Annotated in this window: 45 protein-coding genes and 1 tRNA gene (1 of these 46 running past the window's edge); 28 read left to right on the top strand and 18 right to left on the bottom strand. The window is 43.4% G+C overall.

The genetic code is table 11. From position 1 onward, the window contains the following. The 8 genes in view from pgsB to A587_RS25360 are tightly spaced (at most 14 nt apart) and all read right to left on the bottom strand, a layout consistent with a single transcriptional unit that may run on beyond the window. On the bottom strand, positions 1–2,558 hold the 5' portion of the coding sequence (gene pgsB / locus A587_RS0112075) for a poly-gamma-glutamate synthase PgsB (protein ID WP_017217809.1). 1,510 nt of this gene lie to the left of the window's left edge; 2,558 of the gene's 4,068 nt are visible here — the first part of the coding sequence; its start codon is at positions 2,556–2,558; its stop codon lies off the left edge, out of view. Then, a complete protein-coding gene (locus A587_RS0112070) occupies positions 2,548–6,771 on the bottom strand; it encodes a hypothetical protein (RefSeq protein WP_017217808.1) in 4,224 nt (1,407 codons plus the stop codon). The genes pgsB and A587_RS0112070 overlap by 11 nt, the downstream gene beginning before the upstream one ends. After that, positions 6,750–7,502, bottom strand: coding sequence for a hypothetical protein (locus A587_RS0112065; RefSeq protein WP_017217807.1), 753 nt, complete (start codon positions 7,500–7,502; stop codon positions 6,750–6,752). The genes A587_RS0112070 and A587_RS0112065 overlap by 22 nt, the downstream gene beginning before the upstream one ends. After that, positions 7,489–9,741: a hypothetical protein gene (locus A587_RS0112060; protein WP_017217806.1), complete on the bottom strand. Its 2,253-nt coding sequence runs from the start codon at positions 9,739–9,741 to the stop codon at positions 7,489–7,491. Before A587_RS0112060 ends, A587_RS0112065 begins: the two co-directional genes overlap by 14 nt. Continuing rightward, positions 9,728–12,832: a poly-gamma-glutamate biosynthesis protein PgsC/CapC gene (locus A587_RS0112055; protein WP_017217805.1), complete on the bottom strand. Its 3,105-nt coding sequence runs from the start codon at positions 12,830–12,832 to the stop codon at positions 9,728–9,730. The genes A587_RS0112060 and A587_RS0112055 overlap by 14 nt, the downstream gene beginning before the upstream one ends. After that, positions 12,833–14,806 carry a hypothetical protein gene (locus tag A587_RS0112050; RefSeq protein WP_017217804.1) on the bottom strand — a complete coding sequence of 658 codons (1,974 nt, stop codon included), beginning with the start codon at positions 14,804–14,806 and terminating at the stop codon, positions 12,833–12,835. A 14-nt stretch (positions 14,807–14,820) separates the two neighbouring features. After that, complete coding sequence (locus tag A587_RS24030) at positions 14,821–16,050, bottom strand: CapA family protein (protein ID WP_269744823.1); 1,230 nt, start codon at positions 16,048–16,050, stop codon at positions 14,821–14,823. Further along, a complete protein-coding gene (locus A587_RS25360) occupies positions 16,016–17,059 on the bottom strand; it encodes a CapA family protein (protein WP_020477406.1) in 1,044 nt (347 codons plus the stop codon). The genes A587_RS24030 and A587_RS25360 overlap by 35 nt, the downstream gene beginning before the upstream one ends. A gap of 290 nt (positions 17,060–17,349) precedes the next feature. Here A587_RS25360 and tyrR point away from each other — a divergent pair, with 290 nt between their 5' ends. Beyond that, positions 17,350–18,906 (top strand): transcriptional regulator TyrR, encoded by a 1,557-nt coding sequence (gene tyrR, locus A587_RS0112035; RefSeq protein WP_017217802.1) that lies wholly within the window; start codon positions 17,350–17,352, stop codon positions 18,904–18,906. Positions 18,907–18,930: 24 nt separating this feature from the next. Here the strand turns inward: tyrR and A587_RS0112030 are convergent, their stop codons facing one another. Further along, entirely contained in the window at positions 18,931–19,497 is a 567-nt protein-coding gene (locus A587_RS0112030) for a hypothetical protein (RefSeq protein ID WP_010370769.1), read from the bottom strand. Positions 19,498–19,697: 200 nt separating this feature from the next. Here A587_RS0112030 and A587_RS0112025 point away from each other — a divergent pair, with 200 nt between their 5' ends. Further along, a complete protein-coding gene (locus A587_RS0112025) occupies positions 19,698–20,231 on the top strand; it encodes an acyl-CoA thioesterase (RefSeq protein WP_026000977.1) in 534 nt (177 codons plus the stop codon). Positions 20,232–20,305: 74 nt separating this feature from the next. Here the strand turns inward: A587_RS0112025 and A587_RS0112020 are convergent, their stop codons facing one another. After that, the gene (locus A587_RS0112020; RefSeq protein WP_010370776.1) at positions 20,306–20,956 is read right to left on the bottom strand and encodes an OmpW/AlkL family protein; all 651 of its coding nucleotides are present in this window, start codon (positions 20,954–20,956) and stop codon (positions 20,306–20,308) included. Positions 20,957–21,215: 259 nt separating this feature from the next. Between A587_RS0112020 and dapE the strand changes: the two genes are divergently transcribed. The 5 genes from dapE (at position 21,216) to A587_RS0111995 (ending at position 24,703) form a co-directional block, all read left to right on the top strand. Beyond that, positions 21,216–22,403: a succinyl-diaminopimelate desuccinylase gene (gene dapE, locus A587_RS0112015; protein ID WP_017217800.1), complete on the top strand. Its 1,188-nt coding sequence runs from the start codon at positions 21,216–21,218 to the stop codon at positions 22,401–22,403. Positions 22,404–22,508: 105 nt separating this feature from the next. Continuing rightward, a complete protein-coding gene (locus A587_RS25020; protein ID WP_017217799.1) occupies positions 22,509–22,682 on the top strand; it encodes a hypothetical protein in 174 nt (57 codons plus the stop codon). Positions 22,683–23,000: 318 nt separating this feature from the next. Then, positions 23,001–23,447 (top strand): Hsp20 family protein, encoded by a 447-nt coding sequence (locus A587_RS0112005; RefSeq protein WP_010607857.1) that lies wholly within the window; start codon positions 23,001–23,003, stop codon positions 23,445–23,447. A gap of 113 nt (positions 23,448–23,560) precedes the next feature. Beyond that, entirely contained in the window at positions 23,561–24,007 is a 447-nt protein-coding gene (locus A587_RS0112000) for an acyltransferase (RefSeq protein WP_232288060.1), read from the top strand. Positions 24,008–24,034: 27 nt separating this feature from the next. Then, complete coding sequence (locus A587_RS0111995; protein ID WP_017217797.1) at positions 24,035–24,703, top strand: hypothetical protein; 669 nt, start codon at positions 24,035–24,037, stop codon at positions 24,701–24,703. A gap of 50 nt (positions 24,704–24,753) precedes the next feature. Here A587_RS0111995 and A587_RS0111990 read toward each other — a convergent pair whose 3' ends face one another. Genes A587_RS0111990 through A587_RS0111980 form a run of 3 tightly spaced genes read right to left on the bottom strand, consistent with a single transcriptional unit; the run spans position 24,754 to position 27,451 of the window. Further along, entirely contained in the window at positions 24,754–25,266 is a 513-nt protein-coding gene (locus A587_RS0111990) for a hypothetical protein (RefSeq protein ID WP_017217796.1), read from the bottom strand. After that, a complete protein-coding gene (locus A587_RS0111985) occupies positions 25,263–26,441 on the bottom strand; it encodes a peptidyl-prolyl cis-trans isomerase (protein ID WP_017217795.1) in 1,179 nt (392 codons plus the stop codon). Before A587_RS0111985 ends, A587_RS0111990 begins: the two co-directional genes overlap by 4 nt. Next, complete coding sequence (locus A587_RS0111980) at positions 26,441–27,451, bottom strand: phospholipase (protein ID WP_017217794.1); 1,011 nt, start codon at positions 27,449–27,451, stop codon at positions 26,441–26,443. Before A587_RS0111980 ends, A587_RS0111985 begins: the two co-directional genes overlap by 1 nt. Positions 27,452–27,662: 211 nt before the next feature. Here A587_RS0111980 and A587_RS0111975 point away from each other — a divergent pair, with 211 nt between their 5' ends. Next, positions 27,663–28,478 (top strand): MipA/OmpV family protein, encoded by an 816-nt coding sequence (locus A587_RS0111975; protein ID WP_017217793.1) that lies wholly within the window; start codon positions 27,663–27,665, stop codon positions 28,476–28,478. Then, positions 28,468–28,866: a DUF3019 domain-containing protein gene (locus tag A587_RS0111970; protein ID WP_010370801.1), complete on the top strand. Its 399-nt coding sequence runs from the start codon at positions 28,468–28,470 to the stop codon at positions 28,864–28,866. Before A587_RS0111975 ends, A587_RS0111970 begins: the two co-directional genes overlap by 11 nt. Before the next feature lie 25 nt (positions 28,867–28,891). On the opposite strand, the gene A587_RS0111965 is transcribed toward A587_RS0111970, so the two are convergent. The 5 genes from A587_RS0111965 to A587_RS0111945 all read right to left on the bottom strand — a co-directional run bounded on the left by A587_RS0111965 (position 28,892) and on the right by A587_RS0111945 (position 33,935). Continuing rightward, on the bottom strand, positions 28,892–30,451 hold the full coding sequence (locus A587_RS0111965; RefSeq protein WP_017217792.1) for a cryptochrome/photolyase family protein: 1,560 nt from the start codon (positions 30,449–30,451) through the stop codon (positions 28,892–28,894). Further along, positions 30,451–31,755: a DASH family cryptochrome gene (locus A587_RS0111960; protein ID WP_017217791.1), complete on the bottom strand. Its 1,305-nt coding sequence runs from the start codon at positions 31,753–31,755 to the stop codon at positions 30,451–30,453. The genes A587_RS0111965 and A587_RS0111960 overlap by 1 nt, the downstream gene beginning before the upstream one ends. 59 nt (positions 31,756–31,814) lie before the next feature. Continuing rightward, a complete protein-coding gene (locus A587_RS0111955; protein WP_017217790.1) occupies positions 31,815–32,327 on the bottom strand; it encodes a hypothetical protein in 513 nt (170 codons plus the stop codon). 148 nt (positions 32,328–32,475) lie between these two features. Beyond that, positions 32,476–32,946, bottom strand: a complete 471-nt coding sequence (locus tag A587_RS0111950) for a hypothetical protein (RefSeq protein WP_017217789.1) — start codon at positions 32,944–32,946, stop codon at positions 32,476–32,478. A 209-nt stretch (positions 32,947–33,155) separates the two neighbouring features. Then, the gene (locus tag A587_RS0111945; protein ID WP_017217788.1) at positions 33,156–33,935 is read right to left on the bottom strand and encodes a delta-class carbonic anhydrase; all 780 of its coding nucleotides are present in this window, start codon (positions 33,933–33,935) and stop codon (positions 33,156–33,158) included. A gap of 364 nt (positions 33,936–34,299) precedes the next feature. On the opposite strand from A587_RS0111945, the gene A587_RS0111940 reads away from it, so the two are divergent. The 19 genes from A587_RS0111940 to A587_RS0111845 all read left to right on the top strand — a co-directional run bounded on the left by A587_RS0111940 (position 34,300) and on the right by A587_RS0111845 (position 56,993). Beyond that, a tRNA-Met gene (locus A587_RS0111940) sits at positions 34,300–34,376 on the top strand. Between the two features lie 270 nt (positions 34,377–34,646). Then, positions 34,647–35,102, top strand: a complete 456-nt coding sequence (gene rimP, locus A587_RS0111930) for a ribosome maturation factor RimP (protein ID WP_017217786.1) — start codon at positions 34,647–34,649, stop codon at positions 35,100–35,102. A 39-nt stretch (positions 35,103–35,141) separates the two neighbouring features. Next, a complete protein-coding gene (gene nusA, locus A587_RS0111925) occupies positions 35,142–36,641 on the top strand; it encodes a transcription termination factor NusA (RefSeq protein WP_010370820.1) in 1,500 nt (499 codons plus the stop codon). A 25-nt stretch (positions 36,642–36,666) separates the two neighbouring features. Beyond that, a complete protein-coding gene (infB, locus tag A587_RS0111920; protein WP_017217785.1) occupies positions 36,667–39,354 on the top strand; it encodes a translation initiation factor IF-2 in 2,688 nt (895 codons plus the stop codon). A gap of 82 nt (positions 39,355–39,436) precedes the next feature. Then, positions 39,437–39,841 (top strand): 30S ribosome-binding factor RbfA, encoded by a 405-nt coding sequence (gene rbfA, locus A587_RS0111915; protein WP_017217784.1) that lies wholly within the window; start codon positions 39,437–39,439, stop codon positions 39,839–39,841. Next, positions 39,841–40,788, top strand: coding sequence for a tRNA pseudouridine(55) synthase TruB (gene truB / locus A587_RS0111910; protein ID WP_017217783.1), 948 nt, complete (start codon positions 39,841–39,843; stop codon positions 40,786–40,788). The genes rbfA and truB overlap by 1 nt, the downstream gene beginning before the upstream one ends. 105 nt (positions 40,789–40,893) lie before the next feature. Beyond that, positions 40,894–41,163 carry a 30S ribosomal protein S15 gene (rpsO, locus tag A587_RS0111905; RefSeq protein WP_010370825.1) on the top strand — a complete coding sequence of 90 codons (270 nt, stop codon included), beginning with the start codon at positions 40,894–40,896 and terminating at the stop codon, positions 41,161–41,163. Positions 41,164–41,387: 224 nt separating this feature from the next. Then, positions 41,388–43,514, top strand: coding sequence for a polyribonucleotide nucleotidyltransferase (gene pnp, locus A587_RS0111900; protein WP_010370826.1), 2,127 nt, complete (start codon positions 41,388–41,390; stop codon positions 43,512–43,514). 209 nt (positions 43,515–43,723) lie between these two features. Then, the gene (gene nlpI / locus A587_RS0111895) at positions 43,724–44,611 is read left to right on the top strand and encodes a lipoprotein NlpI (RefSeq protein WP_017217782.1); all 888 of its coding nucleotides are present in this window, start codon (positions 43,724–43,726) and stop codon (positions 44,609–44,611) included. Further along, positions 44,589–45,716 carry a hypothetical protein gene (locus tag A587_RS0111890; RefSeq protein ID WP_017217781.1) on the top strand — a complete coding sequence of 376 codons (1,128 nt, stop codon included), beginning with the start codon at positions 44,589–44,591 and terminating at the stop codon, positions 45,714–45,716. The genes nlpI and A587_RS0111890 overlap by 23 nt, the downstream gene beginning before the upstream one ends. 203 nt (positions 45,717–45,919) lie before the next feature. Then, positions 45,920–48,712 (top strand): monovalent cation/H+ antiporter subunit A, encoded by a 2,793-nt coding sequence (locus tag A587_RS0111885; protein WP_017217780.1) that lies wholly within the window; start codon positions 45,920–45,922, stop codon positions 48,710–48,712. Further along, positions 48,712–49,053, top strand: coding sequence for a Na+/H+ antiporter subunit C (locus A587_RS0111880; protein WP_010370832.1), 342 nt, complete (start codon positions 48,712–48,714; stop codon positions 49,051–49,053). Before A587_RS0111885 ends, A587_RS0111880 begins: the two co-directional genes overlap by 1 nt. Beyond that, a complete protein-coding gene (locus tag A587_RS0111875; RefSeq protein WP_010370834.1) occupies positions 49,050–50,564 on the top strand; it encodes a monovalent cation/H+ antiporter subunit D in 1,515 nt (504 codons plus the stop codon). The genes A587_RS0111880 and A587_RS0111875 overlap by 4 nt, the downstream gene beginning before the upstream one ends. Next, the gene (locus A587_RS0111870) at positions 50,565–51,101 is read left to right on the top strand and encodes a Na+/H+ antiporter subunit E (RefSeq protein WP_010370836.1); all 537 of its coding nucleotides are present in this window, start codon (positions 50,565–50,567) and stop codon (positions 51,099–51,101) included. It abuts the gene before it with no gap. Continuing rightward, a complete protein-coding gene (locus A587_RS0111865) occupies positions 51,095–51,364 on the top strand; it encodes a K+/H+ antiporter subunit F (protein ID WP_010370838.1) in 270 nt (89 codons plus the stop codon). The genes A587_RS0111870 and A587_RS0111865 overlap by 7 nt, the downstream gene beginning before the upstream one ends. A gap of 9 nt (positions 51,365–51,373) precedes the next feature. Further along, positions 51,374–51,700 (top strand): Na+/H+ antiporter subunit G, encoded by a 327-nt coding sequence (locus A587_RS0111860; RefSeq protein WP_010370840.1) that lies wholly within the window; start codon positions 51,374–51,376, stop codon positions 51,698–51,700. A gap of 216 nt (positions 51,701–51,916) precedes the next feature. Next, positions 51,917–54,031: a methyl-accepting chemotaxis protein gene (locus tag A587_RS0111855; protein WP_017217779.1), complete on the top strand. Its 2,115-nt coding sequence runs from the start codon at positions 51,917–51,919 to the stop codon at positions 54,029–54,031. A 103-nt stretch (positions 54,032–54,134) separates the two neighbouring features. Then, positions 54,135–56,057, top strand: coding sequence for a DNA topoisomerase III (locus tag A587_RS0111850; RefSeq protein WP_017217778.1), 1,923 nt, complete (start codon positions 54,135–54,137; stop codon positions 56,055–56,057). Between the two features lie 78 nt (positions 56,058–56,135). Further along, positions 56,136–56,993, top strand: coding sequence for a tetratricopeptide repeat protein (locus tag A587_RS0111845; RefSeq protein WP_017217777.1), 858 nt, complete (start codon positions 56,136–56,138; stop codon positions 56,991–56,993). Positions 56,994–57,671: the final 678 nt, after the last annotated feature.

The following is a 57,671-nucleotide window of genomic DNA, read 5'->3' as shown; positions in this document are numbered from 1 at the left end:
AAGCCTGTTGGGCCTAAAATATCTTCATGATCTGGGTAGGCATTAGTAATGGTAGCAAAATTGTCTTTCATCCAGCGAACTAGAATTTTTACATATCTTGGGTTTAAGCCCATACATTCCCACAGGAAAACGTCCGCCTTTACCTGTTTTGCAAAATGTAGCACATCAGCTTGCTCCCAAATACTCGCCTTGTCGAAAGGCCGAAATAGCGGGATCTCATATTGCTCACCAGAAATTTTTGAATAGATAAGCATCGCTTCACAGCCGGTAGTTTTACTCACTACCCTCAGTGCTAAACTACTGAATAAAGCCGACTTAAGTCTCTCGGTTCCCGATTTTCCTCGTGTTCCCCAGCCGCCAATGGACACCGGAATGTGTTTGCGATTTTGCTTTATTCTTTTACTGACATAAATATGCCGAGTCCAAAAGTAGCTAATAAATGCAAGCACAAAGAAAACCAGCTGCGAAATACTATTTTGATAAATGGCATCGACGTATTCTTTAAAACTGCTCCACATGGTGAGTAGCGCTGAGGTGACACCAGAGCGAGTATAAAGTTGCTGAATGTCTTTCGCGACTGGAAAGGGCGTTTTTGCGATGTCGCCATAGGCGTTAAAGCGTAGCGAAAACCCCAGCGTGTTAAGTGCATCCAAATACTTACCTTGCTCAAGCTCGTTGCCTTTTCTTAAGCGGTCTAGCTCTGCAAACTGCCATGTTATGGTCCAGTACGCCTTAAGGCGTTGCCACAAAGTCGATGGTGGAGTAACGGCTAAAATACCATCCGGCGTATAGGTTTTGGCATCTTCTTTACTGTGGTCATTGGTCAGTACACTTAGCAAAAAGTCGAGTAATGGTAGATGTGGTCGACTCGTTTGTTCAGCGATATTAAAGAGCAATTCCCCCGGCACTTTTGTTTCGCTAATTTCCGCGGTAGTGCAGCTAGGGACGTGGATCGATACGCTGGGCTTTTTCGCTTTGGTATGAGAATAGCTTTGACGTTTATCGGTACTTGGTTGTCTTATTTCGTGTATTACTCGCCATAATCTTCTTGCTTGACGATAGCCTTGTTGGATACGCCAGCCAGCTTTTGTTTTTGAGGCATTAAGACTTTGACCGCGCTGTGCGATATAAGAAAGTGAGCGGCCCAGTTCATCACGAGACCAAGTTGCCAGTGCGTCACTTTGTTCGTTGGCTTCAAGGGAAGCATTGAGCTGCGCGATGATGGCTTGATGATAGAAGCTACCTAGCTGCTCTCTGGCTCTGGTGATATAACGGCAAACGGCGATGTTTGTTTCGTTCGATAAACAGTCATTCAAGGTGTCAACAAACCGTTTGAAGCAGAGATCGGCTTGATTTGATTCAAGTTGCATATTCAACATAATACGCGCGCTTTGCTCAAGCGCTAAGCGCTTGAGTTGCATGCTAAAATTGCCAGTTAGTACGCGTTGCCACAGTAAAAATGCAAAGTCGTGTTGGCAAAAGCGGTCTGCGGATAACTGTTTTATCAAGGTGAAAAGTACGGCACTCTCATTCTCTTGCTCAAACCGCTTGGCGATTAACTCTTGTGCAAACGGTGTGGGATAAAACTCGACAAACTCTAGCGTAACCTGGCGCACTCTGGGTAAGGTGTGCTCGCTGAGTGCACAAAGCATATTGAGATCTTTTTCTGTAAGCTTTGGCTGACTGACAATAATTTTTGGGAAGATACTCAAAATATAGAGTACTTCGGCATCAACTTGCTGACTATTTTCAATGTCGTTCGCTTCTTCAAGCAAGGCCCACATATAGGCACGAATGAAGGTGGGGCGTTGATGTATTAAGATCTCTAAAATATCGACGGTTGCCTGATAGGGCATATTGTCAGACTCAAGCAGCTCAATAAGTTTGGCGATAAGCTCTGCGTCTAATTCTGAGTCGACCTCATAGTTGTTTAAGGTTGCGACCATATTCACCAGTGCGCGGATCAAGCCATGACGAATATGTTGATTTTGGCTATGAGCAAGTAAATTTAAGCAAAATGGCTGTAAATCCAAGCGTTGCCAGGCATTTTCTAGGGTATTGTGGTGAGCACGTAAATATCGATTCGTAAGCGCCCCTAGTTTGGCGATTAAAAATTTAACCTGTTGTTCAATAGCGGCAACTTGATGTTGGTATCGAGCAACTACAGCGCCTTCGTCAAACCATCGTGAAAAAGCTTTTTTATCTTGTTCTAACGCGGCTTTAGTGGTGCCAAGCTCTTGAGCATAAGCAATAATATGAAGCTCTTTTTCGCTGGCGAATTCAGACTTAGCGATACGCTGTACAAATCCGGTGTGGGATACCTCTAGCAGCAAGATTTGCTCATGTAGGGTCTCAATTTTATGGCGCAAAAAGGCGATAGATTGAAGTACCAGCCAGTCGGTTTCATCCTCGTTTTCAGGGCGATTGTAAATGAGTTCCCATGCGCACAATTCGTCTATTAACGCACTGTATTTATGTTGATACAAGTTCAGCCAAAACTTTTCAGTTTCGGCAAAAAATAGGGCTTCTAATTGACTCTTTAAGGCTTCAACGCTCATGTAAATCTTGCTCTAATAAATGACTTAGCTGTAACGATTCAAAAATAATTTCGTCGTGCGCATAGGGGGCAAAAGCGGTTTGCTGTAAGTTGCCTAAGCGTACTTGTAGCCCAATCTGATGGGTATTGTTAAACCAATCTTGAGTCCAAGTTACGCCTAACCAACCTGCGGTGTTATGGCTAAAGTCAAAGCCCGTTTGCCAACCCAATTGAGTTAAGTATTGCCATGTTGGATTGGGGCGGTTCTGATCGGCAAATACATAGCTTGATGTTAATCCGGCGTGGAAAATATGGCCTTGATAAAATTGATACCAATCAAATGAAAACAGTGCATTGTCGAGCGTTTGCCAATCTTGATTTGATGTCAGTGTAACGCCGGAGCTGAAGTAACTATCAACCCAAGGCTGATAGCGCAGCCCAGCATGCGCTTGCCAACCGTGCTTGTGATTATTACGGTAAAAGGTGTACATATCAGGGCCAATTTGCTCGTCTGCAATAAATTCGTCCTTGCTGATACTGGTGTAAGTGTAAAAAGGCTGCCACCACCAAATGCTTCTAAAACCGCTGTTATAACGGTGAATTTGGCCAAACTTTGCCGAAATACTAGAGCTTAAATGGGTTTCACTGATTGCCGTTGCATCCTGCCAGCGATTACGCATTCTTGCTTCTGCAAACCAGTTCGACTGCTGCGAGAGCCAATCATATTGACCATTAATAGAGAAGGTGTCTTGGTAATGATTATCCATCGTGTAGAAGGTATCGATGCGGTACCAGTTATTCTCATCCTTCATTCTCAATGATACACCTAAATCGAGTGTGGTACGGCTGGGGTTAGGCTCCGTTGTCTGCACAATGTCGTCGCTATCAATATTCAAAAAGCCTTCGACGCCAGTGCGACTTTCATCAGTTTCAATACGAGCTTGCTGAAATACTTGCTCAGCACTTGTTGGTGTTAACTGTTGCTTGGCTTTTAAGAACATTGGCACTTCAGGTACTAGATTAACGCGGTGCAATGTTGGACTTAACGTCCAGATAGACATGCGTGCTAACGTTGGTTGTTGCTGGCCGCTTAGTGAGACTTGTCCTGCTGGGTGAAAATAGGTGGCTTCATTTCTAATACCATCGGCAAAGGTTTCAATTTTTATCAGGCTATCTCGAGTTAATTTCGCCGTGATTGGGGTTGTTTCATCAGAGCGATAAAAAATCTGCCTCGTATCCAATGGGATATCATGCCATTGACCTTGGTTGAAGTATTGCGGACGTACGCTCACGCTTTGCCCCGATAGAGGGTTGAGCCAACGTAATTGCAATAGTCCTTGTCGCGTCTCGATTTGTCTAATGCCGTAATAGAGCGGTTGCATTGGCTGCAGCGAGATCACATCACCTTGATTTGGCCCTACTAGTTCTACATTAGCAGGCGGTGCAACAATTTGCTTGGCGGAAGAGTAGGCAAACTTTATTCTTACTTGCACTTGTTGATACTCAGAAAAATCAATAGTCAGTATTTCGTTTGCTCTGAGCGGCAGGCCTGACGGTTGATTTTCTGTGAGGTGTGCGGTGATCTGGTCACCAACGCTTTGTGCCGCAAGCGTATCAACTTTTACCTTTTGCGTGCCAACATAGCTAGTGTATTGTTCCGCGGCGAGCCATTGACCATAGCGCATCAAGCGAGCATATAAATCGGTTAAAACGGCATCACCCGATAAACTTGGGTGCAGACGTTGAAGGACCCTGTTGTAGCTTTCGTTAGACAATGTTTGCTGACTCAATTGATACAAGGCATTTATCGCGATTTCTTTAGCGCTGAGCTCATCTGCTATGCGCGCATCAGCGCGACTAACCAAGTGTGCAGACTTATCTACAAAAGCCGGAGTATTCGCGGTGTCTGGTTGCACCCGGATCTCTACAAACAAATCATTACTACTGAAAAGCGTGAGACTTTCATTTGCGGCTAATTGGATATATTGCTGTGATGCAACAGATAACCGAGTCGCTTGTGGTTGCAATTGTAAGTTTGCTGCAATATCACTAAATATGGGTAAAAGCCGGGTTTTGGTGTTGTGTTCATACAGTAACCATTGGGTATTTTTGTATTCTTGTCCTTGGTAGGCTGCACGTGCACTTAGCTTGACCGTCAAAGGTGTTTTAGCAACCAGCTTGATTGGTTTATCTGAACTTAGCGGATAGTGCTCAGTTTGATCATCCAGTGACTCCACGACTTGTAAACCATAGTGACTGAGGCTGTATTGTGGTTCGGTAAGTTCATTTGTTTGAATTGCCGCGATTTGTTCGGCCTGTTTTGGTGTTAATGCCATTTGCTGGCTTGTCCACCGCACTTCTTGCTGAAGCCCGGAGTCAAGTAGATATGTCAACAGGATATCGTTGCATTGATATTGCGTGATATCGGTTTCGTGGGCAGCGCACAATAGGCTAGCTTGGATATATTCATTCCTTGCTAAATATCTCGAGAGTAGCTCATTGGCAGCGTATTCTCTTAAAGATTGAGCGGTGCTTTTAAGCAGTGATTTTAATAACACCTCGGCGTTTCCACTGCGTTCTAGCTGAGTCAAAATAGCTATATTAAGTTGCCAAGCCATTAACGTAACTTGCTCACTATGACCACTCAAATACGGCTTTAGTTTAGCAAGCGCCATGAGTGGTTTAGTCTTTGCTGTCATTTGCAGCTCCGCAAGCACTTTAGTGGCGGTAAACTGGTCGTGGCTGTCTGTCTTAACGCTTATTTCCGGCGCACTCAGCCCACTCAGTGATAAATGATAAGTGTCCGCTCGATTTTGTTTGCTTCTTGCCAACAGACCTTGAACGAGTGGCCCTTGGCCTAGCGTTTCTTGCGTCATGGTCAAGAAGTCGGGAAATGGTTGTAAGCGGTTGACTGCTACAGCGATATCAAGCGATTGCTTAGCCCCTTCAATCATCACAACTTTGGATGCTGGATTTATGTGTAGGGTAAGTCTTTGAAAATGACTGCTAGGCGCAATAAGCAGCGTATGTCGGCCATGCTCGCTGGTGATGGTTAAGCGCGCTTGCGTTCTTGCTCGAACATACAAGGTAATTGCATTATCCATTCTCAGTATGTTCTCAAGACGATAGTTAAGTGGCTGAGACGAGGTAATGTAATTGACTCGCTGAGCGCTCGAGGTGAGCAGCACTTGCCCAGCGGCGCTGCGGCTGCCCAGTGTTACTCCACTTATCGCAACATGATGAGTGAGCGGTTGAGGGGAGCTTGGCGTTAAAAAGTACAGTGTAGAGGCAATATCGTTAAGCATTTGCTTACGTTTGACCGCCAATGCTGTATCAGTAGCGCTAAAAGTGAGTGGAGAAGTATCACCATTCATGTAAAGGGCGCTAAGCTGCTCGTTCAGCTGTTTATTCCAATACGGATTAAATAACGACTCTTGCTGCTTTATTCCTGCATTGTCGTCGTAAATACCACGGTGCATTTGTAGTAAGTTAAGGTAGGTAGGCACCGATGTTGTGATAGTGAGATAACTACCTTGCGGGACGGTAATATAATCTTGGTTAGATAAGCCGACTTTAGGCTCAAGGTACTCATCCGCTTGGATATCTGATATTGCAATGGTGCTGATAACCTCACCGTTAACTTTAATTGTAGCAGTACCATTTTGCGCGATCGCGTGCAGATCTTTTCGAACCTCTAGTTTGAGCTTTTTGGCGTGCTCAAAGAATACGCTTGTCACTTGTGTAGGTTGTAGGTGAAACCAGCGCTCTGTATCTTGCGCTAATTGCAGTATTTGGTCGTCAAGTCCTGGCAGTCTGAGTGCTCTTCGATACGGATCTCTGTGGCTGTGCATACTGCCTTGCCAAAGCGCGAGAGATTGAGCGTTATCACCTGTGTAAGCAACCTGAATTAACCGGTTTTGTGCTGTTGCACTCAGTTGGCAGCGGGATTGAATACATAACCAATCGGACGTTGGAATGGCACGTCGTAGCTTTGGAGTTTCCCCTGCAAAAAATTCGAATGTATCGAGGGCACTTGGTGTTGTGACTAACCATGCGTGACTTGGCAAAAACAGCCAGGCTTTTTGCTGCGGTGCAAAGTGCTTGTTAGCATTGGCTTGAGTAAATTGCATACGTGACAGATCAACCCATTGGGCAGCCGTTTGTATCCCTACCTCATTGGCTCGGGATATTGTTGCAAACAGCAGTAGTGTCATTATAAAAGTGATTGCACGCATTTAGTAAACTGCTCTAGTTGTTGATTGTTATTAATTAATTGCTTTCTTGTTTGATAGCTTAGCTCAATATGGATAAAGCTATATTCAGGGAGCGCAAGCTGATGCATGATATTTTGCGTCCCGCCAAGTTCTTGGACTTCTTGAGGGTAAATCAGCGCCCGATAACCTTGCTTAACAAGACAAGACTTCAACTTCCATAGTGTGTCGTCATTTGTTTTGCCTTGGCTCAAAATTATTTCGCTTAGTTTACCGGCGTCGGTTTTTCGCTTTTTCTGACTAAACCCATGTATTTGGAATACTTTTGCTGTTGGGTGTAAAGATGTAAAACTTACAATTGCTGAAGTATGAATATTGTGAGGTTGCTTGGCGTAATCATAGGTTTTACCTGTGTCGTTGTTATCGTATCTGTGTTTTGTGTTGTTCAGTAACACTTGGCAACTGTGCTGGAAAATGTGCTCACCAATGGTCTGCGTATGTTTATCATGAAAGCGATGTGGAACAGACACCACGCAAGGCCGATGCTTTGGTGCATATGTGACTTCGCCATGCGCTTCACTTTGAGGTTTTGGCGTCAATGTAAATTGCTCTGCGTGGTGCGTAAATTGCCAGCCATCGAGCGCTACAGGTTGCTTAAACCAGTGCGCCATTTTGCTGCTATCGGGAGCCGCCGCGTTAACATTCAATGATAAGCACAATGCAATGTAAAGTGCGCAGCGACTAAGGCGTTTCATCTTGCCACCAGTTTAATGTTGCATCAGGCTGTTCATGTTCCTCTAATACACTTATCCAAACATCATGTGAAAAGCGAAGCGTCATGGTTTTAGGCGATGTTAAGTCTTGAAACAGCGGCAAAGTAATACTTGGGTACTCGTACAGCTTTGCGTGATTAGGGTTAAAAAACATCCTCGTTTGTGCAGGGTTTAGATGTAATACAAAGTGTTTAGCTAAAATCGTGTATTCATCGCTTGGGGTGATTACTTTAGTGCTATCCAGAGCGGTTGCTACCGTGATTTCAGCGTGAGGGTCGGCACTAAACACTTTGATGACCAAAGCGTTAGGTTGCAAGTCACTTTCACTAACAGCAACGGTAAGTGGCGTTGCTTTCGCCACTTTGTACAGGCGGATCTTCCGCACGGTTCTGGGGATCCCTTGATTGATGAAAAGTGCTTGGGTATTAGCTAACTCCTCTATTTTTAAACTGTTTAGTGGAACTTCAAATAATGTAGGTTTATGCTGTTGCTTCACAATCACACTGCTTGGGTAGCTTGTTGCTTTACCGAGCTTAAAGAGAGTAGATTTGGCTACCTGACGATATTCAAACTCCATTTGCGGTACTGAGTTATCAAAGTAAGCTTGCTCAATGGGCACCAACGCGATATCTGATACAGCTAAAAGCTGATCTAAGTCTTTGGAGCGGTATTGAGGCAGCAACTCAGGTACTTCTGGTGGTGCTTCAAATAAGCGAACCGATGCTGTCTGCTTTTGCGTATGAAAGAGGTAATGGTTGTCGGCCTTTTGGCTAAACCATGCGCCAATCCCTTGATAAATTGGACTTTCAGGGTCGCACACGGGGTCACAACGATGACTCAGGTAATTAAATGTTGGACTGCGGGCTTGCAGCTTCACCATCGCGTCTTCGGCTTCAATTTTGATTTGATTAACGTTATCTGGTATTGCCAAATAACGCTTCTCTGCGGTTGGTAAGGTTTGTCGCTCCGTGGTTTCAGTTATCAGTCTATCAAACAAAGCTTGCTCCGCCGTTGCGGTAAAAACATAGTCCTTGATCCGTTCATTATTGCTATAGAGGCTCACAGAGAGAGTGCTGCCAATGGGCGCGCGCCACTCTATAGCGATATCGCTTTTAGGAGAGACTTGATAGTAAGCCGGCGTTTGCGCGTTGAGCATATAATAGTAACTATGTAGCGGAACTATAGGGTCGACGCCATTGCTAAATACCCGAATGCTGGTGGGGGTGCTTGCGCTAATGGTAACAAGGCCTGCTGGTAATTTGCTCAGTTTTGCTTGGGTATCGGATAGCACCTCAGGCGTTAGTGGCTTTGGCGCGTCGAGTTGGCGTAAATCGTGCCAAACAAAAGTAAGATTTGCATTCTCGGGATGGCTTAATAAATATTCCGTGTGTTCATAGACGCGAAAACTTGCGCTTAGCTGCTCAGAAATAAACAAACTATCTAAGTCTAGCTGGGTCGAAAAATCATGATTAAGCACATTGTAGGGCAGTGACTCGTATAACAAGTCAGCACGAAAGTCGATGTTAGGCACGCCCTGTGGCGCTAGCTTTTGCCAATCTAACATGACCGAATTGTATTTTTCTTCGTTGGTTAAAGCGTTTTCACCTATGGTGTGATAATTCGTCATGCGTTCACGCCACTCAGTTGGCCTTTTCAGCCATGCTTTAGCAGGGTCGATAATACTATTACTGGTTTGAGCATGGACGCGTACTACCACACCTTTAAGCTGAGCATTTTCTGGTATCAACTTTAACGTGATGGTTGCAGCCTGTTGTAACTCTTCACGATTTAAATAAAAGGATTGTCCAGACGCCACGGCCAACGCTTCACGGTTTTCAATGATCTGTTTGACCTGTTGCTGAAAGTCGTTCGAGGCAGCTTTAGCTGCATGGTGATAAGTACCGTGATAAATAATCGCCCCTTTTGCATCAAGTAACTGATATTCAATAGCATAGTTGACAGGCTGATCATCCAGCGGCTGAGATTCGAATATCCCATTAGACAACACCCGAACAGACATGGTCCGAGACGGAGAAAAGGAAAACTTCAGTGCACTGTCGGTTTTTAGCCAATGAACATTGGAGCGAATATTAAACAGGGTCGAGGTATTTGAAGGCTCTGCCGATTTTACCCACACAAATAAAGTGACGGCGAACCAAACAAAAAGTAGCAGCAAAGCCGTAAAAATAGCAAATCGTAATATCTGCTTAATCCAGTACATAACGCCCCTCATGAACCGCTTTTGCATAAGTGGCTAAATCAATAACGCGATTTCTTCTTGGAAAGTATAGCGCGAGCAGTGCGTTATCTCGGGTAAACATTAATCCCAGCTCACCATTTCTATGCGTGCTGAAGGCGCTTATTTTACATTGGCTTTCAAATTGACAAAGTGCTTGGAGCATTGGTAAATGTTGGGTGGTGGCATAACGGCCAGTGGCGACGTTAAGCGCGTCAATTAATTGTGCACTAGCTTCATGCCAATCATCTGGAGAGAGGGTTAGCAAGTCGATCACTTTGAGTTTAGGTGTGTGCGCAACGGCTAAAAGGCGTTGCAATAAAGCATCGTTGGTAATGGCAAAGTGCGATTTAAAATCTGATGCCAACCACAGTGCCGCTAGCTCACTTTTTGGCGCGAACAGCTGATATCCTGACTGCGGTGTGGTACCTAGCTCTAAGCCTCTTGTTGCTTGTTGTCCTAATACGGTTTGAGTATTAACACCAAGATCAGCTAGCACCCTTTGTAGTGTAGCAATGGTGTCATTATGAATAGGATTAGGCGTTGTAAATTGGTACGCAAGCGCTGAAGGTCTGATGCTTGCAGGCGCGCTATGACTGCGGATCTGTAAATTAAGTAAGGGGTTATCATAAAAGTAGCGCTGTGCACTTTGATACACCACATTAAATAATGACCGCACGTTGTCGGCTGCCATTACATTTGCATCGATGCTGGTATACGGATGAGCACCAGCGATTGCCAATAACTTTGCATGGGTGGCCGTAAACAACTGACCAGAGAACTCCAAGGTGTTACTTTCAAAGAGTGGTCTAGGCACCGCAATAGTGAGGGATGGTTTAGCCAGCAAGGCAATAAAGTACACCCCTTGACCCAAATCATAGGCAGATTTGGTATCTAAAGGAGAAATTGCAACGAATTGCCCTTGGTTATTTTCAACTAAAGTTAATTGGTACTGTAATAGGTTTGCTACGCGATTTATCTGACTCAGCCTCACCTCAAGCGTTTCCGGCGTTGTTACTATCTCAAGGTTTTGGGTGATGGCAAATAGCGGCCTTAACACTTCATATTCCCACAGGGCAGCACTGGTATCGCTCAGTGCACTAAATGCACCGCTGCCTTTGGCGCTAATGTGACTAGAAAATGCTTCAATAAGTGCCTGAATGCTCTCATCGCTTGTGCTTATCTTATCTATGTCTTTGTCGATACGTTGCAGGCCATATGCGCTTAGCAACGACGAATAGCTATCCGAGCTTAAATACGCCTCAATCATCTGGCCATAGAACTGGCTGTAAGGTAAAGGTGCATTTGCCGCGAGACCAAAGTGTGCATCGTTGATGTTAAACAAGGTAGCAAGTTCAGATTGTTGCACTGAGCTTGGGACACTGTTAAATATCCACATCTGTGCGTCTTCTTTTAAACTGTTTTGGTGCATCAATTGGCTTACTTGCCGATTAATCTCTCTAAGTTGGACGACCTCTGGAATATCCATCGCCATAAAAAAGTCACTGTAGAACTCGCTTTGTTTGCCGTTCTTATCGCCATTATGGTTAGGTCGCGCATTGCCAAATGCCATAGCCTGACTTTGCCAATAGGAAAACAATATCCCACCAGCCTCACTGGCAAGGCGCTCAGCGGTAGGGTAGGGGATGCTGATTATATGGCCTTTTTGAGCAGCTAAATTAATGATAAACAGGCCGCGCTTGTGATCTTGTTGATTGTCTTTTATTACTAAAAATTGTGTTGTACGTTGCAAAGAAAAGTTGGCTTGACGCAGTAAGGTGGCGGCCTCGGCATAGTGCGATTCACTATCCTGCTTAAGCAACCTAATTGCTTGCTTAAAGTGGCTACGTTGCTGCTCGGTCACATATTGGCTGACATTAACGTTAGCCGCATTTTGAGTATACAGCTGGCTCTTGTAATTACTGATCACTTGGCTGAGTGTTAAATCGCTAGCTGATTCATTTATCGCTAATGTATTACTTTGTACAAATAGGCTAGGAATAATCATAATCGCAAAACCAATGCAGATGGCGATAAAGCCACCAACAATTGAGGTTTGAAAAGTTGCACGGATCACAAGGCCTAACGCATTTTTTTGGTAAATTTTAAGGGCAAGTAAGGTCGATAGCATGTAGCCAAAAGCAAAGGTATCGGTCACTTTTAAGGTTGGGAAGTAACCGACGACGACGTAGTTTAAAATCAGTTTGTAGACAAAGCCAATATTAAAAAACAGCAGCATGAGTCGTGCGCCTTCGATATTGGCGTGTTTTAAACGAGTAAAGTTTAAGACTACATATCCAAAGACTAAAATAATTGCTGTTTCTACGAATGATGTGAGCAGCTTAGTGGGTTGCATCAGTTGCAGAGCTAGCAGCGCAGGCAGCATAATGCCATTAAATTCCCAGCCGTACTTTAAATTAGCCCTTGATGCGATAAAAGCGGTGATCACCAAGATAATATAAGCTTTAGGGGCTGCAATAATGGAGGCTGCAACAGCTTCGTACATGACGGCAAGATTGGCAATGCTAAAGTTGGTAAACGTCATCAATCCAAAACGAATGATGATATAGGTAACAACCAACTGAATAGCGGTGACTTTTATGCCATATTTAAAGCCGCCATTCCACATTACATTGGCGGTCAATGCAATGATAATCAGCCCGAGGCTATACAGCTGTGCGGCGTAATCAAAAGTGATGTCCCATTGTGTTAAGTACGCAGCGACCAGCGGCCAAAACAGCACATCCATGGTAACTCGAACAATAATGCTTAACAAAACGATGGCAAAAAATCGGTCACGGCCAAACATTTCTGCATAGCCCATTCGCTCAACAAGTGTTTTGGCAAAAAACCGCATTAAGCCATAAACAACAATGGCCTCAACAATGATCACCCAAGCCGATGTTGGGCTCACGATAAATAAAGGGACTAGGTAACCTGGAACCACTAAACCAGTTAACGGGAAGCCAAACCTAAGATTGAAAAATGCGACAACCGCGATGCCTATCCAAACACACGTGATAACAGACTGCCCAAGTCCGCCCGCACTTGGGAATAGCATTAGCGTCCAGTCCATCTATTCGTCATCCCACTCTTCAGACAAAAGTTGCTCGTTAACCGCAAGCTGCTCTGACAAGTGTGTTAAAAAGGCTTCTTTATCATCTAGCTGAGATAACTGCTCGCCAAGGTCGATAAATTCAAACAACACCCCACTGGTTTCAAATGGTGTGCTGGCGTTAAGGCTGGTTGATTGTTTGAGTAAGGCGCGAATGCTCAGTAAATAAGTTCGATTGTCTAAATATACGGGTAATACGATTTTGCCACGTTTTAGGGTTAAATAGCGCAGCTTTCCTTTAGCTTGTTCACTATCCATCTCGGTACAGCGACAAAGTAAGTCTAAGGCGGACATGTCGAAAATAGACAGCTTATGCTCTCTCGCAAAGCGTTCAAGAGATTCATTTACCTGCACAATTTGGCCAAATAAGTTATATAAAATACTGGCACTGTGAAGCTGGTTGAAGACATGCTCCAATGAGGTGAGTTTTTGATCCATCTCATTAATTGCATTTTTGATTTTATGACTTAACGGTTCCTTTAGAGAAAAAGTCAGCGCCCGAGTCAGTGTGCTTTTGAGGTTTTTTTGCTCAGCAGAAAACACTTTATAGTGGAATAATAATTCACCAATTTGATGCGCAAAGAGATTTACATTTTTAATAAATGCTTGCTCATCAAAGTTATCTTGAGGAGTGACGGTTAGCGCCCAAAAACCCCGAACATCTCCTGCGTACATCAAGGGTGCGATATACTGCTGCTCATCTTCCGCGAGATGTTGGAAGAAAGGGCGGGTAATTTTGATAGCACCAAAAGCTTTGATTGCATCTGAATAAGGTACTCGCTCGTAATCTCGTCGCATCTCTAAGATATCACTGAGCTGACAGTGCATCGCGCGTATTTCAGTTACTCTGTGGTCACCCTCTAAGCGAGTGAGAAAGATACTTCTTCTCAGATTAAGCTGCTGATTAACCAGTTGGATTATTGCATCCCAAGGTTCATTATGCTCAAGAAAGTGCCGTGGTAGATATCGACCCATCATACGTTGCTGGATCAGGGCGATGAGAGACTTTAAGTTTTCTTCTTCTGACCATTTCAAAGAGATAAACACCCAAAGTAGCGTCAGCCATATCAAAGATAGCAGCTCACCAAGCGGCAATAACACGGAGTACCAATGATGCGCAGCAAGGCCACTTATGATCAGTAATATGCTGGTGGATACCGCAATGATGACATTGGTCTTGGTCGCATTTCTTTGGTACCACACTAAGAAAAATATTGATGCTAGTACCATGAGTGCGACTATCGTCACTTTATTTAAAGGCTGAATAAAGCTGTCGGATGCAAAGCTATTGGCGATAAATGCCTGTAGGTAAACAGGCGGAAGTTCTTGCGCACCAAAATAAGCATTACTATTCAAGCGTGAAAACTTTGAATGCTGAGCAACTAAGATGACCTTTTCGCTGAGTTGTGCTGTGAATAGGTCACCATCAAGTACTCTCTGCGCACTGAATTTTGGTAGTGAATAATAAGGCAGCGAGTAGTCTATGATTTTGTTGAGGTATTCACCATGCTGCGGAAATATTTTATCCCACAGTATGTCACACGTGTTTGCTGGTGGTGCAAGGCTGATTGCGCTGCCATACCAATTTTCTGTTTCCAACAGACAAACCGATTGCGTATTGAATGGATAGTAAATCGAGCCATCGTATTGTTGTGGCGAAAGTTCGGTATTTGCAAAGAACACAACGGCTTTTGGTTGATAGTCAGAGAGTATTTTTACCAACTGCTGATGTTGTTGTTGTAAGTTTTCCGCTTCAATCACGACTACTTGCGTTGCTTGTGTGGTGTTGAGCTTAGAAAACCATTGTAACCCGATTAGGTTTACCTGTTTATACAAGCCGGACGCTGAGACGATCAACAAAATAGCGAATAAGCTCATAAATAGCCAAAACTCACGTTGGCGTTTTATAAAGTTTAATTGACTAAAAACCGACATGCTTTTTTACTCTCTTATTGTTGGCTAAAAGTGAGAGTCAGCTCAGTTGTCTTCGCTACTTTTACTTTAATAAATTCTTGGCCATGGATTTGTGCGCTTTGCCACTGACCGTTTTGAAGCTGCACAGGGCGCTGCCACGAGATCATCGCAATATCATCTAAAAATAAGGCACTTTCACCACTACGTGGTGGCGCCATGGAGAGGCCAAACTGGACTCCACGAGCAGGCAGCCCTTCATCACCAAGCACGACGGAATCGTCAGGTAAGGTAATATCTTGTCTAAACGTTTGCCACTCATAGCTCCCCGCTGGCTTTAATTGGGGCGTTGACTCAGAAAAGATAAGGCTATCTTCTGATGTTAAGATACGAATATCAGCCTTAAACTCACCAGCGTTCTCTCCTTTGGCATAACCAAAGAGCGAGAGCTCATGGTAAGCCTGTGCTGTGCTCGGCGCTGGTGTAATAGGCATGGTACGAATTGTGTGTTTGAACGGCACACGCGTTGGTGTTTCGTTAAATTGCGTTCGTTGTAAACAAAGCCCTTGTACGCCACGATATTTGCCGACTAAACACGGCGCGATATCGTCGGCCTCAATTAACCAACGAGAGACTTCCCCTTTTTCGTTATCGCTGTCCCAGTCTTCAAAATCCCCAAAGAACAATAAGTCCCGTCCAAGTACAATCTCTGCTTGAGCATCACTAGCTGTGAGTTTACTAAGGAACTCAGCACTGCTTGAATATTGGCGTAAATCGACAATATGCTCACCGGCTTCTAAGGTAATAACTTGTTGCTCGGTTGCTTTTGCTTGAACCGGTTTATCGAAGGTGACTTCTGCAAATCCCGAGCGCAATGAGATACCGACTTCGGGTGAAGAAAATTCAGCGATACGTTTTAGTAGGGCATTGGCAAGGTCGCCACTTACAAACTTAGGAATATAGTCTTCTAGATAAACGGGATAGGCTTTTAGTGCACTGATTTTAGGTGTGCCTGCAGTTTCTAACTCTACCACAGCTATCAGTCCTAAAAAGGTTTCAAGACGATTTTGCTCAAACACAAAGTTGCCTAGCCCAAGTATGCTTGGTACGCCATTGTATAAGTCAAACCCTTGCGCAACGTGAGGGTGATGGGCAATCATCAAGTTAGCGCCATTTTTGGAAAGTAAATCAAATCGGTTTGAAATATACGCCGTTGGTGCGTATGAATACTCATCACCGCCGTGAAGTTGGTGCGTATAAATCCTCACCCCCGCCGTGAAGCTGAGCCACAACAAAGCGGCCGTTGTTACTGGCTTGCACCACTGTTTCTTTCATACCATTGGTATCTGTTAGATCGGCAGCTCCCCCTTTAGCGTCTGATGCCACATAAGTGACGGTATGTTGATCGCCTGTAATAGAAGTCGCGGAAACAAAGTCTATGGTTGCTTCACCAAGGCTTAGACTATAGGGCTTAAATGCCTCTGCCGCGCTTGTGCCTGCGCCACTGTGTTTGAGTCCGGCTTGCTCGACGTACTTCAAGGTATCGTTCAGTCCAGATGCTCGATAGTCATAAACGTGGTTATTGCCAAGTGCGACATAGTCAATACCCAAATCATTGAGGGCAACTAATGACTCTGGCAGACTAAAAAATGCAAACTCTTTACTTGGATGGACCGTGGTTGGGTTTTTTAGGATTGGAGACTCCAAGTTAACCGAAGCAAAATCGACATGTTTAAATAAAGGGTGCATAAACTGCACCAGCGCTTGGGCATCAGGTCCTGCGCTTTGGGGCTGGATAAGTCCGTCAGGGGTGCTGGGCAATGAATTCCCCATGGTAATGAGGTCAGGGTTGAAATAACGACGCCCAAACATGGTATCACCCGCAAAAAGTAAGGTTTTTAGCGTGCTAGACTTAGCTTTTAGTTCAAGCGTGAGCTGCTGTTCATTGTTATTTTGATTCGCTAAGGTAAAAACTAAGGGTAAATAATCGGGGTGAGATATTTCCGCAACATAAGCACCGTATGTTAGAGCCGACAGGTCAAAGATACCATCGCTATTTGAGGTAAATAACTGATCATTTATCGTGAGACTTGCATTGGCAATGGGCGTCGCTGCTGTGCTTTGCAGCAACACGCTTAAATTGGGCGTCTGGTTATCCCTATCTTGTTGGCTTTTATCTTCATCCTTATCGATTTGTGAAGGACCTGTTTCATTTGGGTCCTCTACTGAGCAGGCCGTAAGCGCAAATAGTAATACTACATTTAAGATTTTTTTCATTGTGGCTAGCCTGCTTTCAAAAAAGATACATTATTTAATTCTTTAGTATTATATCTGTAACTCTTTATGCGTTGCAATCCTTAGAAATGGAATGTAAGTTTCTAAATCAAAAACTTAACAAGTGCTTAAAAATGCCTTAAAAAACAACTTTTTTCAGTTCTTCATTAGTATAGGACAAGAATTTGCGAGGATAGCTAAAATTCTGTTCAATATTCTTTACGTTTTTCTAGTCGGCCAGCTATTCTTAGAGTATGATCTCGTCAATTGTGAAAACCCGCTTTGAGGAACAAATGCGTCTAGAGATACATTGCGCTGACCGTATTGGTATTGCCCAAGAAATTCTCAATATCTTGGTGAGTTACCGTGTCGATTTGAAAGGTATAGAAGTCGATTCAGTAAATTGTCGAATGTACGTGAGCTTTCCACCCATCGAATTTGAACAGTTTCAGAAGATTATGCCTGAGATCCGCTTAATCGATGGTGTTGAAGATGTTCGTACTACAGCGTTTTTACCGTCAGAACGTGAGCATAATGAGCTGAATACCTTGCTCAGTGCATTACCTGATGGTGTAATTTCTATCGACGCTAAAGGCTGGGTACGTCATTGCAATGACGCAGCTTGTCGCGACCTTAACATGGTTGAAAAGGAAGTGATCGGTGCCAACATTAACAACCTTTTGAAAGGGTTTAACTTTACCCGTTGGTTAGAAGGTAAAGAGGTGTTAGGCCAGACAACCCGTGTAGAAGTGGGCGGGGAAGATTTTATTGCAGATATCTTGCCAATTTCGGTGCCCCAAGGGGTCGAAGGCGATGTATTAGCCGGTGCGGTGATTAACATTAAATCGCAGTCGCGATTAGGACAACAAGTCAGTGCGTTTCGTCGTTATGGCCAAGAAAGTTTTGCGACGATTCATAACCACAGCACAGCCATGCGTAGAGTCGTGCGTGAAGCCAGAAAAATGGCACAGCTAGAAGCGCCAATTCTGATCACAGGTGAAACTGGTACGGGTAAGGAGCTATTGGCTAGAGCATGTCATTATGCGTCTAACCGTTCGTTAAAGCCGTTTATTGCGCTTTCTTGTGCTTCGCTGCCAGATGACGTTGCCGAGTCTGAGCTTTTTGGTTATGCAGGCTATGAAGAAAATGCAGCGCCAAAACGTGGTGTATTAGAACAGGCTGATGGTGGCACTGTATTCCTTGACGAAGTGGGTGAAATGTCAACCCAGTTACAAACTAAGTTACTGCGTTTCTTACAAGACGGCACGTTCCGAAAAGTCGGTGACGAGAATGAAGTTAAGGTTAATGTTCGCATCATAGCTGCAACGCAAAAAGACTTGCCTGCCATGGTTCAAGAGGGCGTATTTAGAGAAGACCTTTACTATCGCATTAACGTACTAACGCTTGAAATTTCTCCACTGAGAGATAGAAAAGCAGATATCGGGCCTTTGGCTGAACATTTTGTACAAAAATATGCCCAACAAAATGGTCATCCAGCGCCAACACTTGCTAGAGAATGTATTGAGTTTTTAGAGAGTTATCCTTGGCCTGGTAATGTGAGGCAGCTAGAAAACGCCATTTATCGTGCGGTTTCGTTGCTTGATGATAAAGAACTTCGTACTGAGCATCTAAACTTACCGACCTTTACCCATGACTTAGGTTATTTGGAGTCTGATTTTGAAGGGACGTTGGACCAAGCGGTGAAGCGATTTGAAGCAACCTTGTTGCGCAAGCTTTACCCCGCTTATCCGAGTTCAAGGCAATTGGCTAAACGTTTGGGATTAAGCCACACAGCCGTAGCCAACAAGCTGCGTGAGTATGGGATAAATAGAAAAACAGTCAAAGTATGATCTAAAGGCCACGTAATGTGGCCTTTATGATTTAGTGCCCATGTCTTTTGTCACGCCATCTACCTTAATATTCTTGATGCCATCTTCTTCAAAAGAAACTGTGATACTCACGTTATCTCGCGCAAAGAAGTAATCTATCCCATTTACCGTTAAGACGTAATTACCCTTTACAGAGTCGCTAAACTCTTTTTTCACAAGAGAGATGTGATGATCTGCAATTTGCCACTTGAATTCAGAAATAAAACCTTGATTGAATTCTTGGATCCACACGCGGGTATCGTCTTTACTCAGTGTAATGGCAACTGAGTAAGACTCTGGCAGTTCAGACATGTCATAATGATTTGCACCGATGCGAAACTGTTCAGTCTGTTTGTTCCAAGCAAAACCAAACTCAAACGCTTTCTCTACACCGGTTGGGTAGGTTAGCGCGCCTTCTCCTTTATAGTCAAAGTCTGCGTAACACATACTGGAAAAGGCAAATAAGGTGGAACAGGTAACAAGGGATAATTTTTTCATTGACTTCACTTCAGCTATTTTACTTAATTTGAGGCTCGCGTATGTAACAACCGAACTCATTGTTTTTAAGCTCATTTTATGGGCCTTTCTGGTCATGCTAGAAAGGCGTTCATTTTTTGAAGCTCAGGTTATTAATCTAGTTTACCGACAGCATTACCGCAACCAAGGGTCGAAGTAATGTATCGGTTATAGACGCAAGCGTAGCAAAATAATCACTTTAGAATATGAATTGCTATGCTAGAATCGAAAAATTATTAACTGGTAAGACCATTGTTATGAATTTATATTTTCGTTTACTGCTGCTGTTTTGGAGAATAAGACAGAATAAACAAACAGCAGATTCCATTTTGTCTCCGATAGATATTGAGTACCGCGCCCTGCCAAGCGATTGCGATATCAATATGCACTTGACCAATTCACGATACCTCGCATTTATGGACTTAGCACGCACTTGGATGACAGAGCGAGTTGGGCTATTTGCAGCTGTGATGAAACGCCGCTGGTTTCCAATTGTGAACGCAACGGCGATTACTTATATTCGCGATATCAAGCCGCTGCAAAAATTTACCATTACCACTAAGGTGGTGGGCTGGGATCACAAATACTTTTACATTGAACAGCGCTTTCATTCTAAGCGTGGACTGCACGCGATTGCATATGTGCGTGGGGTATTCAAACGTAAGAGCGGTGTAGTTGCGGTCGAAGAAATGCTAGAAGTGGCTGGGTTTGACGGTGAGGTACCTATTTTATCTCCTGAGATTATGCATTGGAAAGCCATGTTAGAGGCAAAGAAAAACAGTAATCTATAAACTATAAAGGCCACATCAGTGGCCTTGGGGATTGAGAAAGTAACAGTAATTCTGTGTTCTATACGGTTTAGGCATTAGAACTTATATTTCACACCGAACATGGCTACAACAGGGTCTAGCTCTACGTCAGATGTTAGTGCCTTTACGCCGTTAGCGTAAACAGTTGCATCGGTATTAATGTCCATTTTAGAGATCATGCCATGCAGACCCCACTTTTCATTTAAGTCGTAGTTAAAACCAATTTGTAATGCAATACCAAAAGAGCTATCCAAATCAACTTCTACGTCGTTAGTTTTTAGTGTTGCTTTCAGTGCTGCACTTGGCTCTTCATCGAAGAATACTGTGTAGTTCAGACCTGCACCGATAAATGGACGAAACTTAGCGCTTGCATCAAAGAAGTGATACTGTGCAAGTAATGTTGGTGGCAAGTGTTTAATGTCAGCGATTTCAGCCCCTGCTAAACCACCAGCACCGTCAACTGTGTGAGAAAATGGTGTTGCCGCAACCAGTTCAAATACGATGTTATCGCTGTAGTGGTAGTCAAGCGTGATACCTAGCTGAGTATTTGAGTCAGCAACTAGACCAAGAGAGTTATCTTGATCAATTGCAGAAGCCGAATTGTCAGGGTTTACGTTAATAGCACCAACATTAACACTGAAATTTGCGTGTGCGAAGGGAGCAGCAACTAGCAGAGTAGATAAAAGTGCAGCGCTTAAAGTTTTCATTTTCTTCTCCTAACCCTATGTGAGGACATTTTTAAACTGTGAAACAGTGTGTGTTTTCAATGAAGCCATCTTAAAAGGGTTCAAAAAATGAAAAACTGTTCTAGATCAATTTTTAAATTGTAAGATTTCAGAAATTTTTGAAAGTTTGATTTAGATTAAGTTTTCTCGATGTCATTAATTTGCATTAAAACTGCAATGCTGTGGTCAAAGTTACATCTTTAAATAATTGTTAGATTTCACCTACAAATCATTCTTAGTTATGTCACTAGCAACACAGTATCAAAACCTCAGTACTTCATACGCGACAGAGATATTAACGCGTTTGATCCAAGCGCCTTCGGTTACGCCTTGTGATGCAGGCACTATCGCATTCATGTCAGAGCAACTCGCCGCGCTGGGCTTTACTATTGAGCAGTTTGAGGTGCAGGGAGTAAAAAACTTAATTGCAAGTTATCGCTTCTCTCAAGGACCAACTTTTGCTTTTTCTGGTCATGTGGATGTCGTGCCTGCAAATAATAAAGGCTGGATTGTGCCACCATTTAGTGCGCAGATTATTGATGGCGTGATGTATGGACGTGGTGCTGCGGATATGAAAGGTGGCGTTGCGGCAATGCTTGCTGCAACCAAAACATTACTACAGCATCGTGAAAAATTACGAGGAAGCTTTTACTGGTTGCTCACTTCTGATGAGGAAGGTGAGGCGGAGTTTGGTTCTAAATTGATTGCAGAGCGATTAGCTGAAAATGGCATCGAGCTAGACGCTTGTTTGGTTGGTGAACCGACTTCACACCAAGTGGTGGGAGATACGGTTAAAAATGGTCGTCGTGGGGCGATTTCTGGGCGTATTCAGGTTAAAGGAAGAGCGGGGCATGTGGCTTATCCAGAACAAACGATTAATGCTGCTCACATCGCAGGCCAGTTGGTTAGCCAGCTCGCGCTTTTACCTTGGTGGAAAGACGAAGCGGGATCGCAAACTACGCTACAAGTCACTGGGATCACAGTACCAAATATTGTAGATAATTTAGTGCCAGCAGAGTGTGAAATCACCTTTAATATTCGTTACAGCCATGCCTATAAGAGCCAAGAAGTTGTGCACTATATTCAAGAGTCGCTGGCTAAATCCGGTGTCATGTTAGCGATCAGTTGGGAGCGGCCTTGTGAGTCGTTTTATACCGGCGCGAAGCAAGAAAACTGTTTTTTAACGCTGGTAGAACAAGCAATCCAGGAAACAACGGGGCAATATCCGAGTTTAAGTACTGCCGGCGGCACCTCCGATGGTCGCTTCTTTGCGACCGGAAAAACGCAAGTGATCGAATGTGGGGTAAAGAATGATTCAATTCATCAAGTGAATGAACATGTATCCCTCAATGACCTATATAAGATAGAGAAGATATACACACTGATTTTAAATAGAGTTTTCTCAGAGGATAATTATGCTTTGAGTTAGCGCTGTGTGTGGAGTTGATTTCTTTTTTTTGACACTTTAATTTCCTTTTATTGACATTGTTTTTTGTTATCGGTACGGTGTGTATTCACTAAAAAGGAGTTAAATATGAAACCACTACTAAAAAAATCCAATTTGAAAAATCTATCGGATGAAGGAATATTAAAAGCTAAAGAAACTAAAAAAGTTGGTGGCGGTGATAAAAACTGCAAAAAGACTTCAGATATTGAAATTCCACCGATTGTAGACCCAAGAACGAACTACGAAAACTGTCAAGGATAACGATTGAAAGCAAGAAGGCTCAAGTCGTAGCTTCTTGACTACGACTTGCTAATTGAAATGAAGGGGAAGTTGTTATAACTTTCAAAATGTTAAGTACCACTCTTACATGCCGATACCTCTACGGATATTCAATTCCCATATAGCGATATAAAACGCTCAAAGTAAAAAAATACTTGAAAATAAATCTGCTGACCATAAATAGCTTTATGAGGACGCCGATAGGGCCTCATAAATTAAATAACTATTTGTTTTAAAAGTGCTTATTGGTTCTTTTTGAAGAGTGAGCACCTATGTATAGCTTTAAGAGGATACAAAATTATGCGTACAGTAGATTTATCACCATTATATCGTTCATTTATCGGTTTTGATCATTTAGCTTCTATGATGGATGCTGCTGCGAGAACAGATAAACAACCTAGCTATCCACCATACAACATTGAAGCGCTAGGTAAAGACAAGTATCAAATTACCATGGCTGTTGCAGGGTTTACCGAGCAAGAGCTAACGCTGGAATCAGAAAACAATACGTTGACCGTAAAGGGACAAAAGCAAGCGACTGAAGAAGCCAACGAGCGTAAATTTATTCATCAAGGGATCGCCGAACGCGGGTTCGAGCGCAAGTTCCAACTTGGTGATCATGTCAAAGTATTAGGCGCAGACTTAGCGCACGGCTTACTGGTTATTGACCTTGAGCGCGAGATCCCAGAAGCACTGAAGCCAAGAAAAATAGAAATTGGCTCGGGCAACTTGCTTGAAAGCAAGTAATATCAATCTAATTTATTGATTTCCAACTCGCCGCCGTCAGGCGGCTTTTTTTTGCCTAAATACAAAGCATTTGTTATTAGTAAAGTTATGCCTCACTTGGTATCCCTCAGAAAATGAAACTAGGACTAAGACAATACGTAAAAAGACGAAATGGTGTACCACTGGGTCATAGTCAGTCACTAGGAAACATGTTATGGCGCGCTTTCGGCGCTCAGTCTTTCGATGGCTTCTGGGTTTATTGGAATCCTATCTGGAGTTATTACTTGGCGCGTTTCGTATTTCGTCCATGTGCAGCGAAAGTGGGGGAAAAACTTGGCTATTGGTTTACTTTTATCGTGAGCGGCGCATTGCATGACGTCATTGTTGGATTAGTGGTGGGAGAAGCTATTTTTACATTTACCCCATTCTTTGCTGTACTCGGGGTTGTTGCGCTTGGATTTAAAGTGACGGGGTATCGTTATCCGAGTCAGCACTTTCTCATTGCATCTTTGTTTAACGGCTCGATCATTGTATTTAGTTTTTATCTAAGTAGTGTTTTTAGCGAGTTACTTGTAAGGTAGAGGAAAAATATTGCGTAGAGATGAAGAATGGAACTAAAAGATAAGCTGATATTGTTGTTGAAATCAGGTGGGTTATCGTTACTCATCGCTGGTGGATTTTATACTTTGTTGTTTCACATGTCTGCCCAATTTCATCACCAAGTGCAATTTTCTCCCTTTTCGCAAGATACCGGCGTAAACGCGATGCTAATTTATAGCTTTTTGGTTTTGCTATTTAGTGCCATTTTTAGCTATTTCTTTTTGAAAATGCATGCTGCCCGTCATGACATGCATGTCGATGGCTTAGTGCTAAGCATCAAATATACACACTTAGTGCTTTGGGGAGGTGTTGTCAGCATTGCGATTTATATCTTATTAAATATGAATCAACATGTTGTAGTGTTAAAACAAGCCAAAGACAGCCGCACTTCAGCTCAGCAACTTGAAGCGTTGGTTTCTTATCTTCCTGAAAGTGGTGATGTGATAGATCTCGCTGTTGCACAAAACCCCGCGGCAGCACCAAACACGCTAACTTATTTGAGTCTAAAACGAGACTTTGCTACGCACCTTGCACTTGCCATGAATCCAAGTACTCCCAAAAAAGTGCTTGAAGAAATTATTAGCTATTATCACGGAGGACAACAAGATGTAGTCCTCAATGCAGTGATGAAAAACCCTAATGTGGCTAGCGGCAACATTCAGCTTCAGGTACGTTAATTGTTTTCGTTTTTGGCAGGGGGTTAGGCGAGTGGAGCTACTGCCTAACTTTATTTGTTATCACGTTCGCTCAATTCAGTACGTAGTTTACTTTGCATGTCTTTAAGTGCCGTGATTTTATCTCTTGCCTCTTGTAACTGTTGTTGTGGTAATCCCTCTTTAATCCCACGTGCTAGCAGTACTTCTATTTGTGCTACTTTATCATCGACGGCCGCAATATACTGTTGTTTTAGCTTGGTGTCTTTTTGATCCAAATACGCTTGGTAAGCTTCGGTATCCGACAAATCGCCCTGAAAATCATCTATCTGCTTTTCAGCTTGGCTTATTGGCGGCAGATATTCAGGATCCGTGATTGGCTTAACGGCTTTGGGTGAGGTCTCTGCATTTGGTTTGATAGGAGCATAAGTATTGATTAATGTTTCAGTTCTTTTCTCCTGCTCGGGCTTTGTCTGCGAGGGGGTATTATATGTGGGGTTTTGCCAACCTATGCTGGCAAAACGCAGTGTGAATACAGCGATCACTGCCCCAAGGAATATGACAATCAATGCTTGCCAATACTTCATATTACTGCTCCGCTGTTTGCTGCTTTCCAAGCCATATAATCTTGCTCGAATTTGTGCTGAGCAAACTCTTGGGTCAGTGCCCGCAGTGCTTGGTAGCGTACTGTTTCACTTTTCACATCGTAGTAATCATATACCGGTGACTGACTATACAATACTAGCCATTCGCCACTTGGCGTGCGAATACTAGGTGTTATCTTGCCTTGTTGATTACTAAACGCCAGCTGTGTTTCCCATTTCGGCGTGCTTTGGCGCGTCAGCGGAGTGAGTTGGGCCTGCCATATTAATATCGGGGTATATTTAGCGACGGCTTGTTGCCATGAGTGTGCATTTGCATAATCATTAAATTGCTGTGCGGCTTTTTGTTCGGGAAATTTCGCAGCGCTCGCACTGACTTGCTTGATGTATTTAAACCGCTTCTTATGACGCTCATAATACTTCGCGATAGCGCTTTCTGGAATTTCACTTCTTAGGGTATCAACATACTGGCTCGTTGCACCATGCATCTCTTCCTTAACACCAAGAAATGCCAACATGCTCGGCCTCAATAGTTCTGCGGTTACCACTTGTCGTAACTGTTCTATTGTCAGACCTTGCTTAGCAACATAAGGTTTTGCGGCGGTAAATAGCGCCTGTTGATTGAGATGTTGATTGACAATAGCTTGCAGTAACGCGAGTTCTCCTTGGTGAAGTTTAAAGCGGTTTTGCATTGATTGGCTATGTAATACTTGGGCAAGTGTCAGTGGCGCTGATTTTGTTAGTTGCAGCTGTTGCCATTTGAGTAATTGCTCAGCAGGGTATCGCCCATCAGCGGGGTACTGTCCTAGTAAAGACAGCATCTGATCCTTATCAAATACCAAAGGGTAGTGTTTTTTTTCAAGCTGAGAAAGTGCCGGGAACCAATGTAAGAGTGAGCTTGCGAGAAACTTATCGACGTGATATTGGGTGCTGAAACCAACGTTAGATTGGCGATCCAAAATACTTGGGTTAAGTTGCTTCGCTTGGAATAATAAGAACTGATTTTCAAGTAACTGCGCCGTAGTTTGCTTTTTAGATAGCGTTCGGCCTTGTTCAAGATAGAGTTGATGGACTAAAGGCGTCAGGGCTTTAGGTATACTTGGTGAGGCAAAGCTTGGTAAGCAAAAACTGCTTACCAAGAAAAGTAAAACAAATCGCATTATCTCACGTCCATCGCGTGATTAAGTAAGTGGACAACCATCGCTATCGCATGTGGGATCACTTGTTTTCCTGTATTTACGCGGTCGTAATGATCCTCAGAGTTCAATACGATACCACCTTGTGAGTAGGAGAAAGCGCCACCCTGCGTTAGTAGTGGGCGGATGTCTGTTGAGCTAGTATCAACTGCACTAAAACTATTCATTGCTTGCTTGACCAAAGTAAAGTCATTTAATGATTCTTGATCATAATAGTCTTTCACCCAAGACTCCCAGCCAGCATGATTCAGATCTGATGTTGTCCAAGTATGGTGTGGTTGAAGTAAATCTGTGGTGTGAAATACAAAACCGAGTACTTGTGGGTTCCCGCTTTGCACATAACTTTGGTACCAATACTGACCTAAGTTGTCAATCGGTTGAAAAGGCATTTCTTCAAAATCATCATACATGCTATATGTTGAGTGACTATCAATACGATAGTGCTTTTCTGTGATCCCATAACTATCGTATTCAGTGTCATCTGCACTGAACCATCCAGTTTCGCCGCCATGACCATCGTCTAAATAATCGCCTTTTAGCCAAGTCGCCGCCATCGTATCAACAGAGCCCCACACGGTTAACTTTTGATAATTATAACCACCGAAGTCATTGCCGTGAGTATCAGCTCCTTGAGTATGGTTTTGGAAGTGCCAGTAGCTGGTGTATTTCACGATGCTTTCAGCAGCACCCCAAAGAGGGGCCTGTACACAATCACCCGTGATGGCACCACAAAAAAACGTATCTTCAAAATCATCGACGTCATAAGCCGCTTGACCTAGTAAGTTGGCAAGCGCAGATACAGACATACCGTTAGCTTGTGCGTAGGCTTGTAGCTTTGCATATTGTGTTGTTGTCGGGTTTTGCGCCATGTAGTTCACAGCGTCGATTACGATACGCTTATGTGTTTCTTGACTAAATGCGTGGCTTTGACCTGCTGCGACTACCAGCGCCAAAGGGAGTAAATATTTTTTCATGAATTGCCTCTATTGATTTTAATTTATGTGAACGCGAATTTTTATGCTTAAAGCAAAGTGCGCTATTTAAAATAATTTATGTGAAATATTTATTAAAATAAAGTTAAATTGTGTGTGGGTTAAAAATTAGAGAAGATGCTTGTTGGTCACAAATGGGTCAGGTATGATCTCGGGGAGAATTTAGGCACACCTGCGCTAAACGAATGGAACTATGAAAAAACTACTTATAATAATCAGTTTATTGTTACCGTTTTATGGAATTTGCGAAGAACAAAGTGACGAACTTGATGACGAGTTTGCTTGGCAGCTGAGTGTTGGTGCCTTTTACGTTGATATGACAATGCCAGCTTTGATTGGCACGGACTCGACATTCAAACATGGTACTTTTCTAGTCGATGCAAAAATAGAATATAAAAGTTTTTACTTGAATACCCACTCAGGAGATTTCTTTGGTGGCTCGGATGTTGGTTACCAAATTATCAACAATGGTGAATGGGGAATTGATGCCATTTATGGTAGTTATATGTTGCCTTTTTCTGAACGTGGTTACTACGATACCGACGATGTGGTACCTGAGCTAAGAGGCATTCGTAAACGCGATCAAGATAACTCTCTAGGCTTTTCCTATTATCGCCATGTCGGTGAATTTCTTGCCGTTGCTGAAATAGTTTATGATGTTTTTGGTGACACAAATGGTTGGGTTTTTCACCTCGAAGCGACACGTAACTTTGAATTAAGGAACTGGGATTTATGGCTTAACTTTGGCGCTAACTATTATTCTAGTAATTTCCATAATTACTTCTATGGTGTTTCAGAGGATGAAGTCAATGACTATTTGACTCCCTATAAACCCGGTGCTTCGGCCTCGGCGTTCGCACAAATGCAACTAAATTATCCAATTGCAGAAGATTGGGTGTTTAGCGCAGGCGCATCATGGTTAGTTGGTTCTCAAGATACGTTAGATAGCCCCTTAGTTCGCTCTCGCCACGCCAGAGTATTCTTTACTGGGGTGAAATATGTATTCTAAATTAATCACATGGATAGTGTTGTTTCTTGGGATCATGTTGAGCCACCAGCTCCACGCCGAAGAAACTAACTCAGTGGGAATACTTCATGCTGTACCGAGCAAGTGTGTTGCCCTGAACCAGGGGAGGACTTGCTATGCGGACGTCAAAGTAACGGTAAATGCACCAACTGAAGGTGACTATTGCATTCGAGAGAGTTTGTCGAAAAAGATCCTCCAGTGTTGGGCCAAAGCGGATACTTTTAAATATGAGTTAGACTTTAGCTCTGATGAGAGTTTGAGCTATGAGCTTATCTCAAAGCAGTCTCGAGATGTGCTAGCAGTGACCACTATTGAAGTGAACTGGGTTCACAAAGTAAAAACCAAAAAAAGGCGTTGGCGCCTCTTTTAATGTTTAGGCTACGTCCGAGCGTAGCCTAAAGTTGCTCAATGTTATCTAAGCACCATTGTGCCCTTTTGAGCACTTCCTGCCGTGTTTTCTCATCTTGTTTTTGCCAATTTCGATAGATCATGCCAATCCGGTGGTTATTGGCAAACTTATCCTCATGGCGGTGCATAAAATGCCAATAAAGGCTGTTTAGTGGGCAGGCATCATCACTCGATTTTTGCTTGACGTCGTAGTGACAATGTTGACAATAATCACTCATTTTTTGCATGTAGTTACCGCTTGCGGCGTAGGGTTTGGTTGCTACTATGCCGTGATCAGCAAATTGTGTCATGCCTCTGGTGTTTGGCATTTCTACCCATTCAATGGCGTCGATGTATATACCTAAATACCATTCATCCACTTGATCTGGGTGAACTCCGGTCAACAGGCAAAAGTTTCCCGTGACCATTAATCGTTGAATGTGGTGGGCGTAGGCGTAATCTAGGCTTTGGGTGATGGCTTCACTGAGGCAACGCATCTTCGTTTTTCCATGCCAAAAATAGCTTGGTAGATTACGCTGAGCAAGCAAGTAATTTTTATGGCGGTAGTCTGGCATATTGAGCCAGTAAACCGCTCGGATATACTCTCGCCAGCCTAATATCTGCCTAACAAATCCCTCAATCTGCGCAATATCAATTTGTGAGTTGTCTAGGTATGCTGCGATAGCACTGTCGATAACGTGTTTGGGGTGAAGCATCTTTGCATTGAGCGCAAAAGAGAGTCGTGAGTGATACAGCGTCCATTTATCGTCACTTTTACAGGTCATTGCATCTTGAAATTGACCGAACGAAGGCAATAGGTGTTCACAGAAAAAGGCCAAAAGATCTTGAGCTTGCGCACGGGTAGTCGGCCATAGCAATGATCCTTCGCTATTGCCAATGGTCTTTACTTTATGCCGCTTAATCCGCTTTAAAATGTCACTAACATCGTTGGCAAAACAAAGCGGTTGTGGGATAGCGTCGATATCTTTTTGCTTAAGCTTGTTTCGATTTTGACTGTCGAAGTTCCATTGCTTGCCAAGCGGCTCACCGTCGTCCATTAATACATTAAAGCGGCGCCTGAGTTTGCGATAGAAAAACTCCATTGTAGTGTGTTTTCCTGGCGTTAAGTAGTCATCCAGCTCTTCATAAGGGACTAAAAAATGCTCAGTGTCATAGCAACGAACCTGTAACTGGTCGAGTGTTAATTCCATCATTTGTTTCAGTAAGCGATATTCATCCGGTCTTTGATAGTCAAAACTAGACACCTGATATTTATCACATAAATGCGCAATTAAAGCGGGGAGATCCGAATAGTCCTGAGTCTCATCGAGGGTGAGATGTAGCACATGGAATCCAGCTTTATCCAGCGCGACGGCAAAATTCTCCATGGCTTTGAAGAAAGCACACACTTTTTGAATGTGATGTTTGGTGTAGTCGGCCTCTTGTTTGAGTTCTGCTATCAGATAAAGATACTCGGTTTTATCGTCAGCAAACCAACTATGTTTGGCATTGAGTTGGTCGCCAAGAATTAATCTGAGGCCTTTATATTGAGGCTTTTGTTGTGCCATTAGTTATCCTCCAAAGGCCAATCAACATGATCTTGGCTGTCGAGTTGTGGAGTGGCTTCTCCTTGCCACAATTTTATATATTCACCATCTGGGTCAAATAGTGCTTGTTGCTTTGTGATATTGAAATGGCGACCGCCACGAGGATCAGCTCCAACACCCGCGATATACTGCCAATTTCCCCAATTTGCCGCGACGTCGTAATCGATAAGATGTTGCTCAAAAAAAGCGGCGCCATAGCGCCAATCTAGCTGAAGCTCATTCACAAAGTAGCTCGCAGCTATTTGTCTTGCCCTGTTGGAAATCCAACCGGTTTTAGTCAATTCGTGCATAATGGCATTGACCAGTGCGCTGGGCGTTCGGCCTTGGCACCACTTTAAAAAGCGCTCTGGATAGAAACTGGTTTTTGGTGTTTTGGCTTTGACGCCTGAAAAGCTAAATAGCGTGTGTTGATGTTTAAGTGCATACCAATGAAAGTACTCACGCCACAACAGTTCAAACCAAATCCAATAGGTTGATTCATTTGCGCCTCTTTGCTGCTCAAATTGAGTAAGTGCTTGCTTGATCTGTCTAGGACTGATAGCGCCATAGGCAAGTATTGGGCTAAACCGAGTGGAAAAATGCTCACCGAACAAGGCGTTTCGGGTTTCTTTGTATGTGAGAGCCGCGTCCGTTTGGAAGTATTGTTGTAGCTGCTGCTGAGCTTGCGCTTCACCGGCGGCTACTTTGATACTGTATGAAGAGTTTGCTTTAAATTCAGCTAACTCTGATACCCGATTCGGTCTTGGTGGAAGCTGCGCGGTTGCAATAGGTGAATTAGGTTCAATTTCCTCTACAGCTTTGCGAAATGGTGTAAAGCTCTGTGGTAGTTCACTGACTTCTATTGGTAGTGAATCTGGCTCAAAAAGGGTGTTTGAATAAGCACTAATGTATTGAATATGCGGGAAATTGTCTTGTAATTTTAACCAAAGCTTTTGTTCATCGAATCCTGGATGAACAGCGCGACCAATATGCGTTACCTGCTGTGTATGAATAATCTCAGTCAGTGCTTTAAGCTGAGCGGTGTCACGCAACAGATACAGCTTCTGCTGTTGTGACGCTAGTGATTGATGTAAGGCATTGAGCGTCTGATTGCGATAACATTCAACAGCAAAAGAAGGTGAGCACTGCGCTTTGTGAGCCGTCCATAGGTTTACAGTGGGTAGATAAATGCAGATAAGTGAGTCGACTTGAGACGCCAGCGTTGTAAGTGCGGGATTATCACTAAGGCGGCAGTCGTTTTCAAATAAATAGAGTCCTACTTTCACGTTTATTCTTAACAGTCATGAACGAATAAGACTCTATACGTAACAATCAGCTAAATTGCTCAGTTAGTTTGGCAAGATTCTATAAGTGTACGCAAGTGAGCACCAACGTCTAGTGTTTTGGTTTGGCCTCGCTCAAGTAAGTTGCTCGCTTGCTGTTTTAGCTCTGCCAAATCATACTGCTCGAGCAAAGTTCTTAAATATCTAACGGTATCAGCACCTTGCTGAAGCAAATCAGGAAACTGTTCGATGGAAATTTCCTGTTGGCTTAGGCGAGAAATAGAGTTGAGTAGGTCGCTTAAATTTGCACTGTCTTGCAATGCGCCTTCAACCGCAATAAGCGCGCCCATCGGATCGGCATCTAGATTATTTGCAACGCAAGCTGCAACACTACCTGCTTCTGCTGATGCTTGCACTGACTCTATCCCTTTATCACGGATCTGCTCAACCACTTGCTGTAGCTCTTGATGTTCAGATAAATATTGTGCCTCGATTTGGGCTTTAGAGTCTTCCAGCATATCGCATGCGGTAAGTGAAACGACCATAGTAGACGCAAAGGCAATCGCTCTTAGCATTTTATCACTTCCTATATAAAGATTTTGTGAAAGTCTAAATAGCTAAGAGCCAGAAGTCACGCAGAGTTTGGTTTTGTATGCTCTGCATGACTTTGATTTTAGAGTGATGTTTAGTGGCCGCCGTTGTCACTTCGTTTAGCAGCTCAGGTTAGTTTGCTTGTTGCTGCGCTCTTTTGAACTCCTGTAGACCAACGATATTCGTTTTCTTGAATAATTCAAAGCGCAGCATATTTTCGATGAGTAACAGTGCTTTGTTCCAAGCATTTTTTGCTGCTGTGGTAAAATGCCTGCCAAGATGACTTTTTAGCGTTGCTGTAAAGGTAAACAACAAGACACTGATATCTTTTTCTGACGTTCCCATAAATAACAGCGTACCGCGTTGTTTTTGCAGATAATGTAATAAGTTTGATTGCTGTGGGATACGCATCACACAATTTTGCACAAAATCAAATATTTGATGCTCCCAGATTATGAGTTGTCCCACATTTGTTGGAATTTGCATGCGCAAATCGTAATGTTGAATTTGGTTGTACCAAGAAGTGCAAAAGCCATGGAAATTCGGACGAATACTCGCAAGCGTTTGAGTTAAAAGTTGATATTGATAGGGAGTAATGCTCATAGACGCCTCTTCAAACTGATGAAGAGCGGATCCTTTGCTCAAAAACAAATAGCCTAAGTCTGAGTATAGCTGTTTTTTTTAAATGCGAGACTTTTTAATATTTTTTTGTGAGATTTTTCTTACATTGCAATGATTGATTGAATTTCAATTTGGTGAGCCTAGCTATAGTAGGCCGATATTGAGCAACGGCCCACATTGATTTAAAAATATTAGTGCTTAATTGGTGAAAGCAACTGTGGATCCGTCACGAGTTTACGAATGCCGTGCGCATGGTCCTCTTCAAAAGCATTATCTTTACACCAACGCGCGAGACTATTTATATCAACTTTGGCACAGCTTGGGCGTACACTCCAGCTTACCTGTAAAGATGAGCACTGTTGGTTGTTATAGCTAGGTCCTGTAGTTGAACCTAAAAACTCAACTGGTGTGCCTGTATTGCTTGGTAGCGCACCTGCTTGGTGGTAGCCGCCAACTTGACCTTGATAATCAAGCTCAGTGAAGTCTTGTGCATTTTCATCATTAACCACTAAAAACACCTGAGTTTCGACGCGTAGATCGGGGTTGGCGCAGCTATCATTTAAGCAAGCGCCAAGTGTCGGGCCAGGTTTTACATCACAAGAGCTATGAACCCAGTGTACTTCAATGGTATCGCCGGGCTTTACGTTGTTACATACTTTATCGTCTACAGGAGCAAGCTCCGCAGGGGTGAGGCTTGCAGTTGCATTACATTGGAATCCGCCGTACTTTGGGTCATTGGAAACGACAGAAAAGTCTTTGGCTTTATGTTCTGCATTTTTATGAAAATGGATGTTACATAGGTTGAGTTTTTCTTTTGGTGGAGCCATAGCAAAAACCCGTTTGTTGTGACCCTGCAAACTATCAATATCTCTCGGTGTTTGCGGTCCTGCCGATTCACATTGCGCTGCAAACGCTTCGAAGCTAAATATAGACAGCGCTGTCAATTTACTTGATTTTATAACCGTTCTCATTTGGTTTTCCTTTCTTTCGTGATTTTATTGTCCCCAATTATGGATCAAATATTTCTTTTTTGTTACAAAAAATGAAGGGGACGAAGCTGGACCGATGAGTTGGGCGTCAGGGTATTGTATGTGAAAAGTAAAATACCTGATTACATCTCAGCAACGAGCTGAAACGTCAGAAGATAGTTCTAAATCAAGGTTGCTATCTAGGCATACTGTCTTTATAATACGCAGCATATTTAGGCAATCGGACTGAGACTTTCGTTTTTCAGTACAATTGACTCTAAGCATGGGCAATACATCGCTCATTCAAACGACATTTTTAAGATGTCACTTCTTTGAAAAGTAGAAGTAAAACAATTTTATGTGTTGGCGCGGGATGGAGCAGCCTGGTAGCTCGTCGGGCTCATAACCCGAAGGTCGTCGGTTCAAATCCGGCTCCCGCAACCAAGTTAAAGATTGAGTTCTTTGATTTCGCGCATTCCTTGTAATGCGCGTTTTGCGTTTAAGCATCGGCTTTTTTGTTTAAGTTGATGATTAATTTGGCTGAGATAGCTCGCAAACCAAGCACGGCCTTTGGCCACACAGTTTGTTATTCGTGTGACGCCCCGCTTGGTTCGGGGCGTTGTTGTATCTGGCGCAAGGTGTATTCTGAGCCCAAGATCAAGCAGCTATGATTTGGGGCTTTAGGCCCTTTTTTTGTTTGTATGGAGGAGTTCTGTGTCAAAACTCGAGCAAGATTTGACTGAAATGTTGGAGCCTGCAGTTGCTGCGTGTGGCTTTGAATTACTCGGTCTTGAGTTTGTGCAAGCTGGTCGTCATTCTACACTTCGTGTATATATCGATCATGAAAACGGCATTAATGTAGATGACTGTGCGGAAGTGAGTCGTCAAGTTAGTGCAATTTTAGATGTCGAGGACCCGATTACGAACGAATATAGTTTGGAAGTATCTTCTCCTGGTGTTGACAGACCATTATTCAAACAAACTCACTATGAAGCAGCAGTGGGAGAGGAAGTACGTTTGCGTACTAAACTTCCGCAAGAAGGTCGCCGTAATTTTAAAGGCGACTTAGTAGCAGTTAATGGCGATATGATCACGTTAAAAGTTGACGCTCAGGATTTCATCTTGATGTTGAGCAACATTGAGCGTGCCAATATCATCGCAAAATTCTAACTTTGAGTGCGAAGGACAAGGGCAAGCGAGGCATTACCTATGGCAAAAGAAATATTGTTGGTGGCAGAAGCTGTTTCCAATGAAAAAGCGGTCCCAAGAGAAAAGATTTTTGAAGCATTAGAGTTCGCACTAGCGACAGCAACAAAAAAGAAGCATGGCGGTGAAATCGAAGTACGCGTTACTATCGACCGTAAAACGGGCGAGTACGATACTTTTCGTCGTTGGAAAGCGGTTGAACCACAAGAAGACGGTTCACTAGAGAATCCATACGCGGAAATCACGTTTGAAGCGGCGCAAGTTGATGAGCCTGACATTCAATTAGGTGATTACGTTGAAGAGCAGATCGAATCAATTAAATTTGACCGTATCACCACACAGATGGCGAAACAGGTAATCGTACAAAAAGTACGTGAAGCTGAGCGCGCATTAGTTGTTGATGCATATAAAGATCAAAAAGGCGAGCTAGTGACAGGTGTTGTTAAAAAAGCAACGCGTGACGCTATCGTTATCGACCTTGGTAACAATGCTGAAGCGGTAATTTACCGTGAAGACATGCTACCACGCGAAAGCTTCCGTCCGGGTGACCGTGTACGTGGCCTACTTTATGAAGTGAAGCCTGAAGCGCGTGGTGCACAGCTATTTGTTACGCGTTCTAAGCCTGAGATGTTGATGGAACTATTCCGCATTGAGGTTCCAGAAATTGGCGAAGAAATGATTGAGCTTAGAGGCGCTGCACGTGACCCTGGTTCTCGTGCTAAAATCGCTGTAAAATCAAACGACAAGCGTATTGACCCTGTAGGTGCATGTGTTGGTATGCGTGGCGCACGTGTACAAGCTGTGTCTTCAGAGCTTGGCGGTGAGCGTGTTGACATCGTACTTTACGATGATAACCCAGCACAGTTCGTAATCAACGCGATGGCACCGGCTGAAGTAGCTTCAATCGTAATGGATGAAGATACGCGCACGATGGAAATTGCAGTTGAAGCCGACAACCTAGCGCAAGCGATTGGTCGTAATGGTCAAAACGTACGTTTAGCTAGCCAACTTACTGGTTGGGAACTAAACGTAATGACAGTGGAAGAGATGGAGCGTAAGAGCTCGGAAGAATCAGATAAATTGGTTAATCTATTCACTGAAAATCTAGACATCGACGATGATTTTGCAACACTACTGATTAACGAAGGCTTCTCTTCACTTGAAGAAGTGGCTTATGTGCCAGTAGCTGAATTTTTAGAAATCGACGGTCTAGACGAAGAAACCGTTGAAGAGTTACGTAACCGTGCAAAAGATGCACTGACTACGAAAGCACTTCGCGATGAAGAAAGTCTAGAAAATGCAGAGCCTGCAGAAGACCTACTAGCACTTGAAGGACTTGAGCGTCATACCGCTTTTGTTTTTGCTAGCAAAGGTATCGTTACACTTGAAGACCTTGCAGAGCAAGGTATTGATGACTTAGTTGAAATTTCTGAGTTATCAGAAGAGCAAGCTGGTGAGTTAATCATGGCTGCGCGTAACATTTGCTGGTTCAGCGAAGAGTAATTTATTAACGGAGGTAACATCACGTATGGCAGAAGTGAGCATTAACAAACTAGCCGAGAGTATTGGTACAACTGTTGATAAATTACTACAACAGTTAAAAGATGCAGGGATCACCAAAGCCGAGGGCGATCAAGTTACTGAATCCGAAAAGGCGACGTTGCTTGATCACCTAAGCAAGCAACACGGCGGCACTGGTTCAACCGGCCCTGAGCGTATGACTCTACAGCGTAAGAGTAAAAGCACGTTAAGTGTTAACTCATCTGGTAAAGCGAAGTCTGTATCTGTAGAAGTCCGTAAGAAGCGCACTTACGTTAAAAAGAGCGCAATCGAGCAGCAGAAAGAGCAAGAACGCTTAGCTGCAGAGGAAGCTGCGCGCAAAGAAGCAGAGTTAATGGCTCAGCAACAAGCAGAGCAACAGGCCAAAGTAGAAGCTGAGCGCAACGCGCGCGAAGAAGCGGAACGCAAGGCCGATGAGGAAGCCGAGCGCAAAGCTAAAGAAGAGGCGAAGCGACAAGCGGATGCTGAACGTCAAGCCAAAGATAAGCAGAGTAAAGAAGTGGATAGCGCGCAACAAATTAAAGAACGTCAAGAAGCTGAGCGTCTGCGTCAAGAAGCAGAAGCGGCAGCCCTGAAAAAGGCAGAAGAAGAAGCAAAACGTCAAGCGGAAGAAGCTCGTCGTCTAGCTGAAGAAAACGAAGCACGTTGGAAGGCGGAAGAAGAAGAGCGTCTTCGTCGTGAAGAAAATGCTGATCACCACCTAACAACTTCTACTTACGCTCGTGAAGCGGAAGATGAGTCTGATGCACGTGAAGAGAAAAGCGCACGTCGTAAGAAGAAGAGAAAGCCAAGTGCGAAAGAAGAAGCTGCAGAAGCGAATGCGAAGAAGCTGAAAGGCAAAAAAGGTCGCTTAAAAGCGCCAACTTCGTTACAGCATGGTTTCCAAAAGCCAGCGGCAGAAGTGAAACAAGAAGTACGTATCAGTGAAACAATCACTGTTGCAGAACTTGCTTCTCGTATGGCTGTTAAAGGCGCTGAAGTTGTTAAAACAATGATGAAGATGGGTGACATGGTTACGATTAACCAAGTTATCGATCAAGAAACTGCGCAGCTAGTTGCTGAAGAAATGGGTCACAAAGTCATTCTAGTGAAAGAAAACGAGCTAGAAGAAAAAATACTAAATGACCGCAGCGAAGATGGTTCTCTTGAGCCTCGTGCGCCAGTAGTAACAGTAATGGGTCACGTTGACCACGGTAAAACGTCAACACTTGACTACATTCGTAAAGCGAAAGTTGCAGACGGCGAGGCCGGCGGTATTACTCAGCATATCGGTGCATACCATGTTGAGACAGAAGGTGGCATGATCACTTTCCTAGATACTCCTGGACACGCGGCGTTTACATCAATGCGTGCTCGTGGTGCGAAAGCAACCGATATCGTTGTACTTGTTGTTGCAGCGGACGATGGTGTAATGCCTCAGACGAAAGAAGCGGTACAACACGCGAAAGCGGCAGAAGTACCACTTATCGTTGCTGTGAACAAAATGGATAAAGAGGGTATTGACCCTGACCGTGTTAAGAATGAGCTTGCTCAACTAGATGTAATCCCAGAGGACTGGGGCGGTGAAACGCAATTTGTTCATATCTCAGCTAAGACTGGTCTTGGTATTGATGAGCTACTAGAAGCAATCCTGATGCAATCTGAGCTATTAGAGCTACGAGCTTCTGAAGAAGGTATGGCATCTGGTGTGGTAATCGAATCTCGTCTTGATAAAGGTCGTGGCCCGATTGCTTCTGTACTTGTTCAATCAGGTACCTTAAACCAAGGTGATATCGTACTTTGTGGTCTTGAATATGGCCGTGTTCGTGCGATGAAAGACGAAAACGGTAAAGACATTAAAACCGCAGGTCCTTCAATTCCAGTAGAGATCTTAGGTCTTTCTGGCGTACCAGCAGCTGGTGACGAAGCGACAGTAGTTCGTGATGAGCGTAAAGCACGTGAAGTGGCACTATACCGTCAAGGTAAGTTCCGCGAAGTGAAGCTTGCTCGTCAGCAGAAAGCGAAGCTTGAGAACATGTTCTCTAACATGACTGAAGGCGACGTATCTGAAGTGAACATCGTTCTAAAAGCAGACGTTCAAGGTTCTATCGAAGCAATCGCTGATTCATTGACTAAACTGTCTACAGATGAAGTAAAAGTGAAGATAGTAGGTTCAGGTGTTGGTGGTATCACTGAAACGGATGCAACGCTTGCAGCGGCTTCTAACGCTATCATCGTTGGCTTTAACGTACGTGCGGATGCTTCTGCTCGTAAAGTTATTGAAGCTGAGAACCTAGACTTACGCTACTACAGCGTTATCTACGACCTAATCGAAGAAGTGAAACAAGCAATGACTGGTATGCTTGCACCAGAATTTAAGCAAGAGATCATTGGTCTTGCTGAAGTTCGTGACGTGTTCAAGTCGCCTAAGATCGGCGCTGTTGCAGGTTGTATGGTAACTGAAGGTGTGGTTAAACGTAGCGCGCCAATCCGTGTACTTCGTGATAACGTGGTTATCTACGAAGGTGAACTTGAGTCACTACGTCGCTTTAAAGATGACGTTGCTGAAGTTCGTAACGGTATGGAATGTGGTATCGGCGTTAAGAACTACAACGACGTTAAAGTCGGTGACCAAATCGAAGTATTTGAAACTGTACAGGTAGAGCGTACGCTTTAATTGTAAGTTATTAAAATACTTGAGATGGGGGCACTAGCCCCCATTTGTGATCTCATAGATTTTGAAATTTTAAGTGGTGAAAATGAGAGAATTTTCTCGTACAGATCGCGTAGCACAGCAAATCCAAAAAGAAATTGCAGTGATCCTACAGCGCGAAATTAAAGATCCAAGATTGGGTATGGTAACAGTGTCAGCTGTTGAGGTATCACGCGATCTTTCTTATGCAAAAGTATTTATTACTGTGCTGAATACCAGTGATGAAGACAAAACTAAGCAAAGTGCGGCTATTCTGAATGAAGCAGCCGGTTATATCCGTTCGCTTCTTGGCAAGCGTATCCGTGCGCGTATCATGCCTGAGCTTAAATTTGTTATTGATAACTCCCTAATGGAAGGTATGCGTATTTCTAACTTGGTTGACTCTGTGATCAGAGAAGACAACGCAAAGCGTGGTCCTGAGTCTGGAGATAAAGACCAAGAGGAAGAGTAATGGCGCGTCGCACCAAAGGCCGTGCGATCGACGGCATTCTGTTATTAAATAAACCGCAAGGTATTTCTTCTAACAAAGCACTACAGCAAGCAAAGGGCATTTATTTCGCTCAAAAAGCAGGCCACACAGGTGCTTTGGATCCGCTGGCAACCGGTATGTTGCCAATTTGCTTTGGGGAAGCAACTAAGTTTACCCAGTTTTTGCTTGATACCGATAAAACCTACGTGGTGAGAGCGCAGCTGGGTGAGCGCACGACGACATCAGATTCTGATGGTGAAATAGTTGAAACGCGACCAGTAAATGTAACACTTGAGCAGCTAGAGCAAGAAATTGCCAGCTTCTTGGGGGAATCTGATCAGTACCCTTCGATGTATTCGGCGCTCAAATATCAGGGCCAACCGCTATACAAGTATGCCCGTGAAGGCATCGAAGTACCGCGAAAATGTCGCAAGATTAATGTTTATCGTATTACGTTAGACGAATATGACGAGCAAACTCAACAAATTCAAATGACGGTGCATGTGTCTAAGGGCACTTATATTCGTACGATAGTCGATGATTTGGGGGAAAAGCTTGGCTGTGGTGCGCATGTCATTATGTTACACCGTAGTGAAGTTGGTCATTACCCTAGCGACAAAATGATTACCTTAGTCGAGCTAGAAGCGTTACTTGAGAAAGCAAAAGCGGAAGAAGTTGCGCCTTCGACTTATATCGATGAATTATTGTTGCCGATGGATACCGCTTTGGTCGACTTGAGCGTTGTTGATATTAGCGCTGAGCAAGGCATTGCTTTTGGTCATGGGCAAACCGTTGCTGTCGAAAATTTACCAGACGGTATTGTTAAAGTGGTTGCTGATGGCAAGTTTGTTGGGATTGGCGAGCGTAATCCTCAAGGGCTATTGAAAGCAAAACGCGCGCTATCTTCCGCTCAGCCGGAATCACAATAAAATCTTCCTATGCAAGGGGTGTTTATGCTGGTATAATCTGCCAGCTTCCGCTTTGGCTGAATTAGTGATCGGCTGAAGCATTACTAAACTTATTTTGGAGTTATTATGTCACTAAGCAATCAAGAAAAAGCAGAAATCGTAGCAAAGTTCGCACGCGCAGAAGGTGATACAGGTTCACCAGAAGTACAAGTTGCACTTCTAACTGCAGACATCAACAAGCTACAAGGTCACTTCGCTAACCACAAGCAAGATTTCCACTCACGTCGTGGTCTTCTACGTAAAGTTAGCCAACGTCGTAACCTTCTTGACTACCTAAAAGGCAAGAGCGTTGACCGTTATGCTGCACTAATCAAAGAGCTTGGCCTACGTCGCTAATATTTTTGATTTCTTGTTGGAAATTTATCCAACAGTAAAAAAGGGGCTAATTAGCCCCTTTTTTTGTGGCTGTTCTATCAGTATACTTACAGCCGTTTAAAAATACTTTTAAACAAGCGTCAATCGGATTTCCAATTGTAGTGCTTAAGTAAATTATGGTGAGTTTATTTAAGACTGTGATTGGTCCCCGTTGACGTTGAAAACAATTTAGTAAGGAAAATATTGTGCAAGCAATTATTAAAGAATTTCAACTAGGTCAACACACGGTGACTCTAGAGACAGGTGCTATCGCACGTCAAGCTGACGGCGCAGTACTTGCAAGCATAGGTGATACTTCGGTACTTGTTACTGTTGTAGGAAGAAGAGAAGCGGCTCCTGGTCAAGACTTTTTCCCGCTAACGGTTAACTACCAAGAAAAAATGTACGCTGCGGGTCGTATCCCTGGTGGTTTCTTGAAGCGTGAAGGTCGTCCTTCAGACGGTGAAACACTAACCGCTCGTCTAATCGACCGTCCAATTCGTCCTCTATTCCCAGACGGCTTTGTAAATGAAGTTCAGGTTATCGCGACAGTGGTTTCTGTAAACCCTGAGATCCAACCTGATATCGTTGCTTTGATTGGTACTTCAGCAGCACTAGCTATCTCAGGTATTCCATTCAATGGCCCGCTAGGTGCAGCGCGCGTTGGTTTCATCGACGGTCAATATGTACTTAACCCTACGCTAAAAGAGCTAGAGACAAGTAAGCTTGATCTAGTTGTTGCTGGTACTGAAAACGCAGTACTAATGGTTGAATCAGAAGCTGAAGTGTTAACTGAAGAAGAAATGCTTGGCGCTGTTGTATACGGTCACGAGCAATCACAAGCTATCATCAAAGCAATCGAAGAATTCCGTGCTGAAGCTGGTAAAGCTGCATGGGATTGGACAGCACCTGAAAAAGATTTAACACTAGCTGAAAAAGTAGCTGCAATTGCAGAGCAAAAAGTAGGTGATGCATACCGTATTACTGACAAAGTTGCACGTAAAGAAGCACTTTCTGAAGCAAAAGCAGAAGTCATTGAAAAGCTTGGCGCTGAAGTTGCTGAAGGCGAGTCACTAGACGAGCAAGTGGTAGGTAAAACATTCAGCTCACTTGAGAAGAAAATTGTACGTAGCCGTATCATTGCTGGCGAAAAACGTATCGACGGTCGTGAACCAGATATGGTTCGTGCATTAGACGTGATGACAGGTGTACTGCCACGTACTCACGGTTCTGCAATCTTTACTCGTGGTGAAACTCAGGCACTTGTAACAGCAACCCTTGGTACTGAGCGTGACGCGCAGATGCTAGACGACCTAACTGGTACTCACAAGCATCACTTTATGCTTCACTATAACTTCCCTCCATTCTGTGTGGGTGAAACGGGTTTTGTAGGATCTCCTAAGCGTCGTGAAATCGGCCACGGTAACCTAGCTAAGCGTGGTATTGCGGCAGTAATGCCAACACTGGCTGAATTCCCATATTCAGTACGTGTAGTATCTGAAATCACTGAATCAAACGGTTCATCTTCAATGGCATCAGTATGTGGTACTTCACTTGCGCTAATGAACGCTGGTGTTCCAGTTAAAGCATCAGTTGCTGGTATCGCGATGGGTCTAGTGAAAGAAGGCGAAGATTTCGTTGTACTTTCTGACATCCTTGGTGACGAAGATCACTTAGGTGATATGGACTTCAAAGTAGCGGGTACAGCAAACGGTGTAACTGCACTACAAATGGATATCAAGATTGAAGGTATCACCAAAGAAATCATGCAGATCGCGCTTCGCCAAGCGAAAGCAGCGCGTCTACACATCCTAGGTGTGATGGACCAAGCGATTTCTGCACCTTCTGAAGAGCTATCTGAGTTCGCTCCACGTATCTACACTATGAAGATCCCTGCGAAGAAGATTGCTGAAGTTATCGGTAAAGGTGGTGCAACAATTCGCCAGCTTACTGAAGAAACAGATACAACGATTGAAATTGAAGACGACGGTACTATCAAGATCGCTGCAACGAATGGTAATAGCGCACAAGCTGCTATTTCACGTATCGAAGCGCTTACAGCAGAGCTTGAAGTTGGTACGCTTTACACTGGTAAAGTTATCCGTATCGTGGACTTCGGTGCGTTTGTAAACGTACTTCCAGGTAAAGATGGTCTAGTGCACATCTCACAAATCAGTGAAGAGCGCGTAAATAACGTTTCAGATCACTTAACTGTTGGTCAAGAAGTGAAAGTTAAAGTACTTGAAGTTGACCGCCAAGGCCGTGTTCGCTTAAGTATCAAAGAAGCACAAGAGAAAAAGGCTGAGCAGCCTAAAGAAGAAGGCGCTGAGTAATCTTTGCAATGCTTTGCATAGAATAGAAGTGTAAAGGGGCTGAATAGCCCCTTTTTTTATGCTTTAATGCTGTTTGACTCAAAATGATGAAACAAAACTGAGTTTATCTGGTCAATAGAGAACTAGGCAAAGTTATAGTAAATAATCAGATTGTTGGTATACCTGTGCAAAGACTCTAAACGGGCAAATGCCATTGAATGAGGAAGGAAATGAAGTTAGCGAAAATAGTTGTGCCATTAGTGCTAATAGGGCTGGTAGGATGTAAAAGCACGCAGCCAGAGGCCACTAAAAACATTGTAAATGTTCCGCTTGCAGTACCACTTCAAGCCAATTTCCGTAATGAGATTGCCATTGCTCGATTTAACGAGTTACTCTTACAGCCAGATATGGCAAATGAGCAACGCGCGCAGCTGCTATACAATCGCGGTATGCTGTACGATAGCATTGGCTTACAAACTCTTGCTCGCATTGACTTCAATCGTGCCGTACAAATTAAGCCGGATCTCGCCGAAGTATATAATTTCCTTGGTATTCATCAAACGTTAGAACAAAATTATGGCCGCGCATATGAAATGTTTGATGCCGTGCTTGAGCTTGACGAGCAACATGAATATGCCTATTTAAATCGTGGTATCGCATTGTATTACGGCGAGCGAGCCGATTTAGCTGTAAAAGATTTTGAAGCCTTTTTGGCGCGTGCTCCAAAAGATGCGTACCGTGCTATGTGGCTGTATATTGCTCAGCAGCAAGTAGACGATGTACTTGCTAAGCAGACATTGGCAGCAAATAGCCAAGCATTAGACCCTGACGAATGGTCGTCTCAGTTAGTTGCACTATATTTGGGTACTTTATCTGAAGAAGCATTTCTTGCGCAGATCTCTGAGGGCGTGAGCACCCAAGAAGAGTACGCACAGCGTCTCTGTGAAGCCTATTTTTATCTGGCTAAGCGATATCAGACCCAAGGAGATTTAGCCTCTGCGATTAGCTATTTTAAGCTCGCACTGGCAACTAATGTATATGAGTTTGTAGAACATAAATACGCGCGTCTTGAGCTTGATTTACTTGCCCAGTTGAATGACGAACAAGACGCGAGCTAAACACCTTGTTATTTTCGTGCTTATAGGGCTGCTGTTTTCAAGCAGCCCTAATTATGCACATCTCTCTAGCGCACAAAAATCAGCACTTGTCGTCGCCAATCCAAATAGCTATTTTGCCATTGCACCGGTGCTAGAGGTGTTACCCTCACAAGCAAGTGCACAATTAGTAAAAGCCATTGCAGGCCTAAAGCAACCAAGTTGGGAGTTTGAACGGTTACAGCGCAGTTTGAGTGCTCAAGAGAAAAATAGCACTAAGCCGCTTTTACTTGATACTTGGTCCCGTTTAAATCGTCAGCAGCGCCAGCAAGTGTCCGAGCAGTTAGTATCACTTGGCCGATATCACTTGCTTTATGCGCTTTCAAAGCGCTACGCGTTAAACCCAGCACTCACTTCGTTGCTCGCGGTGTGGCAAGGAAAGTCTGTCACGACATTTTTGAATAACCCCTACTTAAGACAGTTTCACACTCTCTCAGAGCGTCAGCATTCAAGTGCGTTTTGTCAGTTTAATCTTGCACTAATCGCCAGTGATTTAGATGGTTTGCAACGTTTACAAGCGCTTAAACATGCTTATGAGCAACAACCAGAGCCAGCCAAAGGCGTATATTGTTTATCCAAACCGATATATGCGGCGAATAAACTCAGTTGTAAGAGGCAAAGGGGATTTGCAATGTGTGACTTACGAAACGAGCAGGGCTTGTCGAAATACGATCATCTGGTGTTAATGGCAACGGAAGGACTTGCTAATGTCAGCGGCAAGCACATGACTTTAACCGCCACCAGCACCTACAATACGCTGGTACACGAGCTTATGCACTTTAGTGGTTTTGAAGATGAATACCCAGTACCAGCTAAAAAAGCAAAATGGCTTTGCGCGACTTCAGGGCAAAAGGCACCAAATCTTTACGTTGGTGACCACGCACCGAACAATTGGGTGCCGAGTCGCACCTGCGAGTTAGGTAAACTTTCCTCATATAAACCCTCGAATAGTCACTCTTTGCTCGAATATCAATCAATTAAGTTAGATGAAAATTACCGTAAAAGGTGGTTAGCAGTACTGAATTCAATACGTTTAGAAGATAAAATAGCGGTTAATTCAGCTGAATAGTTTTGAACTTATTCTGAATAGTTTGTTAAGGTTGGCTAAAATAGCATCAGCTAGAAAGTGAAACTCTAGACAACTCAAACACTAATCAAGTATAACAGGGTTCATGTACGTGTGGTTGATGTGTACCGATTGCTCCAACTTGGAAGGGGAATTGTCACATTGATCTAAACGAGCCATAACGACGCAAATAAAAGGTTTCATCTATGACTTTATTTTGGATACCCTTGCTATCCTTAATTGGCAGTTTTATCTCTGCATTTACGGGAAAGCTTTCTCGTAATCAGTCGACTGCTATAACCTTAGTAGCGCCAGCAGTGGCAATTTTACTTGCTGTTGATCTCGCCCCTGCCGTTTTCGCAGGAGAGACTATTCGGTACACATTTGAATGGGTCCCGCTTCTAGATATTAACATCGCGTTTAGACTGGATGGTCTTGCGTTGTTGTTCGTTTTCATGATCTTGGGCATTGGTATGCTGGTTATCTTCTATGCTAGATACTACCTTAGCAGCAATGATTCCATGCCTAAACTTTATGCCTACTTAATGCTCTTTATGACCGCCATGCTTGGCATCGTTATGTCTAATAACGTATTACAACTGTGGTTATTCTGGGAGCTTACCAGTATTAGTTCATTTTTACTTATTAGCTATTGGTGGCATAAATCAGAGGCTCGCAAAGGGGCGAAAATGGCACTTGCTATCACTGGCGGTGGCGGCTTAGCACTGCTTGCTGGCTTGATGTTGATAGGTGATATTGTTGGCAGTTATAACTTGGATGTGATTTTATCGAGTCGTGAGCTTATTCAATCCCATGCATTATATGAAGTGGCGTTAATCCTTGTGCTACTGGGGGCATTTACCAAGTCCGCGCAATTCCCATTCCATTTCTGGCTACCGCACGCGATGGCTGCACCAACGCCTGTAAGTGCGTACTTACACTCTGCGACTATGGTGAAAGCTGGAATATTCTTACTGGCGCGCTTTTATCCTGCGCTGGCGGGTACAGAGCTATGGTTTATTCTCGTTGGCTTAACGGGCTTAGCGACGCTGCTCGTTGGCGCCTATATCGCGTTATTTAAGCATGATCTAAAAGGTCTTCTGGCGTTTTCAACGATCAGTCATTTAGGTCTTATTACGTTATTACTTGGTCTGGATACTGAGCTTGCGACTGTCGCGGCGGTTTTCCATATTATTAACCACGCGACGTTTAAGGCTTCTTTATTCATGGCGACGGGGATCATCGACCATGAAACGGGTACTCGTGATATGCGTAAACTTAACGGTATGTGGCGTTTTATGCCCTATACCGCAACGCTTGCGATGGTTGCCGCTTCTGCGATGGCTGGGGTGCCGCTACTTAATGGTTTCTTGTCTAAAGAAATGTTCTTTGCCGAGACGCTACACCAGCAACTTCTGGGCTCTATGTCGTGGTTGATTCCAATTTTGGCGACAATCGCCGGTGCATTCTCTGTTGCGTATTCGGCGCGATTTATTCATGACGTATTCTTCAACGGAGATCCAATTGATTTACCTAAGGAGCCACATGAAGCGCCACGCTATATGCGTTTTCCAATCGAAATCTTGGTCGCTTTATGTTTGATAGTCGGCATGTTCCCTAACTTTATCGTTGATGGCATGTTAAAAACAGCATCAAGTGCGGTATTAGGGGAGGCTGCGCCAACCTTTGAGGTTGCTATTTGGCATGGCTTTAACTTACCACTGCTTATGAGTGGTCTTGCGGTATGTGGTGGTTTATTAATTTATACTCAGCGCAAATATCTATTCCAATTCCAAGCTTCATTACCGCCAATGAACGCTAAGAAAACGTTTGAACGGACTATGTACAACATCGTGTCTTGGAGTCGCGCGCGTGTAAACGCAATAGAAAATGGTTCGCTACAGCGTTATCTGATGCTGATGTTTATTGTTGTGCTGGTGAGTGCGGGCTGGCCATTGTTTGAAATGTCACAGTTAGTGGGTAATTTAGAGCCGACGCCAATTGACGTACATAACGGTATTGGTGCTGGTTTATTAATGATTGGAGCAATTGGCACGGTTATCTGGCATCGTACTCGTATGGTTGCACTGCTAATGATTTCGGTTGTTGGTCTCATGGTGTCGGTTGCCTTTACGCGCTTCTCAGCACCGGATCTGGCGCTTACTCAGTTAACGGTAGAAGTAGTAACCATTATTCTGTTAATGCTTGCGTTATTCTTCTTACCGCAAAGAACGCCGAAGGAGTCTAGTTCTATTCGCGTACTCCGTGATATGGGGATTGCTTCAGCAATTGGTGTGATCATTGGAAGTATCAGTTACGCCTTGATCACAAGACCGCTGGATAGTATTTCTGAGTTCTTTATTGCAAACGCCAAAGTTGGCGGTGGCGGGACGAATGTCGTTAACGTTATCTTAGTGGATTTCCGTGGTTTTGATACGCTAGGTGAAATTACTGTACTGGGTATTGCGGCGCTGGGGATTTATAAGTTGCTGATTAATTTACCACTATTTATGCCAGGCAGTGACAGTGAAGGCAGACCTTGGGCTAAAGAGAGATATCCGTTACTGTTGGCAAGTATTTCGCAAAGCTTATTGCCTTTGGCATTGCTGGTTTCGGTTTATATTTTCTTGCGCGGCCACAATCTACCGGGTGGTGGGTTTATCGCGGGCCTAATCACGGCGATAGCCTTTATTTTACAATACATTGCTCATGGTTCGAATTGGATTGCAGAGCGCTTTGATGTCAATTACCGCAAGATTATCGCAACGGGTATCGCTATTTCTCTAGCAACCGGTGTGGGTAGTTGGTTCTTTGGCAAACCATTCTTAACCTCATGGTTTGATTATTTTGATATCCCATTGGTAGGTAAAACTGAGTTGGCAAGTGCCATCGCATTCGACCTTGGTGTTTATATCACCGTGGTTGGTGCAACGCTGATGATTTTGGCGAGCCTAGGTAAAGTAACGGCAAATGCGCCCAAAGAAGAGGTGAATATTTAATGGAATTGCTTTATGCATCGTGTGTGGGCTTGCTAGTAGCCTGTGGCGTATTTTTGATTCTACGAGCAAGAACATTCCCTGTTGTTCTTGGTTTAACTATGTTGTCTTATGCGGTCAACTTGTTTTTGTTCGCATCGGGTAGATTGACCTTAAACAAAGCTGCAGTGCTTGGTTATAGCAGTGAGTATGCAGATCCACTGCCGCAAGCCTTGGTATTGACGGCAATTGTTATCGGGTTCGCGATGACGGCATTTGTCGTGATCTTAGCTATTCGCGGTCGTTCTGATTTGGGTAATGACCATGTAAATGGCATTGTTCCTGACAAAAAGGGTAAAGCATGATCCAACATTTGACTTCTTTACCTATTTTATTACCCATGTTGGCAGGGGTGATCCTGCTGATGCCACCGTGTGGTAAAAACTTAGCGATTAGGCGTAAAGTTTCAGTACTTATGTCGCTGATTACGTTTGCAGTTTGTGCCTCACTTTTACTACATGTTCAGCAGTCTGGCATTCAGGTTTATGCGATTGGTAACTGGCAAGCACCGTTTGGTATTGTGTTAGTTGCTGATCAACTTTCGACTCTGTTAGTCAGCTTAACCGCGTTGTTGTGTTTTGTGTGTTCGCTGTATAGCTGTGCCGGAGACGACGAACGAGGAAGTTTCTTCCATCCGTTACTGCACTTTTTGGTGATGGGGGTAAACGGCGCCTTCTTAACTGGTGACGCGTTCAACTTATTTGTATTCTTTGAGATTTTGTTGATAGCGTCTTATGCACTACTAATGCATGGTGGTGATAAGCACAATACCCGTGCTTCACTGCAATACGTGATCCTAAATCTAGTAGGTTCGTCGGTATTTTTGATTGCATTAGGTATCTTGTACGGTGTGCTTGGTACTTTGAACATGGCGGATATGGCATATAAGATCACTTTCTTACAAGGAGATGATGTTTATCTTGCTAAGATTGGCGGCTTATTGTTATTGGTTGTATTTGCGCTAAAAGGCGCCTTGCTACCGCTTCATCTATGGCTGCCAAACACCTATGCAACCGCGTTGCCTGTTGTTGCCGCTTTATTTGCAATCATGACTAAAGTGGGTGTGTATTCCATGATGCGCGTGTATACACTGATTTTTGGCGATCAAGCTGGTGAATTAAGTCATATGGCACAAGAGTGGCTATGGTGGCTCGCTCTGGCGACTATCGTCATGGGTGGAATTGGCGTGCTTGCTAGTCAAGACTTACGTAAGCTGTCTGCAAATTTAGTGGTGGTGTCGGTTGGTACCTTAGTGGCATTAGTCGCCGTACAAACTGTAAATAGTAGTGCTGCAGCCATTTACTATTTAGTGCACTCGACGTTAGTGTCTGCTGCATTGTTCTTACTCGCTGATTTAGTGGGGAAACAAAGGGGTAAAGTTGCCGATAGGATCACCGCAGGTCGCCCAGTAGTACAACCCATGTTACTTGGTATCATGTTTGCGATAGCGGCAATCACTGTGATTGGTATGCCACCGTTATCAGGCTTTATTGGCAAAGTATGGATCTTAAAGTCGACCATCGAGTCTAGTCACACATATTGGTTTTGGGCGGTGTATTTGTTAGTAAGCTTAGCGGTATTAGTTAGTGTCTCAAAAGCAGGTAGCACTGTGTTTTGGCATCATACGGGTAAGGTCGATACGCAATCGGCAGAAAAAGCGCATCCAGCCCAAATTATCGCAATTCTTACCTTGATAACTTGTGCACCGTTAATGGTGATTTTTGCCGGTCCATTGACTGATTATGCATTGTCAGCAGCCGACTCTTTGCACGACTTTTCAAGCATGACGAATGCAGTGTTAAAAGGAGCGAAATAGATGCGTTTAGAAGCAAGGTTTAAATGGCTACCAACTCCATTTCGCAGTCTACTGCTGTTTACCGTATGGTTATTGATGAATAATAGTGTTTCAGCTGGGCATATTATTCTCGCGACTATTCTAGCGATTGTGATCCCGCTTATTACCTATAGGTTTAGAACTAAGCAACCACTGATCATTAAGCCATGGCGTGCGTTTACTCATTTGCTGTTGGTGCTTTACGATATCATTACTGCCAACGTTGAGGTCGCGATAAAGATCTTAGGACCAACGAAGAAATTACGCCCTGGTTTCGTGTTGGTGCCGCTCGATATAGATCAAGCTATGCCAATCACTATTTTAGCCAGCACGGTATCTTTAACTCCTGGCACCGTAAGTGCTGAGGTATACCCTTGGCCAGAGTCTGTAAAAAGTGGCGAAAAACCAGAACGTAAATACTTACTGATCCATGTGTTAGATCTTACGGATGAGCAAGCATTGATTGATACAGTTAAATCTCGTTATGAAGCGCCATTGAAGGAGATTTTTGAATGCTAGAAACTGTAATTCTTATTGTCTTTGCGATGATAGGTGTATCACTTTTGCTAAATCTTTGGCGTTTGGTTGTTGGACCTTCAATTCCAGATAGAATTTTAGCGCTCGATACCATGTACATAAATACCATTGCGCTTATTATTCTTTATGGAATGAGTATGGGGACTGCATTGTACTTTGAAGCCGCATTACTAATAGCAATGCTTGGTTTTGTAAGTACGGTTGCAGTATGTAAGTATTTGCTACGCGGCGACATCATAGAATAGGAGAGCGATATGTCAGAATGGATAATTTCTATTTTATTACTGTTAGGTGGTGCATTTGTATTGATAGGCTCTATTGGTCTTGTGAAAATGCCTGACTTTTTTATGCGTCTCCATGGTCCTACAAAAGCTACAACGCTTGGAATGGCGTGCTTATTGACCTCGGCAATGGTGTATTTCAGTACCACGACTGATGGCGTGAGTGTAAAAGAAATCTTGATTTCAATATTTTTGTTGCTCACCGCCCCCATCTCTGGATATATGCTGATTAAGTCAGCAATACATCACCGTTTGCCAAGTAATGAAAAGACGACTGGCAAAGACAAGATAAAAAAATAGTGCTTCGGCGCTATTTTTTTATCCACCACTTTATAATTTATTCCTCAAAATGCTTCACTTAAGTATCATAAATTTCAGTACGTTATTAAATTTTTTGCTACAGTTAAAAAAGACTTCATAGTCGCCGATAAAAATAGGGGTCACTCGTTTTATCAAGTTGATGATGAACGTGCAGTGCAATTTGTTTGCATACTAAGTCTAAAAACTGGGAATGTTATGAAACAAGCTTCGATTAAAAACAAACTCTTATTCTTTGTAACAGCATTAGTAACGAGTTTGGTTGTTATATTAGTGACAACAATGTGGTTTCACCTTGCAGCAGAAAATACCAAGCAAAGTGAAGGGGTCCAACAAGCGATTTATGATGAAATATCCCAAGGTCTTATCGCTAAAGGCAATCAATATGGGCAACGTGTGGCTGGCTTTATCAATGAAGCCTATCGTGTTCCTTACACTTTGGCGGGTGTGCTATCGCATACCGCCGAGCAGGATCCTCTGAGCCGAGAACAAGTGCAAGAAGTTGTCAATGGTGCGCTAAAGCAAAATCGCTTTGTGTCTTCTATGTATGCACAGTTTGAACCGAATGGTTACGATGGCAATGATGCCAGTAATCAAGGTGGTTCGAGTCACTCTGTGCCGGGCGCTGGTACCTTAGAGCTCTACTTCACTCAAGAAGCTGATGGTCCGATGCAACAAAAAGTTGAGTCGGCAGAAGAAAAATATGCCGATGCAATCAATGAATTTGGCCTACGAGAAGCCGAGTGGTATCTGTGCGCAAAAGATAAAATAGCGCCTTGTATCATGGAGCCCTATTTATATGAAATTTCTCCGGGCAACAAAATGCTGATGACCTCATTGACTACACCAGTCGTGGTCAATCGTCAATTTAGAGGTTTAGTGGGCGTGGATGTAAATTTGCCGATTTTTCAAACTATGGTCGACGAGCTCTCAAACTCGCTTTACTCAGGAGCCGCTAAGGTAACCTTGTTAAGTGAGCTGGGTCTTGTTGTGGGTTCTAGTCACTATAAGAATTTAGCACGCCCACTTGCAGAGTCGACAAAGTCAGATAGGGCTGAGGTGTTAAAATCGCTGCACACAGGTTCTGGGATTAAAGAGCTTGGTGAAGATTTAGTCGTAGCAGTACCGATCAATATTGCGTTACCAAACACCACTTGGTCTCTGGTAATCGAACTACCTAAGGCAATTGCACTTAGTTCTGCTACAACGCTGCAAAGTCAGCTGGAGGAGTCGACAAACTCCGTTGGTCGCTGGATGCTTATTATCGGTATTGTTATTGCTGTTATTGGCATTGCGATTGCGGTGGTATTAGTGAACACAATTATCGGCCCGCTTACTCATATTCAGGAACGAGTCGAGAACTTAGCTTCTAGCGAAGGCGATTTAACGCATGAGCTAGAAGTGAGCCATCATGCTGAGTTGATTGCCTTGGCACATGGCTTTAACCGCTTTACTGATAAACTACGAAAAATGATTGATGACCTCAAAGGTCTTGCTGAATCTTCCTATGAGCAGTCGCATCGAACAACAGAAGCTGCGATTAACATCAAAAACAAAGTCGCTAATCAGCATCTAGAGATAGACAGCGTAGTTACTGCAATTAACGAACTCAGTGCGACCGCTTCAGAGGTGGCCCGGGCGTCTGAAAAAGCGGCTGCAAGTACGAATCAGGCCGCGGATCAAGTTCAGCAAAGCGAACAAAGCATCATTAAAACGACTGAAACGGTGCAATCAATGGCGGATCAAGTCATTGATGCAAAACAAGCGGTCGTGAAGGTATCTGAACGCAGTGATGATATTTCCAAAATACTAGAAGTGATCAGAGCCATTGCAGAGCAAACTAATTTACTGGCCTTAAACGCGGCAATTGAAGCTGCAAGGGCGGGGGAACAAGGGCGTGGTTTTGCGGTTGTTGCAGATGAAGTTCGAGCTTTGGCGTCAAAAACACAGGCGTCGACGGACGACATTAGTAAACTAATAGATAACCTACAGAGTGAAGTCGCGAACTCAGGCCGGATCATTGAGAGCTCTGTGCAGCTAGGTGAAGACGCAGTGAGTTATTGCCAAGAATCGGCTAGGTTAATGAGTACGCTAGTTGCTGAGTTGACGAGCATTTCTAATGAAGTAACGCAAATTGCGACGGCTGCGGAAGAGCAAAGCATGGTTACCGAAGAAATTAATACGAATACGACGGGCATTTCAGACGCCGCTGCTGAGCTTTCGAAGTTCGCTGATGAAGTAGAGCAAGCGGCCAGTTCAATGACGCTGATAGTCGAACAGAAACACAAGCAACTTAATTTATTAAGAACGTAAATTTGTTGGTTTGCAAAGAGACTGGAGACAGTCTCTTTGCAGCTATGGCGTTTTTCATCAAAATTCACTATGATAACTGTATCTATATACAGTTAAGCCAATCATGAAACTCTATATCGCAGAAAAACCCTCTTTAGGTCGAGCAATCGCCGATGTCTTACCAAAACCACATAAAAAACAAGATGGTTATATAGAAGTCGCGAATGGTGATGTGGTTTCTTGGTGTATAGGCCACTTGTTGGAACAAGCAGAACCTGAAGACTACGATGCCAAATACAAAAAATGGCAGTTTCATGATCTACCAATCGTGCCTACTCAATGGCAGTTCAAAGCAAAGCCAAAAACAAAAAAGCAGCTTAGCACTTTAAAAAAGTTACTCACAAAAGCCGATGAAATCTACCATGCTGGAGATCCAGATAGAGAAGGGCAATTGCTCGTGGACGAAGTATTTCAATTCGTAAATTTGCCAGAGCGGAAAAGAGCAACGATCCGACGCTTGTTGATCAGTGATTTGAATCCACAAGCTGTGAAAAAGGCATTGGCTTCGACACGTTCTAATCAAGAGTTTGTTCCTTTAAGTGTATCTGCACTTGCAAGAGCTAGAGCGGATTGGTTATTTGGTATGAATTTAACCAGAGCGTTTACGTTGGCTGGGCAAAAAGCGGGAGTGAATGCCGTTTTGTCGGTTGGCAGAGTGCAAACACCGGTACTTGGTTTGGTTGTTAGGAGAGATTTAGAAATAGAGAACTTTGTATCTAAACCATTTTATGAGGTGATTGCACATATCAATAAACCAAATTGGGGAGTCTTTGAAGCTAAGTGGGTACCAAGTGAAGCATGTAAGCCTTATATGGACGAAGATGGGCGTGTTCTGGTTAAAGCCTTAGCTGAAAATGTTGCGGATAGGATCAGTCAAAAGCAAGCAACAATAAATAAAGTTGAAACGAAACCAAAAAAGATAAATCCGCCGTTACCTTATAACCTTTCTTCTTTGCAGATTGACGCAAATAAGCGCTACGGTTTATCGGCTCAGCAAGTGTTGGATATTTGTCAGGCACTTTATGAGAAACATAAACTGATCACTTACCCTAGATCAGATAACCGTTATCTACCACAAGAACATTTTGTTGAAAGAGAGCAAGTCATTGCGGCTGCCGAGCACAATCAGGGAATAGAAAGTAAGTTTATTAAGTTAGCTGATATGAACCTAAAAGGAGCGTGTTGGAATGATAAAAAGGTAGAAGCGCATCACGCTATTATTCCAACCACTAAAAAGCACCGCAGTGCTCAGCTTGGGCATAGAGAGTTACAGGTCTATCAACTCATCTCTGTACAATACCTTGCGCAATTCTTTCACCCCTACCGCTACAACGAAACTAAAGTGGAGTTGGAGATTAGTGGTGGTCAATTCAAAGCACAAGCGAAGCAAATCACAGATCAAGGATTCAAGATACTGTTTAAAGGTCATGAGGTAGAAAAAGAAAGCCTATTGCCGGAGTTACAGGTGGGAGAGCAACTTTTATGCGAGAAAGGTGAAGTTAAAGAAAAGCAAACCCAGCCGCCAAAGCATTACACTGAAGCCACCTTATTAGGTGCAATGACAGGTATTGCACGGTTTGTTTCCGATCAATCTATCAAAAAGGTATTGAAAGACACTGACGGGCTTGGCACCGAGGCGACGCGGGCCGGAATTATTGAACTTTTGTTTAGACGGCAGTTTCTTAGGCGAGAAGGTAAGACGATATATTCTACGGCGCTGGGAAAAGCATTTATTCAAACCCTACCTGAGTCACTTTCATTACCAGACAGAACTGCGCTCTGGGAGTCATTGCTCGGAAAGATCGCCAATAAGGAAACGTCGTATAATCAATTTATGCAACCGCTTTGTGATGAGTTAGGTGGATTTATTGACAGCGCTCAGTCTATCAATACGAATGCACTGAAAGGCGTCCCTGTACCTGCATTTAAAAAACGTGGGGCAAGAAAGGGGAAATTTACTCGAAAGAGAAAGCCAAGCTCTGCATAATTGTTTTCTTGGCTTGGTTGTAAATTCAGATAGTGTCACTATATCAACCATATTAATTACTCAGACAGAAAATAGAATATGAGCAATAAAATCCAACTAACCCCTGAAAACATTCAGCAAGTAATAACCGACCCAAATCCAGAGAAAGTGTTATTACTAACCTTTTATAGCAATCAAAACCCTGAATGTGTTCAGCAAGACCAAATATTGGAGGGGATCGCGGCTGCTTATAGTGAGCACATAACCATAGGTGTTATCGACTGTGATGTCCAACAAGCTCTGGCATCTCAACTCGCTCAGCAAATTGGTTTACAAGCTTTGCCAACGATTGTGATTTTAAAAGGTGGTGCGCCAGTAGATATGCTGGCAGGGGCAAAAACAGAAGAAGAAATTAAAGAAGCTTTGTCTGAGCATTTACCATCACCTGAAGTTATTTTACTTGATCAAGCGAAGCAATTCCTTGCAAGCGGCGAGCTAAATAATGCCTTTAGTTATGCGAAGAAGGCATACGACATTGACAGTAGTAACACTCGGGTTAAGTTGGTGTTTGCGGATATCTGTATGCAAATTCAAAAATTTGATGAAGCTCAAGCGTTGTTAGATTCTGTAAATGAAGAACAGCGAGACCCGTATTATCACAATTTAGTCGCTAAATTGGCGCAAGCCGCGGCTGCACAAGATTCGCCAGAGGTAAAGCGTCTAGAGCTAGCGGTGGAAGCTGAGCCTGATTCATTAGACTTACGTTGTCAGTTAGCTCAAGCTCAGTTAGATGTGGGTAAAAAAGAGGAAGCATTGGCTAGCCTACTTACGGTGCTTAAGAAAGATATGAACTACGGTGAAGCCAAAAGGGGATTTTTAGATATTATCGCTTCGCTTCCTGATGGCGATAGTGTTGCTTCAGCATATCGACGAAAGCTATATAGTCTTCTTTACTAAAAGAATAGATCGTTGAATACCAAGATACAGGTGAAAATTTCTTCAACTGTATCTTGCATCCTCCCAAATTTGATCAATACTTATGATCCCTTCGCGAAAACTGGTGACAGTTTTATGAAGAAAATATTGCATTAATGTGGTTTTTAAGTGGTTTTGTGTGTTTTCTGTTCGAATAAACCGTTTTTATAAGTTTTAATGAAAAAAGGGGTTGCACTAAAATCGGATATCCCTATAATGCGCTTCCACCGACACGGGGAGCAACGCTGAAAAGTAATAAGTCAACGAGTTGGTAGTCGAGTAAAACTTAGCTTTGAGAGCTTGGATGAAAACTTCTAAAGAAATTCAAAATTAAGTGTTGACAAAAAATCGGGGATGCTTAGAATGCACATCCCTTGAAACAATGAAATGTTTCGAAACGTTCTTTAAAAATATGAAGCAATCATCTGTGTGGGCACTCGTACAGATTGAGTTCTAACAGCAGATTCTAGTTCGCTAGATCACGCAAACAAAGTTAGAGTCTCAATTGTAACTGAGTGACTATATAGTCAATTCGTTTTGATTTTACTTTTTTAAAAAGTAGAAGCAGACAATCAGAATTCATTGAGCTGAAACTTAGGTTTCAAAAAAAACTTTTAATTGAAGAGTTTGATCATGGCTCAGATTGAACGCTGGCGGCAG

It is taken from the genome of Pseudoalteromonas sp. NJ631, assembly GCF_000276645.1.
Taxonomy (GTDB): domain Bacteria; phylum Pseudomonadota; class Gammaproteobacteria; order Enterobacterales; family Alteromonadaceae; genus Pseudoalteromonas; species Pseudoalteromonas piscicida.
The sequence above is the reverse complement of the archived record's forward strand: the minus strand, read 5'-3'. Positions and strand labels throughout refer to the sequence as shown.

Coding starts and splice junctions, on each gene's coding strand:
- A587_RS0111985 (WP_017217795.1), bottom strand. CDS start 26,441: ATGCGATTTGTTTTACTTTTCTTGGTAAGCAGTTTTTGCTTACCAAGC.
- A587_RS0111980 (WP_017217794.1), bottom strand. CDS start 27,451: ATGAAAAAATATTTACTCCCTTTGGCGCTGGTAGTCGCAGCAGGTCAA.
- nlpI (WP_017217782.1), top strand. CDS start 43,724: ATGAAGTTAGCGAAAATAGTTGTGCCATTAGTGCTAATAGGGCTGGTA.
- A587_RS0111975 (WP_017217793.1), top strand. CDS start 27,663: ATGAAAAAACTACTTATAATAATCAGTTTATTGTTACCGTTTTATGGA.
- A587_RS0112020 (WP_010370776.1), bottom strand. CDS start 20,956: ATGAAAACTTTAAGCGCTGCACTTTTATCTACTCTGCTAGTTGCTGCT.
- tyrR (WP_017217802.1), top strand. CDS start 17,350: ATGCGTCTAGAGATACATTGCGCTGACCGTATTGGTATTGCCCAAGAA.
- A587_RS0111995 (WP_017217797.1), top strand. CDS start 24,035: ATGGAACTAAAAGATAAGCTGATATTGTTGTTGAAATCAGGTGGGTTA.
- A587_RS0111875 (WP_010370834.1), top strand. CDS start 49,050: ATGATCCAACATTTGACTTCTTTACCTATTTTATTACCCATGTTGGCA.
- A587_RS0112025 (WP_026000977.1), top strand. CDS start 19,698: ATGAATTTATATTTTCGTTTACTGCTGCTGTTTTGGAGAATAAGACAG.
- dapE (WP_017217800.1), top strand. CDS start 21,216: ATGTCACTAGCAACACAGTATCAAAACCTCAGTACTTCATACGCGACA.
- A587_RS0111870 (WP_010370836.1), top strand. CDS start 50,565: ATGCGTTTAGAAGCAAGGTTTAAATGGCTACCAACTCCATTTCGCAGT.
- A587_RS0111890 (WP_017217781.1), top strand. CDS start 44,589: ATGACGAACAAGACGCGAGCTAAACACCTTGTTATTTTCGTGCTTATA.
- A587_RS0111880 (WP_010370832.1), top strand. CDS start 48,712: ATGGAATTGCTTTATGCATCGTGTGTGGGCTTGCTAGTAGCCTGTGGC.
- A587_RS0111845 (WP_017217777.1), top strand. CDS start 56,136: ATGAGCAATAAAATCCAACTAACCCCTGAAAACATTCAGCAAGTAATA.
- A587_RS0112065 (WP_017217807.1), bottom strand. CDS start 7,502: ATGAAACGCCTTAGTCGCTGCGCACTTTACATTGCATTGTGCTTATCA.
- infB (WP_017217785.1), top strand. CDS start 36,667: ATGGCAGAAGTGAGCATTAACAAACTAGCCGAGAGTATTGGTACAACT.
- A587_RS0112050 (WP_017217804.1), bottom strand. CDS start 14,806: ATGTCGGTTTTTAGTCAATTAAACTTTATAAAACGCCAACGTGAGTTT.
- A587_RS0111990 (WP_017217796.1), bottom strand. CDS start 25,266: ATGAAGTATTGGCAAGCATTGATTGTCATATTCCTTGGGGCAGTGATC.
- truB (WP_017217783.1), top strand. CDS start 39,841: ATGGCGCGTCGCACCAAAGGCCGTGCGATCGACGGCATTCTGTTATTA.
- A587_RS0111955 (WP_017217790.1), bottom strand. CDS start 32,327: ATGCTAAGAGCGATTGCCTTTGCGTCTACTATGGTCGTTTCACTTACC.
- A587_RS25360 (WP_020477406.1), bottom strand. CDS start 17,059: ATGAAAAAAATCTTAAATGTAGTATTACTATTTGCGCTTACGGCCTGC.
- A587_RS0112005 (WP_010607857.1), top strand. CDS start 23,001: ATGCGTACAGTAGATTTATCACCATTATATCGTTCATTTATCGGTTTT.
- A587_RS0112055 (WP_017217805.1), bottom strand. CDS start 12,832: ATGGACTGGACGCTAATGCTATTCCCAAGTGCGGGCGGACTTGGGCAG.
- A587_RS0112030 (WP_010370769.1), bottom strand. CDS start 19,497: ATGAGCTTAAAAACAATGAGTTCGGTTGTTACATACGCGAGCCTCAAA.
- A587_RS0111860 (WP_010370840.1), top strand. CDS start 51,374: ATGTCAGAATGGATAATTTCTATTTTATTACTGTTAGGTGGTGCATTT.
- A587_RS0111945 (WP_017217788.1), bottom strand. CDS start 33,935: ATGAGAACGGTTATAAAATCAAGTAAATTGACAGCGCTGTCTATATTT.
- A587_RS25020 (WP_017217799.1), top strand. CDS start 22,509: ATGAAACCACTACTAAAAAAATCCAATTTGAAAAATCTATCGGATGAA.
- A587_RS0112060 (WP_017217806.1), bottom strand. CDS start 9,741: ATGTACTGGATTAAGCAGATATTACGATTTGCTATTTTTACGGCTTTG.
- A587_RS0111970 (WP_010370801.1), top strand. CDS start 28,468: ATGTATTCTAAATTAATCACATGGATAGTGTTGTTTCTTGGGATCATG.
- rpsO (WP_010370825.1), top strand. CDS start 40,894: ATGTCACTAAGCAATCAAGAAAAAGCAGAAATCGTAGCAAAGTTCGCA.
- A587_RS0111885 (WP_017217780.1), top strand. CDS start 45,920: ATGACTTTATTTTGGATACCCTTGCTATCCTTAATTGGCAGTTTTATC.
- nusA (WP_010370820.1), top strand. CDS start 35,142: ATGGCAAAAGAAATATTGTTGGTGGCAGAAGCTGTTTCCAATGAAAAA.
- A587_RS0112070 (WP_017217808.1), bottom strand. CDS start 6,771: ATGCGTGCAATCACTTTTATAATGACACTACTGCTGTTTGCAACAATA.
- A587_RS0111950 (WP_017217789.1), bottom strand. CDS start 32,946: ATGAGCATTACTCCCTATCAATATCAACTTTTAACTCAAACGCTTGCG.
- rbfA (WP_017217784.1), top strand. CDS start 39,437: ATGAGAGAATTTTCTCGTACAGATCGCGTAGCACAGCAAATCCAAAAA.
- A587_RS0111850 (WP_017217778.1), top strand. CDS start 54,135: ATGAAACTCTATATCGCAGAAAAACCCTCTTTAGGTCGAGCAATCGCC.
- A587_RS0112000 (WP_232288060.1), top strand. CDS start 23,561: ATGAAACTAGGACTAAGACAATACGTAAAAAGACGAAATGGTGTACCA.
- A587_RS0111965 (WP_017217792.1), bottom strand. CDS start 30,451: ATGGCACAACAAAAGCCTCAATATAAAGGCCTCAGATTAATTCTTGGC.
- A587_RS0111865 (WP_010370838.1), top strand. CDS start 51,095: ATGCTAGAAACTGTAATTCTTATTGTCTTTGCGATGATAGGTGTATCA.
- A587_RS0111855 (WP_017217779.1), top strand. CDS start 51,917: ATGAAACAAGCTTCGATTAAAAACAAACTCTTATTCTTTGTAACAGCA.